This window comes from Leptolyngbya sp. BC1307, from assembly GCF_002286735.1.
Classification (GTDB): Bacteria; Cyanobacteriota; Cyanobacteriia; order Phormidesmidales; family Phormidesmidaceae; genus Phormidesmis.
In genome coordinates, this window is the sequence record NZ_NRTA01000017.1 from 1 (window position 1) to 56,959 (window position 56,959).

General features: G+C 54.5%; 54 protein-coding genes (1 of these 54 cut by a window edge). 27 read left to right on the forward strand and 27 right to left on the reverse strand.

The window, feature by feature from the left end:
* The first annotated feature begins 103 nt into the window (after positions 1–103).
* The 5 genes from hypA (at position 104) to CKL79_RS11335 (ending at position 4,053) form a co-directional block, all read left to right on the forward strand.
* The gene (gene hypA / locus CKL79_RS11315) at positions 104–451 is read left to right on the forward strand and encodes a hydrogenase maturation nickel metallochaperone HypA (protein WP_121969697.1); all 348 of its coding nucleotides are present in this window, start codon (positions 104–106) and stop codon (positions 449–451) included.
* A gap of 78 nt (positions 452–529) precedes the next feature.
* Positions 530–1,261 (forward strand): hydrogenase nickel incorporation protein HypB, encoded by a 732-nt coding sequence (hypB, locus tag CKL79_RS11320; RefSeq protein WP_121969698.1) that lies wholly within the window; start codon positions 530–532, stop codon positions 1,259–1,261.
* Between the two features lie 77 nt (positions 1,262–1,338).
* Positions 1,339–2,388: an ABC transporter substrate-binding protein gene (locus tag CKL79_RS11325; RefSeq protein ID WP_121969699.1), complete on the forward strand. Its 1,050-nt coding sequence runs from the start codon at positions 1,339–1,341 to the stop codon at positions 2,386–2,388.
* A gap of 11 nt (positions 2,389–2,399) precedes the next feature.
* On the forward strand, positions 2,400–3,251 hold the full coding sequence (locus CKL79_RS11330; RefSeq protein ID WP_121969700.1) for an ABC transporter permease: 852 nt from the start codon (positions 2,400–2,402) through the stop codon (positions 3,249–3,251).
* A gap of 40 nt (positions 3,252–3,291) precedes the next feature.
* On the forward strand, positions 3,292–4,053 hold the full coding sequence (locus tag CKL79_RS11335) for an ABC transporter ATP-binding protein (RefSeq protein ID WP_121969701.1): 762 nt from the start codon (positions 3,292–3,294) through the stop codon (positions 4,051–4,053).
* Between the two features lie 200 nt (positions 4,054–4,253).
* Here the strand turns inward: CKL79_RS11335 and CKL79_RS11340 are convergent, their stop codons facing one another.
* The 4 genes from CKL79_RS11340 to CKL79_RS11355 all read right to left on the reverse strand — a co-directional run bounded on the left by CKL79_RS11340 (position 4,254) and on the right by CKL79_RS11355 (position 6,876).
* Positions 4,254–4,631, reverse strand: coding sequence for a DUF5615 family PIN-like protein (locus CKL79_RS11340; RefSeq protein ID WP_121969702.1), 378 nt, complete (start codon positions 4,629–4,631; stop codon positions 4,254–4,256).
* A 6-nt stretch (positions 4,632–4,637) separates the two neighbouring features.
* Positions 4,638–5,054: a transcriptional regulator gene (locus CKL79_RS11345; RefSeq protein WP_121969703.1), complete on the reverse strand. Its 417-nt coding sequence runs from the start codon at positions 5,052–5,054 to the stop codon at positions 4,638–4,640.
* Positions 5,055–5,218: 164 nt separating this feature from the next.
* Complete coding sequence (locus CKL79_RS11350) at positions 5,219–5,656, reverse strand: CU044_2847 family protein (RefSeq protein WP_205879063.1); 438 nt, start codon at positions 5,654–5,656, stop codon at positions 5,219–5,221.
* 59 nt (positions 5,657–5,715) lie between these two features.
* Entirely contained in the window at positions 5,716–6,876 is a 1,161-nt protein-coding gene (locus tag CKL79_RS11355; protein ID WP_121969704.1) for an alanine--glyoxylate aminotransferase family protein, read from the reverse strand.
* Positions 6,877–7,088: 212 nt separating this feature from the next.
* On the opposite strand from CKL79_RS11355, the gene CKL79_RS11360 reads away from it, so the two are divergent.
* The 3 genes from CKL79_RS11360 to CKL79_RS11370 all read left to right on the forward strand — a co-directional run bounded on the left by CKL79_RS11360 (position 7,089) and on the right by CKL79_RS11370 (position 12,040).
* Positions 7,089–7,841 (forward strand): C40 family peptidase, encoded by a 753-nt coding sequence (locus tag CKL79_RS11360; protein WP_240518809.1) that lies wholly within the window; start codon positions 7,089–7,091, stop codon positions 7,839–7,841.
* A gap of 69 nt (positions 7,842–7,910) precedes the next feature.
* On the forward strand, positions 7,911–10,325 hold the full coding sequence (locus CKL79_RS23870) for an ATP-binding protein (protein WP_240518810.1): 2,415 nt from the start codon (positions 7,911–7,913) through the stop codon (positions 10,323–10,325).
* A 104-nt stretch (positions 10,326–10,429) separates the two neighbouring features.
* Positions 10,430–12,040: an IS5 family transposase gene (locus CKL79_RS11370; protein ID WP_240518811.1), complete on the forward strand. Its 1,611-nt coding sequence runs from the start codon at positions 10,430–10,432 to the stop codon at positions 12,038–12,040.
* A gap of 177 nt (positions 12,041–12,217) precedes the next feature.
* Here CKL79_RS11370 and CKL79_RS11375 read toward each other — a convergent pair whose 3' ends face one another.
* Together CKL79_RS11375 and dxr are read right to left on the reverse strand one after the other, a co-directional pair.
* Positions 12,218–12,430, reverse strand: a complete 213-nt coding sequence (locus tag CKL79_RS11375) for a hypothetical protein (protein ID WP_121969706.1) — start codon at positions 12,428–12,430, stop codon at positions 12,218–12,220.
* A gap of 49 nt (positions 12,431–12,479) precedes the next feature.
* Positions 12,480–13,649 carry a 1-deoxy-D-xylulose-5-phosphate reductoisomerase gene (gene dxr / locus CKL79_RS11380; RefSeq protein ID WP_121969707.1) on the reverse strand — a complete coding sequence of 390 codons (1,170 nt, stop codon included), beginning with the start codon at positions 13,647–13,649 and terminating at the stop codon, positions 12,480–12,482.
* A 189-nt stretch (positions 13,650–13,838) separates the two neighbouring features.
* Between dxr and CKL79_RS11385 the strand changes: the two genes are divergently transcribed.
* Together CKL79_RS11385 and rbsK are read left to right on the forward strand one after the other, a co-directional pair.
* Positions 13,839–14,117 (forward strand): hypothetical protein, encoded by a 279-nt coding sequence (locus tag CKL79_RS11385; RefSeq protein WP_121969708.1) that lies wholly within the window; start codon positions 13,839–13,841, stop codon positions 14,115–14,117.
* On the forward strand, positions 14,083–15,111 hold the full coding sequence (rbsK, locus tag CKL79_RS11390) for a ribokinase (protein WP_240518812.1): 1,029 nt from the start codon (positions 14,083–14,085) through the stop codon (positions 15,109–15,111). Before CKL79_RS11385 ends, rbsK begins: the two co-directional genes overlap by 35 nt.
* Here the strand turns inward: rbsK and bchD are convergent.
* The 5 genes from bchD to CKL79_RS11415 all read right to left on the reverse strand — a co-directional run bounded on the left by bchD (position 15,108) and on the right by CKL79_RS11415 (position 19,888).
* Positions 15,108–17,147: a magnesium chelatase ATPase subunit D gene (gene bchD / locus CKL79_RS11395; RefSeq protein ID WP_121969709.1), complete on the reverse strand. Its 2,040-nt coding sequence runs from the start codon at positions 17,145–17,147 to the stop codon at positions 15,108–15,110. The genes rbsK and bchD overlap by 4 nt on opposite strands.
* Before the next feature lie 37 nt (positions 17,148–17,184).
* Positions 17,185–17,541 (reverse strand): BMC domain-containing protein, encoded by a 357-nt coding sequence (locus tag CKL79_RS11400; protein ID WP_121969710.1) that lies wholly within the window; start codon positions 17,539–17,541, stop codon positions 17,185–17,187.
* Positions 17,542–17,764: 223 nt separating this feature from the next.
* The gene (locus tag CKL79_RS11405) at positions 17,765–18,073 is read right to left on the reverse strand and encodes a BMC domain-containing protein (protein WP_121969711.1); all 309 of its coding nucleotides are present in this window, start codon (positions 18,071–18,073) and stop codon (positions 17,765–17,767) included.
* A gap of 168 nt (positions 18,074–18,241) precedes the next feature.
* Positions 18,242–18,829: a hypothetical protein gene (locus CKL79_RS11410; protein ID WP_121969762.1), complete on the reverse strand. Its 588-nt coding sequence runs from the start codon at positions 18,827–18,829 to the stop codon at positions 18,242–18,244.
* Positions 18,830–18,964: 135 nt separating this feature from the next.
* Positions 18,965–19,888 (reverse strand): nucleoside hydrolase, encoded by a 924-nt coding sequence (locus tag CKL79_RS11415; protein WP_121969712.1) that lies wholly within the window; start codon positions 19,886–19,888, stop codon positions 18,965–18,967.
* Positions 19,889–20,048: 160 nt separating this feature from the next.
* On the opposite strand from CKL79_RS11415, the gene CKL79_RS11420 reads away from it, so the two are divergent.
* Together CKL79_RS11420 and CKL79_RS24190 are read left to right on the forward strand one after the other, a co-directional pair.
* Positions 20,049–21,185, forward strand: coding sequence for an S-layer homology domain-containing protein (locus tag CKL79_RS11420; RefSeq protein WP_121969713.1), 1,137 nt, complete (start codon positions 20,049–20,051; stop codon positions 21,183–21,185).
* A complete protein-coding gene (locus tag CKL79_RS24190) occupies positions 21,178–21,312 on the forward strand; it encodes a hypothetical protein (protein WP_276299990.1) in 135 nt (44 codons plus the stop codon). Before CKL79_RS11420 ends, CKL79_RS24190 begins: the two co-directional genes overlap by 8 nt.
* A 25-nt stretch (positions 21,313–21,337) precedes the next feature.
* On the opposite strand, the gene CKL79_RS11425 is transcribed toward CKL79_RS24190, so the two are convergent.
* From CKL79_RS11425 to CKL79_RS11450, 6 genes are all read right to left on the reverse strand, one after another.
* Positions 21,338–24,157 (reverse strand): CHASE2 domain-containing protein, encoded by a 2,820-nt coding sequence (locus CKL79_RS11425; protein ID WP_121969714.1) that lies wholly within the window; start codon positions 24,155–24,157, stop codon positions 21,338–21,340.
* A complete protein-coding gene (locus tag CKL79_RS11430) occupies positions 24,157–24,384 on the reverse strand; it encodes a hypothetical protein (protein WP_141242195.1) in 228 nt (75 codons plus the stop codon). Before CKL79_RS11430 ends, CKL79_RS11425 begins: the two co-directional genes overlap by 1 nt.
* Positions 24,385–24,491: 107 nt before the next feature.
* Complete coding sequence (locus CKL79_RS11435) at positions 24,492–24,917, reverse strand: hypothetical protein (protein ID WP_121969716.1); 426 nt, start codon at positions 24,915–24,917, stop codon at positions 24,492–24,494.
* A 117-nt stretch (positions 24,918–25,034) separates the two neighbouring features.
* Positions 25,035–26,060 carry an ABC transporter permease gene (locus CKL79_RS11440; protein ID WP_121969717.1) on the reverse strand — a complete coding sequence of 342 codons (1,026 nt, stop codon included), beginning with the start codon at positions 26,058–26,060 and terminating at the stop codon, positions 25,035–25,037.
* A 3-nt stretch (positions 26,061–26,063) separates the two neighbouring features.
* Positions 26,064–27,770, reverse strand: a complete 1,707-nt coding sequence (locus CKL79_RS11445; protein WP_240518813.1) for an ABC transporter substrate-binding protein — start codon at positions 27,768–27,770, stop codon at positions 26,064–26,066.
* Positions 27,771–27,858: 88 nt separating this feature from the next.
* Positions 27,859–28,308: an ABA4-like family protein gene (locus CKL79_RS11450; protein WP_121969718.1), complete on the reverse strand. Its 450-nt coding sequence runs from the start codon at positions 28,306–28,308 to the stop codon at positions 27,859–27,861.
* A gap of 188 nt (positions 28,309–28,496) precedes the next feature.
* Between CKL79_RS11450 and CKL79_RS11455 the strand changes: the two genes are divergently transcribed.
* From CKL79_RS11455 to CKL79_RS11480, 6 genes are read left to right on the forward strand one after another with little or no spacing between them, the layout of a single operon-like run.
* The gene (locus tag CKL79_RS11455; protein WP_121969764.1) at positions 28,497–28,685 is read left to right on the forward strand and encodes an NAD(P)H dehydrogenase subunit NdhS; all 189 of its coding nucleotides are present in this window, start codon (positions 28,497–28,499) and stop codon (positions 28,683–28,685) included.
* 3 nt (positions 28,686–28,688) lie between these two features.
* Positions 28,689–29,330, forward strand: coding sequence for an HAS-barrel domain-containing protein (locus CKL79_RS11460; RefSeq protein ID WP_121969719.1), 642 nt, complete (start codon positions 28,689–28,691; stop codon positions 29,328–29,330).
* 3 nt (positions 29,331–29,333) lie between these two features.
* Positions 29,334–30,521, forward strand: coding sequence for an FAD-binding oxidoreductase (locus CKL79_RS11465; protein ID WP_121969720.1), 1,188 nt, complete (start codon positions 29,334–29,336; stop codon positions 30,519–30,521).
* A gap of 43 nt (positions 30,522–30,564) precedes the next feature.
* Complete coding sequence (locus CKL79_RS11470) at positions 30,565–32,106, forward strand: class I SAM-dependent DNA methyltransferase (protein WP_121969721.1); 1,542 nt, start codon at positions 30,565–30,567, stop codon at positions 32,104–32,106.
* The gene (locus CKL79_RS11475) at positions 32,103–33,482 is read left to right on the forward strand and encodes an RNA-binding domain-containing protein (protein ID WP_121969722.1); all 1,380 of its coding nucleotides are present in this window, start codon (positions 32,103–32,105) and stop codon (positions 33,480–33,482) included. Before CKL79_RS11470 ends, CKL79_RS11475 begins: the two co-directional genes overlap by 4 nt.
* Before the next feature lie 4 nt (positions 33,483–33,486).
* Positions 33,487–34,620 (forward strand): restriction endonuclease subunit S, encoded by a 1,134-nt coding sequence (locus tag CKL79_RS11480; RefSeq protein WP_121969765.1) that lies wholly within the window; start codon positions 33,487–33,489, stop codon positions 34,618–34,620.
* 10 nt (positions 34,621–34,630) lie between these two features.
* Here the strand turns inward: CKL79_RS11480 and CKL79_RS11485 are convergent, their stop codons facing one another.
* Both CKL79_RS11485 and CKL79_RS11490 read right to left on the reverse strand, forming a co-directional pair.
* Entirely contained in the window at positions 34,631–35,065 is a 435-nt protein-coding gene (locus tag CKL79_RS11485) for a PIN domain-containing protein (RefSeq protein ID WP_121969723.1), read from the reverse strand.
* Entirely contained in the window at positions 35,062–35,358 is a 297-nt protein-coding gene (locus CKL79_RS11490; protein ID WP_121969724.1) for a hypothetical protein, read from the reverse strand. Before CKL79_RS11490 ends, CKL79_RS11485 begins: the two co-directional genes overlap by 4 nt.
* Positions 35,359–35,549: 191 nt before the next feature.
* Between CKL79_RS11490 and CKL79_RS11495 the strand changes: the two genes are divergently transcribed.
* The 4 genes from CKL79_RS11495 (at position 35,550) to CKL79_RS11510 (ending at position 41,363) form a co-directional block, all read left to right on the forward strand.
* A complete protein-coding gene (locus CKL79_RS11495; protein WP_121969725.1) occupies positions 35,550–38,789 on the forward strand; it encodes a type I restriction endonuclease subunit R in 3,240 nt (1,079 codons plus the stop codon).
* Positions 38,790–38,960: 171 nt separating this feature from the next.
* The gene (locus CKL79_RS11500) at positions 38,961–39,737 is read left to right on the forward strand and encodes a DUF4231 domain-containing protein (RefSeq protein ID WP_121969726.1); all 777 of its coding nucleotides are present in this window, start codon (positions 38,961–38,963) and stop codon (positions 39,735–39,737) included.
* Positions 39,738–39,955: 218 nt separating this feature from the next.
* The gene (locus CKL79_RS11505; RefSeq protein WP_121969766.1) at positions 39,956–40,927 is read left to right on the forward strand and encodes a class I SAM-dependent methyltransferase; all 972 of its coding nucleotides are present in this window, start codon (positions 39,956–39,958) and stop codon (positions 40,925–40,927) included.
* A 55-nt stretch (positions 40,928–40,982) separates the two neighbouring features.
* Positions 40,983–41,363, forward strand: a complete 381-nt coding sequence (locus CKL79_RS11510) for a VOC family protein (RefSeq protein ID WP_121969727.1) — start codon at positions 40,983–40,985, stop codon at positions 41,361–41,363.
* Between the two features lie 5 nt (positions 41,364–41,368).
* Here CKL79_RS11510 and CKL79_RS11515 read toward each other — a convergent pair whose 3' ends face one another.
* Together CKL79_RS11515 and crtD are read right to left on the reverse strand one after the other, a co-directional pair.
* Positions 41,369–42,856: a GTP-binding protein gene (locus CKL79_RS11515; RefSeq protein ID WP_121969728.1), complete on the reverse strand. Its 1,488-nt coding sequence runs from the start codon at positions 42,854–42,856 to the stop codon at positions 41,369–41,371.
* Between the two features lie 89 nt (positions 42,857–42,945).
* Positions 42,946–44,463: a C-3',4' desaturase CrtD gene (crtD, locus tag CKL79_RS11520; protein ID WP_121969729.1), complete on the reverse strand. Its 1,518-nt coding sequence runs from the start codon at positions 44,461–44,463 to the stop codon at positions 42,946–42,948.
* A 196-nt stretch (positions 44,464–44,659) separates the two neighbouring features.
* On the opposite strand from crtD, the gene CKL79_RS11525 reads away from it, so the two are divergent.
* Positions 44,660–44,995 (forward strand): hypothetical protein, encoded by a 336-nt coding sequence (locus tag CKL79_RS11525; protein WP_121969730.1) that lies wholly within the window; start codon positions 44,660–44,662, stop codon positions 44,993–44,995.
* 106 nt (positions 44,996–45,101) lie between these two features.
* On the opposite strand, the gene CKL79_RS11530 is transcribed toward CKL79_RS11525, so the two are convergent.
* Entirely contained in the window at positions 45,102–45,941 is an 840-nt protein-coding gene (locus tag CKL79_RS11530) for a prohibitin family protein (RefSeq protein ID WP_121969731.1), read from the reverse strand.
* Between the two features lie 90 nt (positions 45,942–46,031).
* Entirely contained in the window at positions 46,032–47,087 is a 1,056-nt protein-coding gene (gene purM / locus CKL79_RS11535) for a phosphoribosylformylglycinamidine cyclo-ligase (RefSeq protein WP_121969732.1), read from the reverse strand.
* 467 nt (positions 47,088–47,554) lie between these two features.
* On the opposite strand from purM, the gene CKL79_RS11540 reads away from it, so the two are divergent.
* The 3 genes from CKL79_RS11540 to CKL79_RS11550 all read left to right on the forward strand — a co-directional run bounded on the left by CKL79_RS11540 (position 47,555) and on the right by CKL79_RS11550 (position 51,206).
* Positions 47,555–48,688 (forward strand): septal ring lytic transglycosylase RlpA family protein, encoded by a 1,134-nt coding sequence (locus tag CKL79_RS11540; RefSeq protein ID WP_121969733.1) that lies wholly within the window; start codon positions 47,555–47,557, stop codon positions 48,686–48,688.
* A 223-nt stretch (positions 48,689–48,911) separates the two neighbouring features.
* A complete protein-coding gene (locus tag CKL79_RS11545; RefSeq protein ID WP_121969734.1) occupies positions 48,912–50,534 on the forward strand; it encodes a bifunctional pantoate--beta-alanine ligase/(d)CMP kinase in 1,623 nt (540 codons plus the stop codon).
* Between the two features lie 57 nt (positions 50,535–50,591).
* A complete protein-coding gene (locus CKL79_RS11550; RefSeq protein WP_121969735.1) occupies positions 50,592–51,206 on the forward strand; it encodes a 5-formyltetrahydrofolate cyclo-ligase in 615 nt (204 codons plus the stop codon).
* A gap of 15 nt (positions 51,207–51,221) precedes the next feature.
* Here the strand turns inward: CKL79_RS11550 and CKL79_RS11555 are convergent, their stop codons facing one another.
* Positions 51,222–51,989, reverse strand: coding sequence for an ROK family protein (locus tag CKL79_RS11555; protein WP_121969736.1), 768 nt, complete (start codon positions 51,987–51,989; stop codon positions 51,222–51,224).
* Between the two features lie 36 nt (positions 51,990–52,025).
* Positions 52,026–52,835 carry a creatininase family protein gene (locus tag CKL79_RS11560; RefSeq protein WP_121969737.1) on the reverse strand — a complete coding sequence of 270 codons (810 nt, stop codon included), beginning with the start codon at positions 52,833–52,835 and terminating at the stop codon, positions 52,026–52,028.
* Positions 52,836–53,222: 387 nt separating this feature from the next.
* On the opposite strand from CKL79_RS11560, the gene CKL79_RS11565 reads away from it, so the two are divergent.
* Positions 53,223–54,581 carry a S41 family peptidase gene (locus CKL79_RS11565; RefSeq protein WP_121969738.1) on the forward strand — a complete coding sequence of 453 codons (1,359 nt, stop codon included), beginning with the start codon at positions 53,223–53,225 and terminating at the stop codon, positions 54,579–54,581.
* 122 nt (positions 54,582–54,703) lie between these two features.
* On the opposite strand, the gene ribBA is transcribed toward CKL79_RS11565, so the two are convergent.
* Positions 54,704–56,524: a bifunctional 3,4-dihydroxy-2-butanone-4-phosphate synthase/GTP cyclohydrolase II gene (gene ribBA, locus CKL79_RS11570; protein WP_121969739.1), complete on the reverse strand. Its 1,821-nt coding sequence runs from the start codon at positions 56,522–56,524 to the stop codon at positions 54,704–54,706.
* 141 nt (positions 56,525–56,665) lie between these two features.
* Positions 56,666–56,959, reverse strand: partial view of a hypothetical protein gene (locus CKL79_RS11575; RefSeq protein WP_121969740.1) — the 3' portion only. 108 nt of this gene lie beyond the right edge of the window; only the last 294 of its 402 coding nucleotides appear in the window; its start codon lies off the right edge, out of view — the gene reads right to left on this strand; it ends in the stop codon at positions 56,666–56,668.

Consider the following 56,959-nt stretch of genomic DNA (forward strand, 5'->3'; position numbering starts at 1 on the left):
TCTTTGACTCATGCCTCACATTATAACTCTCATCTTGTGACGGAGGCAAGATGCGGACTAAAAGTCCGGGGTTTCAGACCCACCCCAGGTTGATGAGACAGACATGACCAAAGCCCTAATTTTCACCGTAAAAGACTGGCTGGCTGAGCAGCCGGGTCACCCAGCGGTAGAGCGGGTGCATTTGACCGTAGGCGCGTTTACCTGCGTAGAACCGGCTAGCCTGGTGTTTGCTTTTCAGGCGCAGACCCAGGGGACTTTTTTGAGCGAGGCCGAGCTGGTGATCAAAGAAACGCCGCTGATTGCCTTTTGTCATGCCTGCCAGCAGGAATACCGCCCAGAGATAGGGTCGCAATATGCCTGCCCTACCTGTCAGGCCCCGATGGACGATATTCGCTCCGGGCGAGAGCTAAAAATTGAGCGGGTTGAGTTTTCACAGTCAATGGCCGTTTAGATATCTAGATCTATCCAGCGCTCCCATACAACGAGGGCCAGCTGGTGCTTCCTACCGCCGTTTTTTTGGATTTTTCTCGTGCACCAAACTTTTGACGCTGCTTTAGAAATGAACTTGCTCCACGCCAATCAGCACGGAGCCGATGCCAATCGCGATCGCCTCAATCAGTGGGGCATTACCTGCCTGAACTTGATGAGCAGCCCCGGCGCAGGCAAAACGCAGCTGCTAGAAAGAACCTTGCAACAGCTACGCTCTGAGCTGCGGATAGCGGTGATCGAAGGCGACATGACGACTCAGCTAGACGCCGACCGGCTGCGGCAACATGGCGTACCCGTTGTAGCAATTAATACCGGTAGAGCCTGCCATCTGGACTCTAAGATGGTGGCTGGTGGTCTGCATCAGTTTGAGCAAGAGCAGCTTGAGCAAGAACAGCAGCCCAGTGAATTTGATCTGATATTTGTCGAGAATGTTGGCAACCTGGTCTGCCCAGCCGAATTTGAAGTGGGAGAGCATGCCAAAGTTGCATTGCTAAGCCTGACTGAGGGAGAAGACAAGCCGCTGAAGTACCCGATTATGTTTCGAGAAGCGGACTGTCTGTTAATTACTAAAACAGATCTGGCTCCCCACCTGGATGTAAGCATTGATACCATTGTGGCCAATGTCCGTCAGCTAAACTCTCGGGTAGTGGTCATTCCAGTCTCTGCTAAAACAGGCGAGGGGCTAGAGACCTGGTTTGACTGGGTACGGCAGACAGTGTCGGCTCAGCGGTCTAAAGCTGAAGCTGCTGAAGTATCGTCTCAGCTAGCCTGAGGGGCGATCGCGCTAGACCATGCTTTTGATTTGATTCGTATTGCCTTCTCTTCTTCTCTTTTGAGTACCCTCTTTCAATGAAACGACGCCAATTAACCTCACTTTTTCTTGCCTTTTTCTGCACGATGCTGGTCACCGTTGGCTGCGGGCAGGCTGATGACGCTGGCAGTAGCGCTGGCAGTGACGACAGTAGCGCCCCTGCGGCTGCATCAAACGAGCCGATTGTGATTGGCTATAGCAGTTGGCCCGGCTGGTGGCCCTGGGCGATCGCTGAGCAGGAAGGTCTCTTTGCCGCCAATAACGTCAATGTAGAGATGAAGTGGTTTGATGGCTACATCCAATCGATGGAGGCTTTGGCCGCCGGTCAGATTGACGGCAACTGTCAAACTCTGAACGACACCATTTCTTTTGCCGCTGACTCAGTCAATGGGCAGGCAGCGGTGCTGGTCAACGACAACTCTGCGGGCAATGACAAAATCATCGTTACCGAAGATATCAATACGGTGGCCAACCTGAAGGGAAAAGCAATCGCTGTAGAGGAAGGCGTCGTTGATGACTTCTTATTGACGCTGGCTTTAGAAAAAGAAGGTCTCTCCCGAGAAGATGTAGAGATTTTGCCGCTGGAAACGGGCGCAGCCGCTGCCGCCTTTGCAGCAGGTCAGGCCGACGCGGTAGGGGCTTTTCCGCCTTTTTGGTCAATTGCTTTAGAGCGCGCAGGTAGTAAAGAGCTGATCTCTTCTGCCGACTTTCCAGGAGCCATTCCTGATCTGTTGGTGATGAGCCAGACCATCATTGATGAGCGGCCAGACGACGTGCAGGCGATTGTCAATACCTGGTTTGACGTGCGCGCCTTTATGGAGGAGAACCCTGAGCGCTCCGACGAGATTTTGGCTGAACGGGCCGGGATCGCCCCAGAAGAAGTGCGGCAGCTTCAAGACGGCACTCGGTTTTTTACCATTCAAGACAATCTCGAAGCCTTTAGCGACGGCGAGGGGATCAAGCATATGCCATCAGCGGCAGTAGAGATGGCCGACTTTATGGTGGGCGTTGGCTTTATTCCTGAAACACCGAATTTAGAGACGATTTTGGACGATCAGTTTGTTAAAGCTTACGCCGCTGCTCAATAGGAAGGCTCTAAATGACGAGAACGGAGGAGAGTGCGCCAGTTCAGCAGTTAAATCGAGGCGATCGCAAAAGCCTGAAGCCCCGACCGTTTTGGCAGCTTAGCGAACCTATTCCAGCCCGGTTGGACTGGAGTTTGCGAGTGCTCTCGGTGATAATCCCGCTAGTCCTGTGGTGGCTGCTTTCGAGCAGCGGCCTGGTCAACCCGAAGTTTTTACCGTCTCCGGCGGCTGTAATCACGTCTTTTGGAGAACTGTGGAGCCAGGGCGTGGTGCTAGAAGATCTTGGCGCTAGCCTGATGCGGGTCGGCTCTGGCTTTTTACTGGCGGCTGTGATTTCGGTGCCGCTAGGGATTGCGATGGGCGCGTTTGCGACGGTGCGATCGCTCTTTGAGCCGATTATTGGCATTGTCCGCTATATGCCTGCGCCGGCTTTCATTCCGCTGCTGATTATCTATTTGGGCTTGGGCGAAGCGCCGAAGATTGCACTGATCTTTATCGGTGTGATTTTCTTCAATACGCTAATGATTATGGACGCTGTGAAGTTTGTTCCTAAGCATTTGCTAGAGGCAACTTACACGATGGGTGGCTCACGCCGGCAAACGCTCATGCAGGTGATTATGCCCTATGTATTGCCTAATATCATCGACGCTTTTCGCATTAACATGGCAGCAGCCTGGAATCTGGTGGTGGTAGCTGAACTCATCGCGGCCAATGAGGGATTGGGAAAACGGATTGCGATCGCTCAAAAGTTTTTTAGAACAGACGAGATTTTTGCCTACCTGATCTTGTTGGGAATCATCGGCTTTTTAATCGATCTTTCACTGCGCTGGCTCCTAAAAACTACCTGCAAATGGGCCGTCGAGTAGCTGCTGCCCCCTCCCAATTGCGCCTACCAAGGGACACCTCATGCATCTAAAAGTCTCGGACTTAGACAAGGAATTTTCAACCAACAAAGGCACTATTACAGCGCTGAAGCGGTTAAATCTGCACGTTGAGCAGGGTGAATTTGTCTGTGTGGTGGGCGCTTCTGGCTCGGGCAAGTCTACTTTGCTCAGGCTAATTGCCGGGCTAGAGCAGCCCACCAAAGGCAGTATCACCGTTGACTATCAGCTAGTCGAAGGGCCGGGCGCAGATCGGGGCATGGTCTTTCAAGACTACACGCTGTACCCCTGGATGACGGTACAAAAAAATGTGGAGTTTGGCCTGAAACTACAGGGCGTTAAGCCTAAAGAGCGCCGCCAGCCAGCGTCTTACTACATTGATATGGTGGGGCTCTCCCAATTTGCCCAGGCGTTGCCGAAGCAACTGTCAGGAGGCATGAAGCAGCGAGTGGCGATCGCCCGCGCCCTCACCAGCCAACCCAAAGTACTCCTGATGGACGAACCCTTCGGCGCGCTCGATGTGCAGACCAAAGAGACCATGCAACAGTTTTTGCTAGAGCTTTGGAAGCGCACAGGCACCAGCATTTTAATGATCACTCACGACGTGCGTGAAGCTGTTTTTCTCTCACAGCGCATCTACGTCATGACTGCTCGCCCAGGGACAATTCAGGCAGAGATTAGCGTAAAGCTCGGGCCAGACCGGACGGTAGCCACTCGTAAAGACCCCCAATTTCAGTACTTTCAAGACCAGGTAACGCGCTTGCTGACACAGCAAGCTGTCTCATAGAAGGTCGATTATCTTCTGCCTCAAGTTTTCGCTACGATCAAGCTTCTCCTGGCGCTTGCAAAGCGAGACCAGCATTGTAGCGGTTCTCTGATTGTAGAGCGGCAGGTAGTATCTGTATCATAGGCTGTGAGTAGGGAGTGTCAGTAGAAGGGGTGGCGATCGCTCACTTCATTGTCCAACCCTTCTACAGTGCAGCTTTTTCAGCGCGGAGATCGAAGAAACATAATCCTATCCGTCCACATGCTTTTGTTTTCTGCTTTCCACAGGGACAGCAGCGCCTTGGTCAATTTGCCAATGTCGCTGGCTGCAATTGTTTTTTGGTCAATGAAGACAATACCAGAGTGATGCTGTCCCTGCACTGCCAGACTTCTCAGCAAAGTCGGAATTGTCCTGGTATCGTACGTGACTAGTGTGAGTGAATGCTGAGCGGCCACAGTGAGCAGCAGCTCGTCAGAGGCCTGCAAATACCGCCCCTGCTGCCATGTTTGCAAGGCGCGAACGGTTATCTCAGGAAGCTTTTTCTGAAGCTGTGTGCCTACCTTTGGAGAAATATGTTCATCTAGCAAAAAAGAGAGCATGTGGCGCTAATCAACTGAAAACACTTCGAGATTGGGCAATCGTCTTTTCAAGTCTGTCAGCGTTACAGCCTGAGAATCTTGAATGGCAAAATCAATTTCCTTAGGATAGGCTTCTGCATAGTTGAAAGCCGCCTTAACCCACTCAGGGGAACGCTCGAAATGCTCGGCAACTTTCTCTTCATTCATCTGATACTGCTGGGAAATTTCAATCACTTCCCAGACCGCCAATGACGATCCCTGCATGAAGGCTTGCCGCCCTAAAGGAGAACTGCGAAATTCAATCAGCGCAAACTCTATTGCTCTTAAAGACTCTTCCACCAGCGTTGCTACCGTATCGCTAGGCGTTTTATCTAAAATTCGAGCCACACGACTGAGCCGCTGAAAAGTTCCATCCTGTAACCGGGCACTGACCACTTTCGACATTTGCAGCTCCTAAAACACAGGATTTTGTAGTGATAGCTTAGCAAAAAAAGACATAGATTACGATGTCAGCACTGTAACTGATACCTGTTTAGATATATCGAAGCGGATAACCCTCCGTATCAGCTTCTTGAGTTGAATGATACGTGCCCTCGCCCAGCAAGCGGTCAGCGAGCGCTAGGACTAACGCTGGGAAACTTGCATTTGACAGAGACTTCAAAGTTGCTTTCGGCGGTGCCTTCGGTGAATATGGGCAGTCCGGCTTTGCCGCCAATTTTCATGCCAAATTTGAGGTTGATTTCTTCGACTTCTGCGCCTGCTAAGTTTTTGAATGCGCCGATGACGTACCAGGTGTAGGCGCGGATGGTACCGTGTATGTTTTTGAGTTGGGCTTGAATGTCTTCGGTGAGGCCGTAGGTTTCGCGATCGCTATCTACCCCCCCGACATCGGGCAGTTCGGCAGGATTCGCAGACTCTATCAGGACGGTGTAGGTAGTGCCATCGGCGTCTTCTAGGGCTTCACGGTAGGAGAGGATGAGGATGAGGCGCAGGGATATCTGGTGAAGTGATGAAGTGAAGACAAATATTGAATGAAAAATCCCCATGAATATTTGTTCACGAGGATTTCCTATGATGCTAAAAGGTAGTACAGGCAGGGCTTTTGCTACATTTCAGCAAGCACCTTGGTTAGCGCTGCTAAAAACTTATCTACGTTTTTTTTCTCAGCGTTGTAGCCCATCAGTCCTACCCGCCAAACCTGACCCGCAAGATCTCCTAAGCCACCGCCTAGCTCCATGTTGTGCTCGTCAATGAGCCTACTTGTGACGGCCTTAGCATTGATACCCTTAGGAACGCGGACGGTAGTCAGGGTAGGCAGCCGATATTCGCGGTCTACATGACAGGAGAGCCCCATTGCCTCTAAGCCATCCCACAGATATTCAGCCGCCTGTTGGTGACGGTTCCAGCGGGCTTCTAAGCCTTCTTCGGCTAACAGGCGCAGGGCTTCGCGGATGGCGTAGGTCATGTTGACGGGGGCGGTATGGTGATAGGTGCGGCCATTGCCCCAGTAGTTGCTTAGCAAAGACATGTCTAGGTACCAGTTGGCGACTTTGCTTTTGCGGTTGTTGAGTTTTTCGAGCGCGCGATCGCCCATCGTAAAGGGAGAACTTCCTGGCGGGCAGCTCAGCCCCTTTTGGCTACAGCTATAGGCCAGATCGACCTTCCACTCATCTAAAAACAGCGGCACGCCGCCCAGGCTCGTGACCGTATCGAGAATCAGCAGACAGTCGTACTCGCGGCACAGATCGCCAATGCCATCCATCGGTTGGCACACCCCAGTCGAGGTCTCGGCATGCACTAGCGCCAAAATCTGAGGGCGGTGAGTTTCCATCGCAGCGCGAAGTTCGGTAAGGGTGAATACTTCTCCCCAAGGCCGATTGACTGTGCTCACTTCAGCGCCGTAGCGACCGGCCATATCGACTAGGCGATGACCAAAGTAGCCGTTGACGCCAACCAGCACGCGATCGCCAGGCTCTATCGTATTGGCGAGCGTAGCTTCCATCGCGGCTGATCCGGTGCCGCTGACCGGCAGCGTCATCCGGTTATCGGTTTGCCAGGCGTAGCGCATCAGCGCCTGCACCTCATCCATCAGTTCTAGATAGGCTTTGTCGAGGTGGCCAATGGGCTGACGATCCATCGCCGCTAACACTGCTGGGTCTGCGTTAGAAGGGCCTGGGCCAAGCAGCAGTCGCGCGGGAATATCTAATGGGCCGAGCGACTTTAAGTGACGATTGTCGATGCGGTAGGTAGAAAGAGTGGTAGTCATAGAAACTCGGTCTTTGCGAAGACAGACAAAAGAAAGAGACACATAAAACTGTAAGCTCGTATACCAGCCTACCTTGTCTATCGACCGGATCTTTGGGTCGCTGCTGATTCTGAAGATCTAATTCTGGGGACAGAGATACTGATTGCCGCTACTGTTAGGGCTTAAAAGCATTAAGGCTTGAAGTTGTAGGTCTTGATTTTTGGGGATTAGAAGTGAGTAGAGTGACCTTAGCTGACCTGCAGGAAGAGATTTACCGGGGACTGGTGCGGTCGTATGAGTGCGATCGCCCAATCAACCTGTACAAAAGTCTCATCTGTCAGGGTCTGGTGACTCAAGCCGATACGGGTCATCCGCTACAGGTGCTAGAAGTGGCAAAAGATCACAGTGCCGTTCGCGTTTGCCTCTGCCAAGACGACTACCCAGGCTGGATTGCCGCCGACCAAGTCCGCTATCTGACCGCTATCGAGCAGCCATACCAAGCGCCAGTACTCACCGCCCAAGAGATTCAGGCGCGTCTGCCGCAGGTGATTGACTTTGCCCAAGCGGCCATGGCAACGCCCAATACCTATCTTTGGGGCGGCACGACTGCCCCCAACTATGACTGCTCTGGCCTGGTGCAGGCGGCTTTTTTATCGGCAGATATCCAGCTGCCGCGCGATGCTTATCAGCAAGAAGACTTTACTCAGCGCATTGATCGCTCAGCCCTGCAGCCCGGCGATCTGATCTTTTTTGGTACGCCCGACCGCACGACACATGTGGCGCTGTCTTTAGGTGAGGAACGCTATATTCACAGCTCGGGCAAAGACACCGGGCGCAACAGCATTGGTATCGACTCACTAACTGATCTGAGCCATCCTGTGAGCGCCAGCTATCAGGCGTTGCTGCGCTGCTATGGCCGAGTTGTCGCCAGCTATCTGCCAAGAGGAAGACAGCCCACAAGAAAACAGCCCACTCGAAGATTTTGATAGCGCTGCTCAACCTCAGAGAGCACTATCTGGGAACTGTAAAGGCAGGCTTTACATTGGCTCACTTCTATGGCTTCTTCTCTCGCGGCTTCTTCTCTCGCGGTTTCTGCCTCGTCGCCGATGCTGCCTCGCACGCTGTCCCTGATTGAAACGCTGGGATTTGGCTTAACTGGCCTGCTGCTGTGGATTGGAGTTGCCCCTGGGGTACATGCAGAGCTGGGTCTGCAGGCGATGTGGGTGTGGATTCCAGGCGCTGTCTTTGGCATGGTGATCAATCTGCAAGTCCGCCAGTTGGGTCAGCAGTTGCCTCATGTGGCTGGCGGTACGCCCAACTATCTGAGTCATCTGTTACCGGGTGTTCCCTGGTTGACTCGCTACGCGGCCATTGGCTATTTTCTCAGCTGGGTGGCGGTGCTACCGGTCAATGCGATTATTCTGGCAGACCTGATTCAAACCAATCTAGGGCCACTGGGTATTGCGCGGCCTGGCATCGGGCTAAAAGTGGGGTTTGTGCTGCTGCCCTTTATCGTAGCTTTTAGCGGCAGTCGGGCACTCAGCACGCTGCACCTGTTTTTTTTACTGCCTGCTGTGGGGCTACTGCTGGCTTTTTGTCTGCAAGGCAGCGGCTGGCTGTTGACGACCGGCATAGCACAGGGCTGGGCAGAGCCGCCAGTGAGCGTTGGGTTTTCTCTACAGGGCTGGGCCAAATGGTACCTGAGTGGCACTTACGCCTTTTATGCCTGTGAAACGGCTGCTGCCTTTGTTGCCGATAGTCAGCAGCCGCAAAAGACCTTACACAGCCTGAAATCGGTTGCTGTCTTGATCCCGGTCATTTATGTGGCAGGTTCGTGGTCGCTGCTGCACTTACCTGGTGCGGACAGTCAAGACCCCTTTCTGACGCTGCTCATGGCAGCTGCGCCCTACTGGGGATCAGCCACGTCGCTGCTGGTGACTTTTTTAGTCGTGTCGAGCTGCTTGCTGTCTTTAGCGACTGCGGTCTCGATCGCGCCGCGTGTGCTGTATCAGCTAGCTCAAGATCAGCAGCTTTCACCGCTGTTTGGCCGCGTCTCTCAGCAGGGAGTGTTCGCGCCTGGGCTGTGGCTGACGCTAGTGCTGAGTCTGGGCTGTCTGGCTTGGGGTGACCTGCATCAGATCGTCATGGTGACGGGCGTGGGCTGGTTGGCTGCTTTTATCGTGCTGCATGGGGGGCTATGGTACCAGCGCGGTCAGCCTGGGGTGATGTGGCCGTGGCTGGCGCTCTTCATGGCGGTGGTAGAGCTGTTTGTGCTCTGGGTAGGGGGCTGGGCCTGGGGCGGAAAAAATTTCATGATAGGGCTGCTGCTGCCGATGGCGATCGCCCTGAGCGACCATCTGATCCGCTCCTGGCCTGAGCACGGGGCTATTGCGATCATTCAGTCCTGGTCGCCTGCCTGTCCGGACTGGTTGAGACGCGGCGACCAGAGTGCAAACACGTTTGAGGACTTTATCACCGCTCAGATTGCCATGTTAGTGGGGTTTATTGGGGCTACAGCGGTGGTTAGCTGGCAGGCTGGGGCAGCGGTCAGCCGCGCCGATGTCGGGGCTCCTATGGATTTTTTGGTGGTACTGGTACTGTCTTTTGTGGGCGTTGCGATCGCCTGCTGGACGGTTTTTCCTAAAATTGCCGCTGTCAACCGCGCCCGTCAGGCTGCCGAAACCTTTTCTCAGAGATTAGAAACAGCGCTTGATCAACTTCAGCAGACCCAAATGCAGATGATCCAGCAAGAAAAACTCTCAAGTTTAGGCCAACTGGTGGCAGGCGTAGCGCATGAAATCAACAACCCCGTTAGTTTCATTCACGGCAATCTCACTCATATCGAGACGTATGTAACAGATTTGCTGGCCCTGGTACAGCTATACGAAGCTCATGTTTGCCTGCCATCTGCTGAAATCCAGACAAAAATTGATGAGATCGACCTGGATTTTCTCAGAGAAGATTTGCCAAAGCTTATCAGCTCTATGGTGATAGGGACCGACCGCATTTGCGAAATTGTTCTATCGCTACGTAATTTCTCTCGCGTAGATGAATCTGCCGGCAAAGCTGTTGATCTTCACGAGGGCCTCGAAAGCACGCTGCTAATCTTGCAGCATCGTTTAAAGGCTGCGCCTGAGCATCCGGCAACATTAGTCGTACGCGACTACGATCAGCTACCGCTAGTGGAGTGCTACCCTAGCCAGCTTAACCAGGTGTTGATGAATCTTCTCGCGAATGCGCTAGATGCGATGGCAGAGAGTAACGCCGGGCGTAGCTATCAGGAAATTACTGCCAGTCCCAATCAGATTACGATTCGCACGGGAGTGGTGGATAGTCAGTGGGCTGAGATTGCGATCGCCGACAACGGCCCCGGCATTCCAGAATCGGTCAGATCGCGAATTTTTGACCCCTTTTTTACTACCAAACCCGTCGGCAAAGGCACCGGCCTCGGCCTATCTAGGGCTTGCTGAAAAAGTATAGACCGTAGTGATTACAGTCCATTTGGGCCGAAAGGGGGTTGAAAAGTGCAAGGAAAAAGGTCAAGGATGGTCAAAACCCTTGCACTTGAGTCGGTATGTATCGCAGCGCAGCGCCCGGACAATTGTCATTTGAGGATTTCTACCTGCCGTTCAGCGGCCAACTGTCAGCGGATAATCGGTGGGTCAAATTAGCGGCACTCATCCCGTGGGCGCTAGTGGAAGCAGAGTATGCAGGTCAGTTCAGCGCCAGCATGGGTGCCCCGGCGAAAACGTTTCGGGTGGCGCTGGGGGCTTTGATCATCAAGGAGAAGCTGGGCAGCAGTGATGCAGAGACGGTACAGCAGATCCGAGAGAATCCGTACTTGCAGTACTTTCTAGGGTTTAGCGAGTATCGAGACGAAGCGCCGTTTGAGGTTTCGATGATGGTTCACTTTCGCAAGCGGGTGAATCTAGAGATGGTCGCCGAAGTGAATGAACGCGTGGTGTGCTCAATGTTAGCAGAGCCAGAGGTAGTGGCTGAGGCAGAGCCAGAGACCAATCTACCGAGTCCGTCACGCTCATCAAACAACAACGACGACGACGCACCACCGCCGTCGAATCAAGGTCAGTTGATCATCGACGCGACCTGCGCGCCTGCTGACATTCGCTATCCGACTAACTTGGGGTTGTTGAATGAAGCGAGGAAAGATAGTGAAGCCATCCTTGATAGGCTCTACAGCCAGGTGTCAGGCCAGCTAAAGACAAAGCCCCGCACCTATCGTAAGCTGGCGCGTAAAGCCTATTTGTGGGTGGCGAAGAACCGGCGACCAAGCCGCAAACAGCGGCGCAACGGGATTCGTCAACAGTTGCAATATCTCGGTCTCAACCTGGGCCATATCGATGACTTGATAGCGCTGGGTGCGACCTTATCGAAGCTGAGTCACAGGCAGTATCGATTGTTGTTGGTCATCAGTGAAGTCTATCGACAACAGAAAGCGATGTATCAGACGCAGGCTCGCCGCATCGATGACCGCATTGTCAGCATCACCCAACCCTATGTCAGGCCGATTGTTCGGGGCAAGGCAGGGGTGCCAGTAGAGTTTGGGGCCAAGCTATCGATTAGCTGTATCCAGGGCTGTGTGTTCCTTGATGTCTTGAGCTGGGACAACTTCAATGAGTCCACTCATCTGCAAGCCCAAGTAGAAGCTTATCGGACGCGCTTTGGCCGCTATCCCGCCTCGGTTCATGCTGACCAGATTTACCGCACTCGTGACCACCGCCGATGGTGTCAGGCCCGAGGCATTCGTTTGAGTGGCCCACCCTTGGGTAGACCGAAGCAAGACCCCACCGTTCAGGCTGAACTCAAACAGCAGGCAAAACAGGACGAATCTGTGCGCGTCGCTGTGGAAGGTAAGTTTGGCCAAGCCAAGCGCCGCTTCTCCCTGGCCAGGGTGATGCCCAAGCTCGCTGAAACGGCTCAGTGTGCCATTGCCATCACCTTTCTCGTGCTTAACCTAGAGCGCTGGCTGCGCCAGCTATTGACCTTGCTTTTTGGCCTATTTGCCAGGTGGCGAAGCGTCCTGAAGTACCAGATAGAGCCCTATGAGGCGGTTAAAACAACTATTAGTGCATTCATCACCGCCGCAGGGGCCAATGCTATTGCCGCCCCTGCAACGCAGAGATTAGCGTTGGCTTTGCCTCTCCCTCGGAGAATCGGCGATCGCTAATCTCTAAAAAACGACTTTTTCAGCAAGCCCTATCTATTAGCTATCAAATCATCACTCAGCGTCACCAGGGCAAGCTCACCTGCTGCTCAGCGCCTGAGACCGGCACCGAATTTATCGTTCAAATTCCGCTGCAACAGCCAACAGCCAGTTAAGCCCACTAGCACGGTCTTAATCGCTTCAAGTGCTTCTATTTGGCACCAAAAAGTCAGGTAGCCAATTGCGAATTGTGGCCCAAACGTCTCCAGGGCCGATGCCAAAGGCGATGTAGAGCCCCAGTAAAAAGAGCGCTACTAGCGCAGCCGTTCTAAACGTGGTTTTGACTACGCCCAGCAGCCAGAAAAATACTAGGATGGCGATCGCGATCGCGCCCAGTGTCAAGACTATTTCCATAACCGCCTCCTTTGGCTTCCCCAGTTTAAATCAGGGCAGTCAGCCCCCATTACGCTAAAGCCGTGCTTAATTCGATCACCGCCGTCCGGGCCCATTGGTCAACGGCTAGAATTTCTTCTAGATTCGGAGCTGAGTTGAGATCGGTGCGGTGGCGATCGCAGACCTGTTCGATCACCTTAGAAATTTCCAGGTAGTGAATCTTCTCTTCTAAAAACAGCGCCACTGCCTGCTCATTGGCCGCATTGAGCACCGCCGTCATCGTGCCCCCGGCCCGGCCTGCCGCATAGGCCAGATCCATGCAGGGGTACTTGTCGTGGTCGGGGTCACGAAAGGTCAGATCGCCTGCTTTGACCAGGTCTAACGGTTCCCAGTCGGTGTAGATTCGCTCTGGCCAGGAAAGCGCATAGAGCAGAGGTAGCCGCATATCAGGCCAGCCTAACTGCGCCAGCACCGATGTATCTTGCAGCTCAATCAGCGAGTGAACAATGCTCTGCGGATGAATCACAATGTCAATTTTGTCGTAGTCCATGCCAAAGAGATAGTGCGCTTCAATCACCTCCAGCCCTTTGTTCATCAGCGTGGCCGAATCGACCGTAATCTTGCGGCCCATCGACCAGTTCGGATGCTTAATCGCATCGGCCATTTTCACCTTGGGCAGATCTTCAGTCGGCCAGTCGCGAAAGGCACCGCCTGAGGCCGTCAGCAAAATCCTTCTTAGCCCCGCTTTAGGAATGCCCTGTAAACACTGAAAAATAGCCGAATGCTCAGAGTCGGCAGGCAGCAGCTTCACGCCGTGCTTTTCGGCCAATGGCAAGACAACTGGCCCCCCGGCAATCAGGGTTTCTTTATTAGCCAGGGCAATATCTTTACCCGCTTCAATGGCAGCTAGGGTGGGCAGCAGCCCAGCGCAGCCGACAATGCCCGTGACCACCGCTTCAGCGTCGCCATAGCGAGCCACTTCTACCACGCCAGATTCACCCGCTAAAATGATCGGCTGCGGATCGAGTTCGGCGATCGCCGCTTTCAAGTCAGGCAGCTTACTTTCATCACATAGAGCAACGATCTTAGGCTTAAACTGCATCACCTGCTGAGCCAGCAGCGCCACGTTGCTACCGGCGGCAATACCCACCAGTCGAAACTGATCGGGATGATGCTCGACAATATCCAGCGTTTGGGTGCCGATAGAACCCGTCGAACCGAGCAGAGAGATGGCTTTCACAGGAGCGCTACCGTCCGTAATGTTTGCTTCAAGATCACTATAGTTTCTTAGCGGTCACCGCTTCAAATCTAAAGCGAGGCGCTGAAATCTGCTGAGCGGCCTTGGCCGTATGGCTATCATCACGCTGCAAAAGCGGCAGAAGCGCCATAATATAGTCACCTCATTACGCCCTGAAGCAGGCCAGACCCTATGGATGCATTCTCGCCGTTTCCCCCAGCTTGGACAAAAGATGCCGTACATGCGCAGCCGTTTGGTTGCCCGACCTGTGGAGCGGGCAGTCGGGAGGCCAAGCAGGTCTGGCTTAACCGCCGTGCGCCCGTTTTTACTGATGGCCGCAAACGTAAATGGCAGGAGTTTTATCAATGTGAGTGCGACTCAGTTTGGTGGGCCTGGAGTTCTGATCGACCGCCTTTAGATCTGGACGGGAATTCGGATGAAGGTGGGCAAAGGCCCGGCGAAGGTAGCTAACCCTCAGGATTTGCAGCCGATGGACGGGCCGATGGACGTAGTGGTGTTGGGCAGTCTCAATATGGATCTGGTGGCGCGGGTCGCTCACCTGCCGCAGCCGGGTGAAACGCTGCTGAGCGAAGGCTTTGCGACGGTGCCGGGGGGTAAGGGCGCAAATCAGGCGGTGGCAGCAGCGCGGTTAGGGGCGGCAACGGCGATGGTAGGCCGGGTGGGGGAGGATGGCTTTGGCCAGGTTTTGCGCGATCGCCTCCAGGCTGAAAGCATCGACACCAGCGCCGTAGCCACTAGCCAACAAGCCCCCTCTGGCACGGCCCTGATTGCGGTCTCTCCCGACAATAACCAGATCATTATTACAGCGGGTGCCAATGGTGAAGTCAGCGCCGCCGATCTCGATAGACTGAGCCCTTATTTTGAGCAGGCGAAGATACTGCTACTACAGTTTGAGATTCCTTTACCCATCGTCGAAAAAGCGGCGGCGCTAGCCCATCTCGCCGGACTGACGGTCATCGTTGACCCAGCGCCTGCCCACGCCCCCTTATCTCCAAATTTTTGCCAGCATATCTCTATTTTGACGCCCAACCAGACTGAGGCGGCGGTACTGAGCGGTAGGGCGGTAGAGACTGTGGAGGAGGCGATCGCTGCTGCCGAGACACTCCAGCGGCAGGGCATCGCCGTAGTCATTGTCAAACTGGGGGCGCAAGGCGTAGTCTGTGCCACGGCTGACGGGAGCTTTGTTATTCCTGCTTTCTCTGTGCGAGCAATTGATACCGTAGCGGCGGGCGATGCTTTTAATGGGGGGCTTGCCGCTGCCCTTTGCCAGATAGATATGCAGACGCAGACTTTGAACAATCGCCCCTTGCTCACCTCTGCTATTCGCTATGCCAGTGCCGTGGCCGCCTTAGCCGTAACCCAATCTGGCGCACAGTCGGCCATGCCTACGGGGGCCCAAGTTAAAGCGTTCTTAGAGACTCAAAAAAAGAAGCAGACTGCTTAAGCTTTTGCATCTGAAAGAGCGGTGCGAGCCATAGAAGCGATCGCCTGATCCGTTGCCTTGGGCAGTTGATAATACCGACCGCCTGCCACTTTCGCTAGTTCCTTGCCAAAGCCGGTAGAAACAAACTTCCGCTCAGTATCAATGATCAGCAGCTGATAGCCGGTAGCGCGAATGCTGCCTGCAATCTCTAGCAGTTCGGCTTTAATGTCGGGCTTTTCTTCGGTGTCTTCAGGATCATCGCCAAGAGAGCGGGAGAGCGGCACATTTCCCCGGCCATCGGTGATGGCGACAATCACAACGCTGCCGACATCGCCAGATTTTTGCGCATTGGTGCCCACCCGTATGGCTTGCATAAGCCCATGAGCGAGGGGAGAGCCGCCCCCGCAGGCCATAGTCTCTAATCTGCGCTTGGCGGCTGTGATTGAGCGGGTAGGCGGCAACAACACTTCGGCCTGCTCGCCTCTGAAGGGAATCAGCGCGACCTGATCTCTGTTCTGGTAGGCATCAGTAAGCAGGCTCAGCACCGCGCCTTTGGCATTTTGCATACGGTTGAGCGCCATCGAGCCGGAGGCATCGACCACAAATATAATCAGTGAACCGGCTTTGCGAGCTAAGCGTTTGGCGCGAATGTCACCAGATTCGACAATGACTTTGCGGTCGGGCTGGCGATCGCGCCTGGCCTTCTGATAAGGAGCGGCAGCGCGAAGCGTAGCATCCACCGCAATCCGGCGAGCCTGCCCCGTCGGAATAAAGGGCTTGATGTACCGACCGCGTTCGTCAGAGAAGATAACGCTGTTCTTTCCTGAAGCGCCCTGCCGGGTAGTGGATTCAGCAAAAGACAGCAAAGACGAATCTATCACAACACCTTCTGGATCAAAGACAAACTCCTCTGGAATAGAGGGCGGCTGCTCAGGCTGTTCCTCTTGTTCTTCTTCAGAGTCATCGTCTTGATCGGTGTCATCTTCCTGATTTTCATCAGAATCTTCTTGCTGATCTTGTGGCGGCGGCGGTGGCGGCGGTGGATTCTCTGCCTCCTGTGGGGGAATGGCGCTAGAGCGGGGCACAATCACCAGCTCAACGGCATGGCGCAAATCGTCGGCATTGACGTTGGTACGGCCATCAAGCGCGGCGCAGGCTTTAGCCACCCGCACAGCAAACAGCTCAGCCCGGTGACCCATTACGCCGCCGCGCAGCGCCTCAGTCACCAGATAGCTGATTTGGTCGGTGCTGATAGTGACATCTTTTAGCCACTCGCGGGCCAGGATGATTTGAGTCCTGAGCGAGTCAATTTCTTCTTCGTACTCGGCTAGAAAAGGCGACGGATCGTTGGCAAAGCGGTTGACCTGTTCTACAGCAGCGACTCTGTCTTCTAAAGTTAGGCCCGTGTCGGCAGAGAGCGCGATCGCAATCCGATCCAACAAATGCTCTCGCAAATTCCCTTCTTCAGGGTTGTAAGTAGCGATCATCAGCGGCTGACACGGATGCTGAAAGCTGATGCCCTCACGCTCTATCTGGTTGCGCCCCTGAGTCAGCGTCGAAAGCAACAGATTGCTAATCTGATCATCTAAAAGATTGACTTCATCAATATAGAGTACGCCTCTGTGAGCCTCTGCCAACAGCCCCGGCTGAAAGACGCTCTCCCCAGTGCTAATAGACTTGGCCACATCCACAGAGCCCAGCAGCCGATCTTCGGTGACACCCAAAGGGATTTGGATAAAAGGCGCTTTGACGACTTGAGCGGGCAGATCGGCTACGGGCGTGTCAGCCGCAAATCGACTGGCCGTTTCGTCGTCCCACTCGCCCGGCTTGGTCGGGTCGCAGTTGCAAGAGCCTTCAATAATCTCAATGGGCGGCAGCAGCTGATAGAGCGCTCGCGCCAGCACTGACTTGGCCGTGCCTCGCCGCCCGGCGATCACCACACCGCCTAGCCCCGGATCGACCGCTGAGAGCAGCAGCGCAAACTTAATCGACTCCTGACCGACAACAGCCATCAGCGGAAAGGTTTCGGGAGTATTGGCAGTGAGGAGCGTTGGCATAGTGAAACGGTTGTTTACAAGGCTGTCTACAGTTGGCCTACATCTGGCGACCCATGCGACTGCCTGGAATCACGGGCACTTCTACGGCCTCACGAAATTCTTCTACGCTCTCATCAAACTGAATCGGCAGCACACCGACTACGTTTTCATGTGGGCGAGGAATAATCACCCAGGTTTCGAGCACGCCACCGGGCGCATTTTGGGCGGCTTCTACGCCCGCTTCCATCGCCGCTTTGACTTCTGAAACATCGCCCCGAATATTGATGCAGAACCGGGCACTCCCCGCTCGAATGTAGCTAACCAGGGTAACTCGGCCCGCTTTCACCATCGCATCGGCGGCGGCTAATACTGGGGGAAACCCTTTAGTTTCAAGCGATCCAACTGCCTGTGGCATCTATTATAGTCTCCTAGTTTTAATGGAGGCCACTCTATGAACTCCATTCATGATTGTACGGGAGAAGGGGAACGGCCTCAATTGAGGGCAGCGTATTTTTTCGAAGGCGGAAAATCCAGTTTTTCAGCCTGTAAGCTTCAGTCTGTCTTAGCGAGCCTCGGGTCTTTGCGAACCTCGGCCTAGCCCACCCGAAAAGCCCACCCAAAAAGCCCACCCAAAAAGCTCACTCAACGAAGGGCAAGGATTCTTCAGTGTAGTCAAGTTCTAGCGTAGTTAGCACGTTTTGAGTGGGGTTTGGAATGAGCGTGTGGGCATACGCACCGTCGCCATAGCAGGCATTAGCGGCCTTGAGCCCAGCCTCTAGCGCCCTTTCAACTTCTGCATTTTGACCTCGGACGACCACGTATTGATGGCCGCTGTCAGCCGGGGCGATTTTGATCAGCGTGACTCGGGCCGCTTTGACCATGGCATCCGCCGCTGCGAGGGAGGCAGGGAATCCGTGGGTTTCGATGGTGACAACGGCGATGGGCATGGGGGAAAGGATGAAGTAGGAACGATGAACGATGAGTTGGGAGTCAGGCGTGTGGCTGGCTTATTGGCGCTGATTATACCGCGTCACAATGACGATTCTCGAACCGCTGTTGCTCCGGCCTTCATCATTCATCATTCACCGTTCATCGTTCATCCTTCTGCCTTCTCTTCAAACCTTAATGCCGCTGGGCTGATGGCGGGTGGCGATGATGCGATCGCACCCCGACTCCGGGTAGGCCCAGGCGTAGTAGCTTTCTTTGGGGTTGCCCCAGCAGAGCAGCAGGTAGAGTTCGCTGCGGGTGGCTTCAGCGTCGGCCCATTCGGCCCGTTCGATCAGGGTTTCGACGCGCGCTAGCGCAATTGGTTCGGGGGGGTTGCCCGCTCGCCATAGATTGAGGCCGGTAATGCACTCGCGCCAGAAGGCGATCACCGCACCTTTGGCAGCGCCGAGTCTGAGCTTGTCTTCGGCAGTGGCCGTGAGCTGCGGGTGAATTTCGGGAAAGCGGACGGAGCGGCCCTGGAAATGACAGTGACGCCAGACGATGCCCGAGACGCCTTCGGCAATCTGGTAGTGGTGAATCTGGTCGCGAAAGTCTTGAAAGGCATAGATCTGGCTGAGCTTTTGGGGGCCGATGGCTTTAGCAATCACGGGGTCATCAAAGCGGCGGTCGGCGCTGAGCAGCAGGCGATCGCCCCGCACAGCTGCCTTCATCTCTGCATCGAGAATTGCTAACAGCTGCGCGGTGGTGTAAGCCATGGCTCGCGAGGGGTGGATTGTGCTGATCAAAATTTTACCAAGAACGCTCTCTAGCAGCGGTTGAAAATACTGTGGGTTAGCATTGACTGCAAACTGGGACTGCAAACTGGGACTGCAAACTGGGAGTCTCAAGGCTCAAGAAAAAGTAGCAAGCGCCTCTAGCAGCAGGGCATAAACGCCATCTGCATCGACCGTTTCAGCAACATTGATCGCCGCCTGAGAACCGCTGCCATACCAATCCACCACAGTACGGCCTACAGTCTGCTCGCCGGTGAGTTCTACGGTAACCGGCACTGAGCGCGTCGTGAATAACTGTGGCTTCAGCAAATAGGCAATCACGCACGGATCGTGCAGGGGGCCGCCAGGCAATCCGTAGCGAGCCAAGTCGCTTTGACCATAAAAGGCGAGCATTCCAGCAGCGGCAGTACTGACAGGGTTGCCAATGGCGCGAATGGCCGCCAGGCGCTCGGGCGTCGTCAGCACTTGATGCGTCACATCTAGCGTTATCAGCGTCGTGGGTATGCCTGCTGAGAGCACCACATGCGCCGCATGCGGATCGACATAGATATTAAATTCTGCTGAGGGCGTAATATTGCCCTGGCCCATCGCGCCGCCCATAATCACTAGCTGCGCAATGTGAGCGGCAATTTGTGGGCATTTGATCAGGGCAACGGCCAGGTTAGTCAGCGGGCCAAGGGCAGCAACGGTAATTGGCGCTGGCGCACTGAGCAACTGCTGAATGAGAAAATCAACGCTGTGCTGCGATCGCCCCTTTCCCCTCGGCTCAGGCAAATCTGCGCCCTGCAAACCGGTCGCACCATGCACCTCTTCAGCCGTCGCCAAAGGTCTGATTAAGGGACGCGGACAGCCTGCAAACACCGGCACCTCACGGCCCGCTAATTCACAAATTTTACGAGCGTTGCCATAGGTGAGTGATAGCGGCACATTGCCCGCCACCGTCGTCACACCCATCACCGGCATTTGAGCGCCGAAGGCCAAAAGCAGGGCGATCGCATCATCCACCCCCGGATCACAATCGATAATCACAGCGCCAGTCATCCTGCTCTCCTGCCTCCTCTCTCCTGCTCTCCCACTTAACCTTTCAAAGCCAAAACTGTAAAATTCAGTACAGCTACTCATATCAGTAGCCACCGTAAGCTAGCCTAAGAGCCAGATTACGATAGATGCTCCCTATACATAAACTATTTTGGCGCTGGCGATGACTCGGATTTCTTTAACTGACCGTTTTTGGCAATTGGCTGTAGGGCGATCGCTCCTTCCTGGCCTGCTGGTTAGTTTGTTGGCGATCGCAGGCTGCTCTGGCAGCAGACTGGGTGACACGCTCGGCAGAAGCCTGGAGCCCGACCCGCAGCTGGCCGAAAATGAACAGACAACAGATTCACCTGATGAGCCAGCAGACAGGGCTCAACCTGAGTCTCCTGCCACCGATGAAACTGCCGCTGCCGAACGTAACAGTGCCAGCGGCAACTCTGCTGCCGAGCGCAATCGTCAGGCCAGAGCCGAGGCTGAAGCCGCTGCGGGCAGTAACGCAGCCACCGCTGGCGACTACAAAGATCTGAGCAAAGCCCCCGAAGAAATTCAGCCCTATTTAAAAGATCTCATCAGCTTAGATCTGCTCAAGGTGAGTCCTACCGCGCCCGACCCGACCCCGACTGCACTAGGGACCCAGCCCGCTCCCCTACCTAGCCCAGATGAATTTCGTCCCAATCAGGCGATTAGCCGCCGCGAATATGCCCGCTGGCTAATGGCCACCAATAACCGCCTGTATGCCGATCAGCGCAGCCGCAAAGTCCGCCCCGGTATCGCCAGCAGCCAGCCTGTCTTTCAAGATGTGCCCGCTAGCGACCCCGATTTTGGCGCTATTCAAGGGCTGGCTGAGGCAGGCATCATTCCCAGCCCGCTCACGGGCAGCAGCACTGCGCTCACCTTTCGCCCCAATGCACCGCTAACTCGCAAAGACCTGGTGCTGTGGAAAGTCCCCTTAGACACACGCCAGCCGCTGCCTCAAGCCACGCCAGCAGCCGTGCAAGAAGCTTGGGGCTTTCAAGATGCCGCCAAAATCGAGCCTCGGGCGCTGCAGGCAATCCTGGCCGACTATCAAAACGGTGACTTTGCCAATATTCGGCGGGCGTTTGGCTATACCACCTTATTTCAACCAGACAAAGCAGCGACTCGCGCTGAGGCCGCTGCCATACTCTGGCGCTTTGGCAACTCCACAGAGGGTATCACCGCTGAGGAAGTCCGCAATCCGGCGGCAAAGTCTCAAGCGGATGAGACTGACAGCAGCACCGGCAGCAGTCCGAACAGCAGCGCTGGGGCCAGACAGAATGACTGAGGCGACAGGGCCGGAGCAACCTAATGCTGAAGCTTGGGACGAAGACCGCTTTTTTGACGAGATCGCTGGGATCGGGGTTATTCAGGTGACTTCAGATGTGGGGCAGGAGCGGGCGGTTTGTGGGTAGAGGGCAGGCGGCAGGAGACGGGAGGCTAGATTTTTTGCTGCATGGCGGGGCAGCGCTGTAGGGCTTGTGCTAGTACCTCACGCTTGATCGGCTTGGTTAAGTAGTCATTCATACCAGCATCGAAGCAGCGCTGGCGGTCTTGGCGGGTGGTGCTGGCGGTCATGGCGATGATCCAGGTGTTTTGGTGCTGATCCATTTGCCGAATCTGGCGGGTGGCGGTGGTGCCGTCTGTATCTGGCATGCGCATGTCCATCAAGATAACGTCGTAGCGCTGGCGCTGGAGGGCTGCTAACACAGCTTTTCCAGAGCAGGCTACGTCGGCCTGGTAGCCCAACAGCTCTAGCAGCCGCAGGGCGACTCGCTGATTGATTCGATTGTCTTCGGCAATCAGAATAGTGAGACAGGCCCGGCGATCGCCTTCTGAGGCAACCAACCCTACTGCTGCAGGGGGCGGGATCGGTAGATCAGTGGGGCAGATGAAGCGCAGTGACTGATAGAGGGCAGCTTGCTTGATGGGCTTCCACAGCGTGGCCGTCACTTCAGCAGGCGGGCTGGCCGTACTTCTGAGAGCGCTGAGTAAAATGATTGGCAGCTGATTGCACCCAGCGGCAGCGTGCAGGGTTGCCAGCCTTTGGGTGAGCGAGTCTGCACTGGCGATAGGCCCATACAGACTCGGTTGATGGGCGGGCACGGCAACGGCCTCATCTAAGATGATGCCGTCAAAGGCAGTGTTTCGCATTAGCCGCAGCGCTGCTGAAAGTGAGTCTGCGGGGGTGATGCTGATGCCCAGCGGCTGAAGCTGCCAGTCTAGATAGTTACGTCGGGTTGGGTTGGGGTCAATTAGCAGCAGATGGGTGCCGCTCAGACCGGTTAGATAGCTGGGCATCGGTTGGCGGTTGGCAGCGAGTTCGGCCTGCACCGTAAAGTAAAAGGTGCTGCCTTCACCGAGGCTACTTTTCACCCATAGATTGCCGCCCAGGTATTCGCTCAAACGTTTGCTAATAGAGAGCCCTAGCCCGGTGCCGCCATACTTACGCGCGGTCGAAACGCTGCCCTGGCAAAAGGGTTCAAACAGCTGCGCCATCCGCTCTGGGGCAATGCCAATGCCGGTATCGCTAATTGCAAAGCAGATTTCGTAGCGGCTGGGGGCTGGCGGCGGCGCTGTTGGCTGTTGAGAAGTCCGGCGATTTTTCCAGTGGTAGGCCCAGTGCTTGAGCGTAGAGCGCTGGTGCGAAAATAGAGGGGTTGGAGGTATCAGAGCGATCGCCTCTACCCGCACTGATACTTCTCCAGCCTCAGTGAATTTCACGGCGTTGCTGAGCAGATTGAGCAAGATTTGCTGTAGCCTGACCGGATCGCTCAGAATCACCGCTGGCGTTGTCGGGGCAATCGAGTGGACCAGCTCTAGCCCTTTGCGGGTGGCCCGAGGCGCGAGCATCTCCAGGCTGCGCTCCAGCGTTTCGTTCAGGCACACCGGATATTTTTCAATCAGCAGCCGCCCTGACTCAATTTTAGAAAAATCTAAAATATCATTGATCAAAACCATTAGGGTCTGACTGCTGTTGTATAGGGTCTCGGCAAACTCGCGCTGTCGATGGTCTAGAGGGGTTTCCTGCAGCATTTCTGACAGGTTGATAATGGCATTGAGCGGCGTGCGAATCTCGTGGCTAACAGTGCTGAGAAAGGCAGACCGCACCTGCAATAGCGCACTCGCCTGCAGTCGGCCTAGAATAATCGCACCGATAGTCACCGCGCCAACCGCAATGAGGGGAGTCGCCACCGGCAGCAGGTAGCTACAGCGCAGCGCGACCACACAAAGCAGCAGCCAGCTCAGCGCGATCGCACTACCAGCCATGAGCTGTAGCCCAACTTCGCGCCGGTAAAACAGCCCGCCCAAAAGCGACCCGCCGATCAGCAGCGCTAGCGCCACGGTATTTTTTGAGGGCGATCGCAGCCAGCGCTGTCCGAGCAAGTTATCGATCACGGCGGCTTGCAGGTACCCCCCCGGCACTGGTGCCCGACTGTCGAATGGGGTGCGCAGATGAGTCCGGCCAGAGGTTGCCCCGTAGCCGACGACAATAATTTTGTCCTTGAGAGAGCTGGGCGAAAATTGGCCATTGAGCACATTAATCAGGCTAAGAGTCGTCAGTTCACTGATGGGGCCGGGCCAGTTGATCTGAATTTCGCTGAGAGCGGTGGGAATGCTGACCAGCTCTTTTTCTAAACTGTAGACCTGAACCGCTGCAATCCCTAAGGCCGGAATATCTTCTACAAGCAACTCAATTCTGCGGGTCAGCCCATCCGGATCGATTTGCACTCGCAAGTGGCCAGTAGCGATCGCCGCTGATTCTAAAATGGGCAGCGGCTCAATGGCGATGCCTGATAGCCCCCAGGTTTGACCAATCACCACCCGGCCATGATCGGTCATGGCCTGCGCTAACCGAGCATCGACTGCAGCACTCTCTGCTGTATCAGCCCCAGCAGACTGAATATCAGCAAGCAGCAAATTAAAAACAACGGCGCTCGTATCTGATTGAGTGAGCAACTGCAGCAGATTGGCATAATAGTCGCGCGAGATCGGAAACTGCCCTAGCTGGCTTAGCGTTTTGTCATCAACACTGATCATCACTACCCGGCTATCCCACCCCACTGAGCCGCGCCACCGCATCAGCGCAGAGGTGGCGATTCGCTCCATCGGCACCCAAGCGTTGAGCTGTAGCAGCATGACTACCAGCAGGCTGACCATTAGCCCTGGCACGATTCGGTGTAGCCATCTGAACCGGCTGACTAGCTGCCTACCTAACTGCCTACCTAACTGACTACCCAACTGACTGGCTATCGGCATCAGGGCACCACCAGTTCGTAGGCTTGCTCGGTGCCGAGCGGGGTGATGACGACCGCCCAAATCCGGCGAGCTGAGCTAGATAGCGCCACCTCAATATCAAAGCGCCCCTGCCGGTCGAGAGACTGTGGCTGCTCAGCAATCGTGAGCTGACTATTTTCAGCCATCGTGACAAAACCCGTTTGCAGATCAACTTCCAACCGAGCTGAGGCATTAGCACCTGTACTCAAAGTATCGCCGACTTCGGTGAGGCGATCGCCCCGCTGAGCCTGACGACGACTGCCGCCCTGAGGAATCAGCGCTACGGGGCCACTGAGTTCGGTGATCTTCTACCGGATCAGTCGTCCTTCGTCAGGCTAACGACGATCTGTTCAGCTGCTTGAGGAATAAACAGGTGAGCGCTGGTCAACCGATGGTGGGTCATTCTGGGTTTGAGCAAGTGAAGGGACTGCGTTGCCGCTGCGCCCTTGAACTCACTCGACAGCTGCGTCAGTGCGGAAACCTTTAAAGCCACTTCTGTTGATTTGGATGGCTGCGCTAGTGAAGCAGCGCTATCTGTAGATATATGTGTAGAAGCTTGATCAACCGGACGCTGGCCCGAGCTGCCCACGCTATCGGCAGTCACCGGCGCGCTGAGGCTCAAAATTAGCCCTAGCGATAGCAGCCCCAGCCCCACCTGCCGGAGCGTCCCTCGGATGAAGCGCCGCAGGGCTAGTAGAGCGGGTGAAGAACCGTCTGCGGGGGTAGAAGAGTAATTAGTCACGGCGATCAGGTAGAGCGGTATAAATAGATAATGGCAGCTTGTATTGAGTTTTTCTTAGAGATAGGTAATATTAATTTACAATAGCAAAAACCCCTGTGACTGTAAAGCCTTCAGGGCTCAATAACGAATTCTCGGATCGACGTAGGCATTCAAAATGTCGATAGCAATGCTCACCAGCGCCACAATCGCCGCGAAAAACACCATCAGCCCCTGCACCACCGGATAGTCGCGCTGACTGATGGCCTCATACAGACGATTCGCGAGCCCCGGCCAGGAAAAGGTCACCTCGGTGAGGACTGCCCCGCCCAGCAAAGAGGCAAATGTCAGGCCCAATATCGTAATCACCGGAATCATGGCGTTTTTTAGCGCGTGAGCGGTGATAATTCTAAATTCTGAAATGCCTCTGGCCCGCGCTGCCTCTACATAGTCGGCCTTTAGCGTCTGCCGCAGATTGACCCGCACAATCCGCTCAAAGACACCGCTGATCAATATGCCCAGCGTCAGGCTAGGCAGTGCCAGGTAGTAAACCGTCGTGCCAAACTGAGCCAAATCGCCATGCAGCAGGCTATCTAGTAAATACAGTCCGGTGGGGCCAGCAGGTGCGATCTGACTCAGCGGAAACCGCGTGCCGATAGGAAACCAGCCGAGCTGCACAGAAAAAACCAGCTGCAAGATCATGCCAAACCAATACATCGGCACCGCGTAGGTAACAATGCCAAACACCCGCCCCCCCGCATCAAAAACGGTATTGGGCCGGGAAGCGGCAATCGACCCGACGGTCAGGCCGACCGCAGCGGCAATAATCATGCCGCACAAAGTCAGCTCCACCGTCGCCGGAAAGTGATCGCCAATAATCTGCCAGACGGTTTGCCCTTGACTAGCCAGAGAGCTGCCCAGGTTGAAGCTGAGCAAATCACCCAGGTAGTCGAGATACTGCTTGGGCAAAGGCTGATCGAGGCCCAGTTTGGTTCGCATGAGCGCTTTTGCCGCCTCAGGCGCACGGGAGCCGAGCAGCGCATCGACCGGATCGCCCGGCGTGGCCCGCATCAGCAAGAACACTACGGTGGTAATCGTCCAGATCATCAGCGGCGCTAACAGCAGGCGCGAGATGACGTAGAGCCGGAGAGAATTAGAGCGAGACATGGCTTACCCTTTTTCAATCTGCCAGAGAAGGAACTGCTGATTAGGCTCGATGGCGACATCGCTCACATCAGCGGTGGTAAAGATATAGTCTTTGGTCTGCCAGAGAGGAACGTAGGGCACGTCGTCAATCATGAGCTGCTGCAAGTCGCTGAAGACCTGATCGCGCTTGGCAGGGTCTTGCTCGGCGTTTTGCTGGGCGACGAGCTGGTTGGCTTCTTCGCTGTAGTAAAACGAGCCGTTGCTCTGCGTGGCTCCGACTTCGCACAGCGTTTCAGGGCTGCCCTGGTCGCAGGTGAGAAAGGGCTGCACGAAGTTTTCGGGGTCGAAGTAGTCGGGGTACCAGTTAGAGAGCACGCTGTTATAGGCACCTTTTTCGACGTTTTCAAACAGGGTCGCCGCTTCAGCGGTGCTGACGGTGATATTCACCAGGCCGGGTAACGCTTGTTCGACTGACTGCTTAATAGTGTTGGCGGCCACTTGCCGAGGGGTAGAGGCTGACGGATACCAGATTTCAAACGTGAGCGGATTGGCTTCGGTAATGCCAGCGGCGGTGAGGTACTGCTTGGCTTCGTCATAGTCGCCGTCGCCGTAGGCTTCTTCAAAGACGGGTTCGTAGACTTCAAAGCTTTTAGGAATCAGGCTGTAGAGCGGTTCGGCCTGGCCGTTGAAGGCGCGATCACTAATCAACTGCCGATCCATCATCGCAGCTACCGCTTTGCGCACGTTGAGATCGTCGAAGGGGGCAATCTTCTGGTTGAGCGATAGGTAGTTGACCACCGTGCTGCCTGCTTCGATGACCTGCCAGTCATTGCTATCAGCGTCGGATTCGATCTTGGCGATCTGGTCGGGGTCGAGCGTTTGATAGGCCACATCGAGCCCGCCGGAGGTAAAGGTAGTAAACAGGTTGGCCGCGCTGGTAAACACCTGAATATCAATACCGCCATTGGCCGGAGGCTCACCCCAGTAGTCTTCATTCACATCGAGCTTGATCACATCGCTGCTAAAGGAGGCTAGCTTGTAAGGGCCAGAGCCAATGAAGTTGTCAGGCTTGAAGCTGCCCGCGCCGATCTCGTACTCTGTGGGGGAAACGGGCGTCATGCTCCAAAAGGTCAGCAGGGCTGGAAAGGCAGCAAACGGTTGCTTGAGCGTGATCACCAGTTCACCCGTTTCAGCAGCGGTAGCAGATTCGACCTTATCGGCGATTAGAGAAGAGGGCCGACCGTTGTTTTCGATAATCCGCTGGATGGAAAAAGCCATCACCTCGGCATCGAAGGGGGTGCCGTCATGCAGGGTGACATCGTCGCGTAGTGGGATGGTGTAGGTGAGGCCGTCTTCGCTGACGGTGGGCATTTCGGTGGCGAGCTGCGGTACCAGATCGGTGGTGCCAGGGGCGTAGGTATAGAGGCGATCGCCCAGGTTATAAAGCAAAATGCCGGGAAAAATTTCGTAGGCATCAGCTGGATCTAGCGTGCGCGCGCTGAGGGTGGTGCCGATTGAGACGCGATCGCCCGTACTCACAGCCCCTTCTGTCGCCGCCGAATCTACCGAAGCCGTATTGCCGCCGCCGCAGCTCACAGCTAGCACTAGCACCAGGCTAAACAGGCCCCCGTAGGCTCCGACTCGGCGTAATCTTTGACCGATCCTCTGGCTGATTTTTTGGCTAATTCTAAAGAACCATCGCCGCTGCAAACGAAGAAGCGTCACCATCATGGTCTGCCTGTGTAACCTACAACACGTCATTATGGGGGATGTTGGGTCAATTCGTCAGAAGAGAGCGTGCCAATTTTAGTCAGATTCTCTAGCTCACGGCTTCTGCGCTTTCGGCTTCAGCCGCGCCCATTCGTCCTTGCAACCAGGCCGTAATTAAATGGGACAATAGACCCACCGGGCCAGCAAACAGGCACAGCGCTAAAGAGTGCCGCGTCCAAACGCCTTTTTCTTGCCCTTGCCAATAGATCCAGCGTCCGACAAACAGATCCATCACAATAAAGTGAATCCAGCCCGTCGCCATCACCCGCTCATCGGCAAATAGCCCCGCTAGCTGACTCAAGGTCGGGTTCGCAAAGGCCGCTAGAGAATCTGGGTCAAGGCTAGTGGCAAAGCAGTAAATGTAGGCTAAAGCCAGCGGCACAAAGGGAATATAGGAAGCCATTACCCGGCGCGTCACCGACCAGCCTGGCAAAATAATCATCAGCGTCCAAAAAGGCAGCGCGAATAAGTTGGCACCGTTGTAGAGATAGTCGATCATGAGTTGTGTCTTACTTCTGGCAGTGAGCGGTCTGTTTTCAGGTATACCTGCAAGTTGCGCTGGCTGACAAAGTTTTCCGCACAAAATCTGTCTAAATAACCTGGAGAGAGGTTGCGCTCTCAAACCAGCCCTGTAAGCTAGGTTAGGATAGCGACCGTCTCCCGCTGTAAAGCACAACTGAAACCATGATGATTTTGCCAGGCTCGCCCATTCGCATTACCAACGTTGACGATACTTACTTTGGCTTTGAAGGTCAGGTGCAGCGCGTCAGTGACGGCAAGATCGCCGTCCTGTTTGAAGGCGGCAACTGGGATAAGCTCGTTACTTTCAAACCTTCAGACTTAGAGATTGTCAAGCCCATGCGAGGGAAGAAGTAAGCGATGCGTCTGCCGCTGCCGCAGTTTACTACCCGATCGCGTCAGGCCAGTCACATTGCTGAAGTGATTGAAACCTCAACCACCGAGTTTTTGGCGCAGTGCTTAGAGCCCGAAGATCTGAGCTTTCCGGCAATGCCGCCCTTTGGTAGCTGGGTGAAAGCTTATGACGAAGAAGCCGACAACCAGATTTACGGCGTGGTCTACCATGCGACGACCAGCCCGCTAGATTCGGTGCATCGGGCGCGGGCGCTGGGAATGTCGCTTGACGAGCTGCGCGAACAGCAGCCACAGATTTTTGCCATGCTCAAGACTGAGTTTCGGGTGGCAATTGTTGGCTTTGTGCCGCTGGCAACTCAACGCACCTATCAGCATCTGCCGCCGCGTCCGCCGCAGGTTCACCAGGCTGTGCATTGCTGTGAGCCGGATGAAGTGATTTCTTTTACAGAAGAACTCGACTGGCTGCGCACACTCTTGCAGGTGAGCGGCGTGCCGACAGAGAGTTTGGCGGCGGCAGCGATTCGTGAGGTCTATGGCCTGCGCGATCTAGACCGCGATTGGCTAGTAAGGGCCGGGCGCACGGTGAGCGTTTTGCTAAAAGATGACTATGACCGCCTGCGGATGATTCTCTCGCAGATTCATCCCTAGCCCATGCAAACCTACGACACTATCGTCATTGGCAATGGCCTCACTGGGGCCGCGCTCAGCTACGAACTCGCCAAAGCGGGTCAGGCAGTGCTCTTGCTAGACGATGGCAACCGTGACAGCGGCACGTGCTACAGCTATGGCGGCATTGGCTACTGGGCCGGGACAACCGAGTTGACAACGACACTTTTGCGCGCAGGCATGGCTCGCCACCGCGAGCTATCAGATGAGCTAGAGGCAGATACTCAGCTCCGAGAGATAGATCTGTTGCTAACGGTCGAAAAAGAAGCAGATATAGACTCTCTCATTAACGCTTACAAAGTCTTTGATAGGCCGCCTCAGCTAATTTCTGTTGAAGCGGCGCAGGAGATAGAACCGCAGATTGACGCGGAGGCGATCGCTGCTGCCTTCACCATCCGCCATGCCCATGTCGATCCGATGTCGTTGGTAGCTGCTTACAACCAGGCATTTCGCAGGCTGGGCGGTCATCACAATCTGTCTGCCGCGTCTGGATTAGTGAGAGTAGGCAACAAAGTCACAGGCGTAATGACTGAGGCTCAGGCGTACCCTGCTCAAACGGTTGTGGTTGCAGCTGGCGCGTACAGTCGAAATCTTTTGCGGGCGGTTGGTTTACAGGTGCCGCTGTTTTTCACGCATGCCGAGATTATAGAAACGCCGCCTTTGGATTTTGAGGTGCGATCGCTGATCATGCCCGCCGCCAACAACCGCTTTAAGCAAGAGGCCGAAGCCGCTGCTAGCGACCAGTGGCAACAGCCCAACAGCCAGGTGATTCCGCCCGTCTTAGAAGCAGGCGTCATCCAATTCGCCGATAAAACCGCTCGCATCGGGCAGATCAGCCGCTTTCACTCCGCCTACAGCCCGCCTGCTGACCCTACCGATAGCGAAACCGCTATTCGCCGGGCTATAGAACAACAGCTACCAATCCTCAAAGGCGTTCCTGGCACCTGGCGACACTGCCTGGTCACCTTCACCCAAGACGGCTTACCGCTACTCGGCCCTGTGCCTACCGTCAGCGGGCTACATCTCTTCTCAGGTTTCACCAGTCCCTTTGCGCTTGTACCGCCTGTTGCTCAGCGCTACGCCCAATACTTGACAGGGCACCTGCCAGACTCGCCAGACGGCCTGATAAAAGATATGCTGATTGACCGTTTCAGCGTTGAACGCGACCATTAGGCCCGTTCATCCTCAGTCTTTGATTGCTCTGTAAAGGATCGGCATGGCCAAAGCCAAGAAAGTAGCCAAAGAAGAACCGTTAGAAAAGCAGCTATGGAAAGCGGCTGATACGCTGCGCAAGAATATTGACGCGGCTGAGTATAAGCATGTGGTGCTGGGCTTGATTTTCCTCAAGTACATCTCAGATGCTTTTGAAGAACTCTTCACCAAGCTGAAAGCCGGTGAGGGTGAGTATGCCGGGGCTGACCCGGAGGACAAGGACGAATACAAGGCAGAGAACATTTTCTTTGTGCCGCCAGAGGCGCGGTGGTCTTTTTTTCAGGCCAAGGCGAAACAGCCCAAAATCGGTACGTTTGTCGATGCGGCGATGGATGCGATTGAAGCGGAGAATGCTTCGCTTAAGGGCGTGTTGCCGAAGGTGTTTGCAAGGCAGAACCTTGACCCGACTAGCTTGGGTAGCTTGATTGACCTAGTGAGTAATATTGCGCTGGGCGATGCTAAGGCCCGCAGCGCGGATGTGCTGGGGCATGTGTTTGAGTATTTCTTAGGTGAGTTTGCCCTGGCTGAGGGCAAGCAGGGTGGGCAGTTCTATACGCCGCGCAGCATTGTCGAGCTGCTGGTGGCGATGCTGGAGCCGTACAAAGGGCGAGTTTTCGATCCTTGCTGTGGATCGGGTGGGATGTTTGTGCAATCAGATGAGTTTGTAAGAGAGCACCAGGGCCGGGTGAACGATATCTCTATCTACGGTCAGGAGAGCAATCAGACGACGTGGCGGCTGGCGAAGATGAACCTAGCGATTCGCGGTATCGACAGTTCGCAGGTGAAGTGGAATAACGAAGGCTCGTTTCTTAATGACGCGCACAAGGATGTGCGGGCGGATTTTATTATTGCTAATCCACCGTTTAACGTGAGCGACTGGAGCGGTGAGCTGCTGCGGGGAGATGGGCGCTGGCAGTATGGGGTGCCACCTGCGGGGAATGCGAACTTTGCTTGGTTGCAGCATTTTCTGTACCATCTGGCTCCTAGCGGACGGGCGGGAGTGGTGCTGGCAAAGGGGGCGCTGACCAGTAAGACTAGCGGGGAGGGCAAGATTCGCGAAGCGCTGATTGCTGATGGCAATGTGATGGACTGCGTTGTGAATTTGCCCGCGAAGCTGTTTTTGAATACGCAGATCCCGGCGGCGCTGTGGTTTATGAATCGGGCGCGGAATAATGGCCATCCGCGTAAGGGCGAGATTTTGTTTATTGACGGGCGCAACCTGGGGCACCTGATCAATCGACGGACGCGCGAGCTATCAGATAAGGATATTCAGCAGATTGCACAGACATACCATGCTTGGCGCACCGGGGAAGCGGGCTATGAGGATGTGAAGGGCTTCTGTGCGTCGGTGCCCTTGGAGCGGGTGGCAGAGCTGGACTATGTGCTGACGCCGGGGCGCTATGTGGGGTTAGCCGAAGAAGAGGATGATTTTGATTTCACGGAGCGGTTTACGGCGCTGAAGGCGGAGTTTGAGGCGCAGTTACAGGAAGAGGCGGCGCTGAATGAGGCGATCTCGCTCAACCTATCGCGGGTAAAGCTGCCATGACGCTGATAGAGCAAATTCAGCAGGGCGAGGGCAAGACGCTGGAGCTAAAGGCTCAACTGCCCCGGCATGACCAGATCGCGAAGACGGTGGTGGCGTTTGCTAATACCAGCGGCGGCAAGCTGGTGATTGGGGTGGATGATGAGCGGCAGGTGGTGGGGCTGGCTGAGACGGATGTTTTGGATTTGCAGGATCGGGTGGCTTCGATTGTGTTTGACCGCTGCTCTCCAGCGATTTTGCCAGAGATTTATAGTGCGAATGTGCAGGGCCGTCTGGTGCTGGTGGTGGAAGTATTTCGGGGAAATTTGCTGCCCTATTACCTGAAGGCGGCGGGGAAAAACGAGGGGACGTATTTGCGGATTGGGGCGACGAATCGGCGGGCGGATTTTGAGCACATTCTGGAGCTGGAGCGGCAGAAGCGCAGTCAGAGTTTTGATGAGGAGGTTTGCCGGGAGCAGGTGCTTTCTGAGTTGGATTTGACGCCGTTGATGGAGCGGTTTGCGGAGCGGGGGAAGCCGCTGACGGCGGAGAAGCTGAGGAATTTGAAGCTGGTGCAGATGGAGCAGGGGGAGCTATGGCCGACGCAGGGGCTGATGATTTTGCTGGGGCGCTATCCGCATGTGGTGATGAAGTGTGCGCGGTTTCGGGGGACGGATATGAGTGTCTTTTTGGATCGCAAGGAGTATGAGGGCGATTTGTTTGGACAGCTAGCGCAGGCGGAGGGGTTCATTAAAAACCATATTCATCTGCGGGGTGAGATTAGTGGGTTGCAGCGGACGGATACGTATGAGTTGCCGGATGAGGCGCTGCGGGAGGCGTTGGTGAATGCGGTGGTGCATCGGGACTATACGAATAAGGGCCGCGATATCAAGGTGGGGGTGTATGACGATGTGGTGAATGTGGTGTCGCCGGGGGGGTTGCCGAGTACGCTGACGGCGGAGACGCTGTTGGATGGGCGTTCGGAGATTCGTAATCGGACGATTGCGCGAGTGTTTAAGGCGTTGGGGTACATCGAGCAGTGGGGCAGCGGGATTCAGCGGATTCGGGCGGCTTGTTTGGATTGGGGGCTGGCGGAGCCGAGGATTCGAGAGAAGGGGGATTTTGTGGATGTAGAGTTTTATCGGCCTGGGTTTGAGGTGATGGCTAAACCTAAAAGTATCGGAAAAGTATCGGGAAGTATCGGTAGAGTATCGGAAAATGAGCAGCGAATTTTGGCTTATCTGGAAACTCAGCGGTCAATCACATCCAAAATCGTTGAGAACCTAGTTGGAGTTAAGGAAGCTAGAGCTAGACGGATATTGAAAGAAATGATTGATAAGGGCTTAGTTGAGAAGCGGGGTGGTGGACGCAACACCTACTACGTAGGAAGTGAAGGGTGAAAAGATGAGTGAGTGGCTAGAATTTAAAATAGAAGACTTTGCTGAAGTTCTAAATTATAAACGTGTACCTCTGAGTACCAAAGATAGAACCGGAAGAAGTGGAAAATTTCCATATTACGGAGCATCAGGCATCGTTGATTACATAGACGACTACATCTTTGATGGAGAACATGTTCTAATTTCGGAAGATGGAGAGAACTTAAGAACAAGAAAGACTCCAATAGCCTTTAAGGCAGATGGGCAGTTCTGGGTGAATAATCATGCTCATATACTTAAGTTTCGTGAGGAACATCTTAGCAGCCTTATCGTTTATTATCTTCAAAATTTAGATTTGAACGAATTCATAAGCGGTGCTGTTCAGCCAAAGTTAAACAAGACGAATCTCTTGGCAATACCAATTTTCCTTCCAAGAGAAAAGATAGAGCAGCAAGCGATCGCACAAGTTCTCAGCAGCCTAGACGACAAAATTGACCTACTGCACCGCCAGAACAAAACGCTTGAGGCGATCGCTAAGACACTGTTCCGTCAGTGGTTCATCGAAGAGGCTCAGGATGATTGGGAGGAGATGAATGTAGCTGATTTTGTCGAACTAAATAAATCCAGCATTGATAAAAGCTACCCCCACAAAACAATTGAGTATTTGGATACTGGCTCAATTCTTGAAGGTAAGATTGATGGTTTACAATCGCTTGAGACGAGCCATTCGCCCAGTAGGGCAAAGCGTTTGGTTCGACATAACGATGTGCTCATCTCTACTGTAAGACCCAATCAGAAGCACTATGGGGTAGTTAAAAACCCAGCAGATAACCTAGTCGTTTCTACTGGGTTCTGTGTCATAACTTGCACGAAAATAGATCCTCACTTCGTTTATCTTCTACTGACGAACGACGAAATGACTGAGTATCTGCACTCAATAGCTGAGGGTTCTACCTCAGCTTATCCTTCACTGAAGCCATCGGACATAGGGGCTATCGTCTTTCATCTTCCACCAAGCGATAAGCTAAAAGATTTTGCCAGTATTGCCCACGAGTCGTGGGAGAAGATAGAGAACAATTATGCTCAAATCCAAATCCTTGAAAAACTCCGCGATACGCTTCTTCCCAAACTCATGAGCGGCGAAGTGCGCGTAGACGTGTAACCATAGCCGACTACTCAGGCACAAAAACCAAAATCGAGATCGCCCCACTAAGACGAGTAAAGTGCTTCGGATTTAGCGTTAATAGCCTATCCACATCTGATTTCAACGCAGCTTGGGCGATCAAAGCATCGAAAATCCCCCCGCCTGGAAGGTTGAGATCTGACATTTGAGCGATCGCCGCCTGATAATCTGCTTGTTCTAACGAGACAGCCTTTAGGTATTGCAACTGATGCTCAATTAACAACCTGACATCTTGCGGTGACATGCGGGGTTTGCTAGGCATCCGAGTCAGCACAGAGTAAATTTCTGCCAAACTATGAGTGGAAAGATAGCCTTCAACTTGCCCTGCCTTAGCCGCTTGTAGCTGAGCGAAGCAAGGAACATGGCTAGGGTGCTGAGGCAGTGATGCCGCAACAATGACAGAAGTATCAAATAGAACCTTCACAGCCCTAGTTCTTCCCAGCTTCTACCCCTACTTTGCTCAAGTAGCGCATCAAAATCAACCTGCTCAAGCGACTCCGTATCAAACACCAAAATGCCATCCTGATCTCGAAGGCGAGACTCTACCGAATCAACTCTCATCGCAGTATCCGCAGATAGCGTAACAGATAGGCTAACTTGCGCTTTAAGTGCGTTTATTTTTTCCGTGACAGCCTGCAAAATAAACTGCTCCGGCGAGAGTCCTTGCCGCCTAGCAATTTGTTCAACTTCTTGTTGCAAAGCAGAGGATAGATCCATAGCGAGGCTAATAGCTGCGATACAGCCATTCTAGCTTGGATCAAACCCACGTAATTTATGAGTACAAATACTCGTCTCAGCTCAGCTTAATTCAATCAATATTTTCAACTGGGTAAGCTAAGCAAGTATTGTCCTGTACTTCATACAACGCTTCGTAAAATAAGCGTAACGCCCCCTTCAGCCCCAGCTCAATGACTCACCAACTCAACGAATCCGCCATCGAAACCCTTGCCATTGAGCTACTCCAGCGCCAGGGCTACACCCACCTACACGCTCCCGGCCCTGATAGCCCCACCCCCGAACGCAGCCGCTACGAAGAAGTCATCCTCACTAACCGCCTAGAAGCCGCCCTGCACCGCATCAACCCCAACACCAGCCCCGACAAACTGCAAACCGCCCTCAAAGACATCCAGCGCATTTCATCACCCGACTTGCCCGCCAATAACGAAGCCTTCCACCGCCTGCTCACCGAAGGCGTCAACATCACTATTCAGCAAGACGGCGGCGAACGCGGCGACCTCGTATGGCCAATCGACTTCGCCCACCCCAACAATAACGATTTCGTCGTCGCCAGTCAGTTCACCGTCATCGAAAACAACCACAACAAGCGCCCCGACCTAGTGCTATTCATCAACGGCCTGCCCCTGGTCGTGATCGAGCTAAAAAACGCTACCGACGAAAACGCCACCCTCAAAACCGCCTACCAGCAGATCGAAACCTACAAAGCCACCATCCCCAGCCTGTTCACCCCCAACGCCTTTTCGATCATCTCCGACGGACTCGAAGCCAGAGCCGGTTCCCTCTCCGCCGGATTCAGCCGCTTCATGGCCTGGAAAACCGCCGACGGCAAAACCCAAGCCTCGCCCCTGGTCAGTCAGCTCGAAACGCTGATCGCAGGCATGTTAAACAAAGCCACCCTGCTAGACCTTGTGCGCCACTTCATCGTCTTTGAAAAAACCAAAAAAGAAGACCCCAGCACCAAAGTCATCAGCATCCAGACCGTCAAAAAGCTCGCCGCTTACCACCAGTACTACGCCGTCAACGCCGCCATCGAATCTACGCTGAGGGCCGCGAACATTGGAGCTGCTGATATCAGCGCTCCTTTTGAGGGCGCATTCAAAGCGGGGGAAAGCCCAGCCAGCTATGGACTGGGTGATGTGGCTCAGCAGCCGAAGGGCGATCGCAAAGCAGGCGTCGTCTGGCACACCCAAGGCTCCGGAAAATCCCTGTCAATGGTGTTCTACACCGGCAAAATCGTTCAAACCCTCAACAACCCAACCATCCTCGTTATCACCGACCGCAACGACCTGGACGATCAGCTCTTTGACACCTTCGCCGCCTCAAAGCAGCTCCTACGCCAAGACCCGGTACAAGCAGGCGATCGCGACGAGCTAAAGAGTCTGCTAAAAGTCGCTTCTGGTGGCGTCGTTTTCTCCACCATTCAAAAATTCCAACCCGAAGACGGCAACATTTACGAACAGCTCTCAGAGCGCCGCAACATCGTCGTTATCGCCGACGAAGCCCACCGCACCCAATACGGCTTCAGCGCCAAAACCATCGACGAAAAAGACGACAGTGGCACCCTGATCGGTAAAAAAGTCGTCTACGGCTTCGCCAAATACCTGCGCGACGCCCTGCCCAGCGCCACCTACCTCGGCTTCACCGGCACCCCCATCGAAAAAACCGACGCCAACACCCCGGCAGTGTTCGGCAACTATGTAGACATTTACGACATCGCCCAAGCCGTAGAAGACGGGGCCACCGTGCGCATCTTCTATGAAAGCCGCCTTGCCAAAATCAGCCTCAGCGACGCAGGCAGAAAGCTGATTGCGCAGCTAGATGAAGACCTAGCCCAAGACGACCTAGCCGAAGCCCAGAAAGCCAAAGCCAATCGCACCAAAGTAGAAGCCCTCATCGGCAATCCTCAACGCATCCAAACCATCGCGCAAGATATCGTCAGTCACTTTGAAGCACGGCAAGAAGTCTTTGCCGGTAAAGGCATGGTCGTGAGCATGTCGCGCCGCATCGCTGCCGAACTTTACGACGCTATTATCCAGATCCGCCCCGACTGGCACGACGACGACCCCGCTAAGGGCGCGATCAAGGTGGTGATGACTGCCAAATCGAGCGAAGGCTCTCAAATTGCCAAGCATCACACCACCAAAACACAGCGTAAGAATCTAGCCGACCGCATGAGAGACGACACCGACCCGCTGAAGCTGGTGATCGTGCGCGACATGTGGCTCACCGGCTTCGACGCGCCTAGTCTGCACAGCTTGTATATCGACAAGCCGATGAAAGGTCATAACCTGATGCAGGCGATCGCCCGCGTCAACCGCGTCTACAAAGACAAACCCGGTGGCCTCGTCGTAGACTATCTCGGCATCGCCTCAGACCTGAAAGAAGCCCTCTCCTTCTACTCCGACGCAGGCGGCAAAGGCGATCCTACTCTCGCCCAGGAGCAAGCCGTCGCTCTCATGCTCGAAAAGCTCGAAGTGGTTTCTGCGATGTACCACGGCTTCCCCTACGAGAACTACTTTGACGCCGACACCGCCCGTAAACTGTCGATGATTTTGGCCGCAGAAGAGCATATCTTGGGCTTAGAGGACGGTAAGAAGCGCTATATCAACGAGGTGACGGCATTGTCTCAGGCGTTTGCGATCGCCATCCCCCACGAGCAAGCCCTAGACGCCAAAGATGAGGTCGGCTTCTTCCAAGCCATCAAAGCCCGCCTGACCAAATTCGACAGTCCCAGCGAAGGCCGCAGCAACGAAGAACTCGAAACCACCATCCGCCAAGTCATCGATCAGGCGCTGGTATCAGAGCAGGTGATCGATGTATTCGACGCCGCAGGCATCAAAAAGCCAGACATCTCCATCCTCTCCGATGAATTCCTGGCCGAACTCAAAGACTACGAGCATAAAAACATCGCCCTAGAAGTGATGAAAAAGCTGCTCAACGACGAGCTAAAAGCCCGCGCCAAGACGAACCTCGTACAGAGCAAAACCCTGCTAGAGATGCTCGAAAACGCCCTCAAGCGCTACCAAAACAAAATCCTCACCGCCGCCGAAGTGATGGATGAGCTAATCCACATCAGTAAAGAGATCGTATCCTCCGATTCTGAAGCCTCAGCAATGGGCCTATCCGAGTACGAATACGCCTTTTACACCGCCGTCGCCAATAACGACAGCGCCCGCGAGCTGATGCAGCAAGACAAGCTGCGCGAACTCGCCGTCGTCCTCACCCAAAAGATTCGCGAGAACGCCACCATTGACTGGGCTATTAAGGAGAACATGCGGGCCAAGCTCAAAGTCATCGTCAAACGGCTGCTAAGAAAGTATGGCTACCCACCTGATATGCAGCTACTGGCCACCGAAACTGTACTCAAGCAGGCTGAGGTGATCGCCAGTGAGCTGACCGGCCAGCCGTAGAAGAACAAGCACCGCAGAAAAGCCAATACCCTTTAAAGTGACGTGCAAATCGGCATGGCTAGGCGGTACATTGAGTTCTAGCCGCCAGAATTACCTGTAAATCCTTGACGGTCAGCAGAAGGGACACTAGCTTTGCCTCTCGGTCAGCCTATCCTGTCAACATAAATCTCTATGGCATACGATCACCATCTCAAGCAAATTGAGGCGCTGGCCCTCAGCGATGAGAAAAAATCATATTTAGAAAACCGCTGGCTAGATCAGTATGCCTGGTTTGAGCGGCGGGCAAAAACCATGCAGATGTGGTATCGCCGTCTGCGGCTGATTGTTGTCATCGGAGGCGTATTGATTCCAAGTTTAATTGGCATCAAATTTTCTCCCGACATAGGCGCTCTATTCGGATTGAGAGATCAGCCGGTCGAGCAAGAACCTGCCTGGGTAAGTGTCGCGAGTGGCCTTACAGATGGCGTCATTTTTATTATCAGCTTGATAGTGGCGATCGCGGCTGCACTTGAAGAATTTTTTAACTTTGGAGAGAAGCACCGAAATTATCGCAGAGCCGCCGAAGCGATGAAAGGAGAATACTGGCAGTTTTTACTGCTCTCAGGTCACTACAGCAAGTATCAAGACGATGCGATGGACTATGCCCAATCGATCAAGGCTGCTTACGGTACGTTTGTCCAGCGGATAGAACAAATTATCGAAGACGATGTTCGCAGCTTTATCGAGCTAGTCGATGAACAAATGCTCGAAGACAATCGCCAAACTCAAAAGATGTTGCAGGACAAAACAGATGGTTTGATGAGTGAACTCAAACATATCGGCGATCGCTTGGCAGCAATAGAGGGTGCGCCTGCTAAGCGATCGCCAACCAATCCTACAGCCGCTCCCTCAGAAACGCCCGATACCTCAGCCGCAATCATGGCTATTGATCTAACAGATCAGCCCTAGAAGGAGATAGGCCCTAGAAAGAGATAGATAGAGGACAGCGCTGCCGTTGAACGATTGGCTGCTTCACTGCATAAAGAATGTAGCGTTTGCAACGAAAAATTCAGATCTCAAGTAACTTTTGGCCTATACTGAGGCCCAACGGACGGCAGCACTTATAGAGTGTTTTGCAGCCGTTCTATATGAAAAATGGCCCTGCAAGCCGCCGGGCAAGTAGCCAAATGAACAACACCGCACTAAATAGCAAGGCCAAACCCAGTTGGGCAGGTGACGACTTACTCTCCCGTTTCGTAAATCTGTTGATTCAGACCAAGCCGATTTACGGTGTGATGAAATCTCAAGCCAGGCGAGTCTTGATCAAGACCGCTGAGAAAAACGGCATTCAGTGGCGAGAAAACTACGAGGCGCTAGAAGCTTCGGCAGCAAAGCAAGCGCTGACAACAATCGCTAACCCGAAGATTGTTTATCCAGACTATTATCAAGTGCCTTTTCATGCCTACGATGAAGGCAATTTGTGCTGGCCAGCCGCCTTTGAAGCGGAGTCAGCTACCCAGGCGATGGCGCTGCGCATCTGGCCGCAGGAAGACCTGACCTGGCAAGCCGCTCAAGCCCGATTGCGTACTAGCTTTCACGACGTGCTGGCTGAGCATGGCCCGCCTTCGGTACGAGACATTTTAGACATCGGCTGTTCGGTCGGCATCTCCACGCGAACTATCCATGACTATTACGAGAAGACTCAAAACCATTCTGTTCGCACTGTGGGTTTAGATCTTTCTCCTTACATGCTAGCGGTGGCAAAAGTGCAAGATGAAGAGGGGGCGATCGCTCAATGGATTCACACCAAAGCCGAAGACACCGGCCTCTCAGGGGCATCTTTTGACCTGATCACGCTGCAATTTGTCATTCACGAACTGCCGCGCCACATTACCCAAGCCATCTTTCGCGAAGCCCATCGGCTGCTGCGACCCGGCGGCTGTTTGGCAATTGTCGATAACAATCCGCAGTCGGAAGTCATTCAAAACCTGCCGCCCGTCCTCTTCACCCTGATGAAAAGCACCGAACCCTGGAGCGATGACTATTACACCTTTAATGTAGAAGCGGCCTTGCAGGAAAGCGGACTTGAGCATGTAGTGACCATCATGAGCGATCCGCGCCATCGCACTCTGATTAGCAGAAAGCCATCTTCGTCATAAACAAACTGTCGGATTCGCCCTTTAACTGACGAATTCAAGATCTCTGAGGGCCATCATGAATCTGAACCAAGTCACGCTTCCTTCAACAGATATCAGGCGCTCTGTCGCTTTTTGCAGAGGCATGGGATTTAGGCTCATTGTCGAGTCTGAAGACTATGCCAGGTTTGAGTGTCCGGCGGGCGAATCGACTTTTTCAGTACACAAATTAGTCGATATCAAACCAGGCTCTGACACTATCATCTACTTTGAATCTGATGAGCTTGATCAGTTGTTTTTAGACCTGACTAATGAGGGATATGCCTTTGAGTATGCCCCTAGAGACGAGCCGTGGCTATGGAGAGAGACCAGGCTCAAAGATCCGGATGGCAATATGATTTGCCTATTTTGTGCGGGCGTTAATCGCAAGCATCCACCGTGGCGCGTGATTGATGCATGAACTCTCTAAGTGAGCTTTTCGATGGCGCTGCGCAAAAACTGTTTGACAAATTCATCGCGCCGGTTGAGCTGATACTGCTGCTCTACAACGGCCTGAATGCCGCGATCGCCCCAATCTTGATTAGCCTGAAAGTAAACCATAAAACTCTTGCCCGCAATCCGCGTTAGATAGGCCGCGCTCGCCCCCTGCACCAGCTTACTAGCGACTGCCGTAGCCAAATTCACCTGTAACCCCACCGCTAATAGCTTCATCGCCCCCTTGGCCAAACTCAGCGCCGCCATTGTTTTCGCCAGCGACACCGCCAGTGTCTTCGCCTCCTCAATGCTGACTTCTACCCCATAGACCCGGCCTAGCTCCACCACCATTTGCGCATTCACCGCAGCCGTCGCCAGCATATCTACCACCGGCAGCGGTGTGGCCGCCAACACGCCTGCCCCTATCCACTGATAGCGATCTACAATTTTTTCTGCCTGCTGCTGTCGTTGCACAGTGATTAGCGTGCGCGCATCTGCGCTCAGCCGCTGAGATTGCAACAGCAGATTGCTAGCAATCAGATCAGATCCTTCTTGCCGCAAAATAGTCAGCATGCGTTCGATCAGGTCGGCAATAGTCGGATCGGGCTGAACCATTGTGCCATCTGCTAGCTGAGCCGGAGACGGGCGGGCGGCGATCGCCACTACATCTTCAGCCGCCATCAGCCCCCGCGTGCGCTCACGCAGTCGCCCTAAAATCTGTTCTCTCTCTTCGGGTAAATAGCGATCGCTCTTATTGAAGACAAGCAGCGATCGCTTTCCCATACCCACTAGCATCGCCAGCGGCTCATACTCCACCCGATGCAGGTCGTTGTCAATCACAAACAACAGCAAATCCGCTGAGGTGGCTAGTGCTTTGGCCTGCTGCGCCCGCTCTTCACCAAATTCTCCTGCCTCTAACAATCCTGGCGTATCAGTAATGAGAATCTCCTGATCCCGGTTAGCGAGTCCGGGCACCCCTATCCGATAAGTCTGCGCTACCTGAGTCGTGCCTAGCGTCGCCGCTACGGGCGCAGCCATCTCACCGAGCAGGGCATTTACCAGCGCCGTCTTCCCTGCCGACCCCAGGCCAAACACCACTATCTGAAATGTCTGTTCTTCTAGCCGCTGCGCCAGTGCCTGAGACCGAGCCGCCAAAGCCTGCCGCGCAATCTCATCTTCGATTTGGCTAACCTGCTGCTGAGCCGCCTGCAAGCTCACCGCCGCCACTTTATCTGGCGTCTCCGGCAGGGTCACCACCCGCTTGCGCCGAGGCCGCAAAAACAGCCAGCCATAGTAAGCCAGCACGCCCAACGCACCCATCAAAGCCACTACCACCAGCAGCACCGTTAGCTGAGCCAGCAAAGGCGACACTGCTGCCACCGCGCTATATAGCTGACCTAGCGAACTGACCGCGATGAGCAGTGCGCCCAGGCTGATAAGAGTGGCGATCGCCACCAGCAATAGGTAGGGCCGACGCATAGGTAAAACCGAGGAACCAGTTGCCGACGCTCATCAGTGATGGCGAGCGGGTATGTCCGGCATTGTATCAGAGCTTTCTGTAATCAGCCTCAGGAAGACGACCCGCCTGCTTCGATCTGCCGGACTGCCGTCATCGCCGAATAGCTAACGCCTGCTGTGCCTTCTCCAGGATGGGTGCTGTCACCGACCAGCCACAGGTTGGTAATCGGTGTGCGGGTGGCAAAGCCAAACGGGCCAAAGGTAGGGACTCGCTGACCAATGCCGCCGACAATGCCGCGATCGCGCCCCGTAAACGTCTCAAAGCTCCTTGGTGTCGCCGCCTCCACATGCACCAAATGCTCGGGCCGCAGGTCAAAGTAGCCCTTCAGCCGGGAAATTGCCTCCTGAGTATAGCTCTCCTTCATTGCCCGATAGCCTGCTTCGTCACAGTCATACCACTGCTGCACTTCTGTAAAAGAAGAGGCGATGACGGTGGCTTTTCCGTCAGGTGCACGCCCATCGCCCGGACGACTCACCGAAACAAAGAGAGAATTGTTTTCAGCAATCGGGCCGTCATAGTCATAGAGAAACTGGAGATGGGGCGGGCAGTTTGCAGGCAGCGCAGCTTGTTCTACCCCTAAGTAAATCACGAACGCACCGGAAGAAGGAGAGAGATTTTCGACTCTGCGCTCGTAGCCTTTCATTCTGTTATCTTTAGCTAAACGCACCAGATTTTGAACAGTCACGTTGGCAACTACATGATCTGCGGGTTCCAGCCAGGTATCTCCTTTGGGGCTGGTCACTTTTACCTGGGTTGGCTTGCCCTGTTCTATTGCTATCGCTTCGGCGGTGTGGCGCATGTGGAGTTCGCCGCCGTTTTGCTTAAGGGAAGTGGTGAGGCGATCGCTCAAAACCTGCATACTCCCCTTCAGATGAGACAACCCGTGCGGTGCCTGCGATACGCCCAGCGCCGTAGCCGCATACAGCACCGCCGTCTTGTCGGCTGTTGTTTGCGAATACAGCTTGAGCTGCATGTCCAAAAACGTTCGTAGCCGCCGATTATCGTACAGGTCGTAGCCTCTTAAAATCTCTCCGACTGTCGAAAACGTAAACGGTACCGTCAGCAGCGTATCGGGCCTTACCGCCGTCCCGAGCTGCCAAATATCCCAGAGGCTGCGGGGGGGCAAGACCGGTTCGCGCTGCTGAAACCGCCAGCTATAGTCGAACAGCGCTTTCATGAACTGCCAAAAGGGAGCGCTTCCTGGGAACTGCCGCTCCCGCTCTTCCCGCCACTTTTGCGGATCGCGCCACACATTAATCGGCTCCTGCTCTCCCGGCAAAAATACCGCGCAGGCCGGGTCGCACTCACTCGCCGCAGGCAGATCAATCCCCAATTCTTCAAATATTTGAGCGTGAATACCGCCCGGCTCCAGCCCCGCCACTTGAGTAGCGCCCACGTCAAAGGTGAAGCCCCGTCGCTTAAAGGTAGAGGCGCAACCGCCCGGCACAATCGCCTGATCAAACACCTTTACCTGATAGCCTCGATGCGCCAGTAGCGCCGCCGCCGTCAGCCCGCCAATGCCTGCGCCAATCACTACTACTCTTTGCTGAGCTGAGCTGCTGCCCATAGACCTTTACATTTCTTAAAGCTTCTTTCAGTTTAGCGCTGTTATACCGCTGGCCACCTTGCCTACATCCGGCATGCAAAGGAATATAAAGGAATATATGTCTGCTCTGGCAACAATCTCCGTCATCAGATATACACTCTATTTTTGCTTCGCTTCGTAAGCTGTTAGTCGATAGTAAAATTGCGTGGAGCCCACTATGGCAGACCCTAATAACATTTCGCAGGACGCAAAGCAGCTCTCTGAAGACTTAGAGAGCAAAGACGAAAAGACCCAAAACAAAGCCAAGTCAGAAGTTGCTCATACAGATTTCGATAAAGAATATGATATCGCGCTAGAAAACGAGACCAACGCCGGTGGCAATCAGTCAAGCGACCCCAGTCCCGTCACCCGCAAATCTGAAGCTAGGGCTAGCGGCCAGTCTTCATCAACCGCTCAACAAGGTACCAAAAGCCCCGGCGATAGCGACCCTAATGACTATCGCGATATGGCTAAAGACGTGACTAAAAATGCAGAAGCCGCCGCAGAATCTTAGTCCTGCCAGGTCAGTCAATTTCTGCTCTAAAGAGACGATCTAAAAAGGGCTATACCTATTGAGTGGTATAGCCCTTTTTGCTATTTACTCTGGAGTGCTAGTACACTTACTCAGTCTCTGCCGCCAGATTAAACAAAAACGGCACACCGCCGCCAGAGCCGTCGCCTGTGACCAGCACCCGAGGCATCTGCGAGCCGCCTTCGCGCCACGCTTCAATCGCTTCCTTCTGCAAAACCAGAGTACCGCCCTGAGCTTTCAAGGTCTCGGCGATCAGTCTCTGCGCTTCAGCTCGGCCTTTGGCCCGGTTGATCTCAGCCTGCGCAGATTGCTCTGCTTCCTGGGCGACGTAAACCGCCCGCTGCGCTCGCTGCTCAGCGATTTGCTTTTCTTCAACCGCCTTGGAAAACTCGGGCGAAAAGGCCAAATCGACCACGCTGGTATCGAGTACGTCAATGCCGTACTTATCTAGCCTGAGCGCCAGGGCCTCGTCAAAGTCGGCCTTGAGCAATGTCCGCTGCGTAATCGCCTGCTCGACCGTTCGTCTGGCCGCTGCCACCTTAAAAGACTCCTGAGTCTGTGGCGCAATGATCTTAGAAACGATGTTCGAGAGCGACCCCTGCTTCCGGCGAATGTCTACAATTTTCTCGGGCACCAGGCGAAAGTTAATCGCAAACCGCGCCTTGAGATCCTGTAAATCTTTGGTCGAACTTTCTGCGGGCACCTCAAATTTTTGCACCGTAATGTCATATACGTCTACATACGAGACAAACGGTGGCTTCAGGTGAATGCCTTCTAGCAGTGCGCCATTTTGGGCTTTACCCAATACGCTCAAAACGCCCGCCTGACCGGGGTTGATAATCACAAAGCTGCTCGCCAGCACAATGGCCACAATCGTAGCGATAGTCGCAATCACCACCGGCTGAATATTTCCCTTGCTCACGCTCAATAGAAAAACTCCTTATCTTATATATAGATAAAACTGCAAGATGAATGGCGATCGCCTCAAACCCTGCCTGTACCCATACAGCCTAGCTCGCTACAGCCCTAAAAGCTCCCCATCGCCTGTAACCACTTCCCCAATGACGTAGGCTCCAATTCCTTCGCTGGCGAACTGCTCGCAAGCCGCATCTGCCTGCTCAGGCGGCACCATCACCACAAAGCCGATGCCCATATTAAAGGTATTAAACATATCGGCGCGGCTCACTTCCCCAGCGGCGCGAATCCAGTCAAATACGGGCAGTACAGGCCAGCTATCGGGTACGAGCTGAATAGATTGCCCCTTGCCCAGGCAGCGCGGCAAATTCTCCGGCAGACCGCCGCCCGTGATGTGGGCCATGCCGTGAATGGTGAGGTCAGTCTTCAGAGCCGCTAAAACGGGCTTTACATAGAGCTGCGTTGGCGTCAGCAGTACTTCGGCTAAAGACTGGCCTCCCAGCATACGAGGCTTTTCGTCCCAGCTATAGCCGGTGGGCCTGCCAGCTTCGCGGGCGTCTCTAGCGCCTTCGGCGACAATTTTGCGCACCAGGCTAAAGCCGTTGCTGTGAACGCCGCTGCTGGCGAGACCGATCAGGCGATCGCCCACCGCCACCTGCGACCCATCCAGCATCCGGTCTTTTTCGACAATGCCGACACAAAACCCCGCCAGGTCATACTCCCCTGGCGCATAAAACCCAGGCATCTCAGCAGTTTCACCGCCCAGCAGCGCGCAGCCCGAAGTCTGACAGCCGCTAGCTACGCCTGCCACCACCTGCGCCAACTGCTCAGGGGCCAGCTTTCCGGTCGCTAAATAATCCAGGAAGAAAAGCGGCTCTGCCCCCATTGTCAGCACATCGTTTACACACATCGCCACCAGGTCTATACCCACCGTATCGTGGCGATCCAGCGTGTGAGCCAGCTTCAGCTTCGTACCAACGCCATCAGTTCCCGATACCAGCACCGGCTGACGATAGCCACTCGGAAGTTCAAAGCAGCCGCCAAATCCGCCCAGCGCCCCCAGCACCTCTGGCCGACGTGTGCTGTCTACCATCGTTCGAATCTTATTTACAAACGCCCGACCCGCTTCAACATCTACCCCAGCCTGCCGGTAATCCATAGCTAATTCGATATTTCAATATTCAGTGTCTAATTCACTGTAACCTCAGCAGGAATTTAGAGAAATGAAAGTCCGTTTAGCCGCTCAATATAGTCATTTAATAGTCAGCTAATTGCATAGTCTCTAAAAAACTATGCCTATAGACGCATTAAAAATCAGCTCTGATTGATTAGTTATCTAGAACCCAAGCCTTGAAAAGCATAAGTATTACAGCAGGTTTACACAACGACAAATTGACCGGCAAATCCTTTACATTTCGTCATTTCAAGCTTTTTATGAAAGCGATATAAAGTTTCTCGCTAGGGATTGATCAGAAGATTTGCTGATCCTGGTTCAAATTCGTTCGTGTAGATTGGCGACTGTTCGCTTATTTGATTCGAGGTCAGAGCGCTGCTATGACACAATCGCTCAACAAACAAGACCTAACGCGAGTAGCTGCGGTCTGAGCGGTTGCGATGTAGCCCATTATGTTTGTGATTTCTAACGGTTCAACCAAACACCACGCCAGCAGTCTGGCAGCAGCCGTTCTGCTGTCTAGTCTCGGCGTCACCCTTGTGGGTGCTCGGCCTGTCAGTGCGTTGCCTATTGCTGACGAGGCTAATTTTAAGATTGCTGAGTCTGTTTCAGCCGGAACAGAGGCCAGTTTATCGACTGGCTCACCTGTAGAAACTAAGTTGGTAGAGGCAAACTCGGTAGAGCTATCCGATACCGTCGCTTCTAGCGCTATCTCTGCTAGTTCAGCCAGTAGCGGCTCACAGCCCAACGCCGAACTGGTGCCCGCTCTCAGCGGCGATATCCTGATTCATTCCCACGCTGTCGATGGTCGCCAGGCCGCCACTCTCTACATCAAAAATATTCCAGTACTTACGTTCATCGGTACTGAAGTTAACAGTCTTTCTAACGCTAGCGACGCGCTTTCCCTGGCCGCTAGTGATGCAACGATCTCCCTCCAGGCCAGCGTTTCTAGAGCCGGCGATATTCTCAATGCAGAGCAGGAGAATGATCCTGTGCTGAGAGCTACCCGTCTAGGCAGCAAAATTGGCTCTGCCGAGACTGATGCGACCGATATCTCAGTTCGCTGGAATTCAGAAAGCGAGGGCTATGTGGTCACCCTGGCGGGCACAGATCTGGTCGCTCTGGACGCTCGCACCCTTTTGCCTGACACTACTGACAACCCGGCAGAAGATGCGCTACAGGTGACCAATCGCCTGCGACGACTGCTAGGAAATGTGCAGCCGGTCTCTGAGATTGAGGGGCGACCTCAGCCTGAACTACCAGTACCAGCAGTTGAGACGGTAGCAATTGTCTCTAGCACCATTGGCGGCGCTTCCTGGTATGGCCCTGGCTTCAACGGCAGACGCAGCGCTAGCGGTGAAGTCTTTAACCAAAATGCGATGACAGCGGCTCACCGGACGCTGCCTTTTGGCACCCGGGTGCGCGTGACCAATCTCAGTAACAACCGTCAGGTTGTCGTCAGGATTAATGACCGTGGCCCTTATAGCGGCAGCCGGGTGATTGACCTTTCTGCTGGAGCCGCCGCTGAGATCGGGCTGATCAATGCGGGGGTAGGCACCGTTCAGCTAGATGTTTTAGGCAACTAATGTTGATGCTCTTCGCTTAGAAGCGCGATCGCAGCTCAGCAACCTCAAAGACATCTGGGGCATCTGGGGCATCTGGATTAAAAAGGGCTCTCTCCGAGGGCCTTTTTATTTTTTGCTCAGCTCGCGCTGGGTGCTCATTCCCGATCAGGCATGGACTGCGCTAGATTGATGTAGGCCAAATAAACACGGCATTTTTACTGAAAGCGTCTATGGGGAGAAGGCTGTGCGGCTGTTTAATACCGTCACTGGATTGCGTCACCACCTGGACCAGTGCGAACGGAGCGGTCGGCGATCGCTCCCTAAACCCGATTCAGGCGATCGCCCCCTATCCAATTTAGAACAGTTCACCATTGGTCTCGTGCCGACGATGGGCGCACTCCATGCCGGTCACCTCAGCTTGATCGACCAGGCCCGCCACGATAGTGACATGGTCGTCGTTAGCATTTTTGTCAATCCGCTTCAGTTTGGCCCTAACGAAGATTTTGAGCGCTATCCTCGACCGCAGCAAGCCGATCAGGAGCTGTGTCAGTCGGCTGGGGTAGATATTATCTTCATGCCTTCGCCGCTAGCACTCTATGGCACGCCTCAGCCCGACCTGACGACGGTGACCCAGGTGGTACCGCCCCAATTGATGACCGCTACGCTCTGCGGTCGCTCTCGTCCAGGCCACTTTCAGGGCGTTGCTACCGTGGTGACTAAGCTGCTGAATATCGTGCGACCGACCTATGCCTATTTCGGGCAAAAAGACGCTCAGCAGATCGCTATTCTCAAGCGGCTTTCGCAAGACCTGCATCTACCGGGTGAGATTGTGGTTTGCCCAACGGTACGCGAACCAGACGGGCTGGCAATCAGTTCACGCAACCGCTACCTATCAGAATCAGAGCGTCAGCAGGCAACAGCGCTCTATCACAGTTTACAAGCCGCCCAATTAGCCTTCAGGAGGGGGGAGCGATCAGCCCGCAGCCTGCTACAGACAGCAGGTGAGGTCATAGCGACTGTACCGGCTGTCACTTTAGACTACCTGGCGCTAGTCCAGCCTGATACACTGGAGCCTTTGCAAGCAATTGAGACTGTAGGAATGATGGCGATCGCGGCATACATAGGCACCCCAGGCACTGAAGGCAAGACCCGTTTAATTGACAATGTTGTGTTGCAACGCGCGCCCATCATTGCGATCGATGGTCCTGCTGGGGCGGGTAAATCCACAGTTGCCCGTCAGGTCGCTCACCGGCTGGGCCTGCTCTATCTCGACACAGGGGCGATGTACCGGGCGCTGACCTGGTTTGTCTTACAGCAAGATATCGACCCCGCAGACGAAACGGCGGTTGCTCAGCTACTGCCTACCTGTGAGATTCAGCTCATCGCTAACTTTAAAGACGATCAGCCTCAGCCGCCGCAAGTACAGGTAAATGGTCAAGAGGTGACGCAAGCGATTCGCAGCGCTACGGTCACCGCCCAAGTTTCGACGATTGCTGCCCAAGCTGCCGTCCGCGCCAAATTAGTCGATCAGCAGCAGCAATACGGCCTCCGTGGCGGCATCGTCGCCGATGGTCGTGACATTGGCACCGAAGTCTTTCCTCAAGCCGAACTCAAGATTTACCTGACCGCTTCAGTCGCTGAGCGTGCCCGTCGCCGCTATCGCGATTTGCAAGCTGCCGATCAGCCCCTACCCGATCTCGATCAGCTTGCCCAGTCGATTGCAGAGCGCGATCGCCAGGACAGCACCCGCACCGTCTCCCCGCTGCGAAAAGCCCCCGACGCAATCGAAATTGTCTCCGACCATCTAGACGCTGAACAGGTAATCGAGAAAATTTCTACCCTTTACCAACAGATTGCAGCCGAGTAAAACATCACATCTAGCTGCTCCCTTTCCCCCTTCTCCCCTCCCCGGCTTCCCCCTGGCATGGCTGATCCCTCTAACCCCGCGCATATCCAAGCGCAAAAAGCAGCTCAGCGGCGGGCGCTACTCAAAGCCCGGCAGGCCATGCCTCAGCGAATCTGGCAAGAGAAGTCGGCTAGCATTTGCCGACATCTGCAAGCTTGGCCAGTGTTTACGCGATCGCGTCTGACACTGGCCTACTGTAGCTTTCGAGGCGAACCCGACTTAGGCATATTGCTCAAGCAGCAGCGCGTTTGGGGACTGCCCCGCTGCGAAGATAAAGCGCTTCACTGGCATCGCTGGTTTCCGACCTGTCAGTGGCCGTTGCGCACTGGCACTTACGGCATTACTGAACCTGATCCTGCTTCGCCGCTAGTCGATCCCCACCGGGTCGATCTGATCTTGATCCCCTGTTTGGCCTGCGATGTGAACGGCTACCGACTGGGCTATGGCGGCGGCTTTTATGACCGGATGCTCAGCCACCCGACTTGGGCCAACAAAACCACCATTGGCATCGTCTTTGAATATGCCCGGTTGCCTCAGCTGCCGCGAGCCGACTGGGACATTCCGCTCAGCGGTATCTGCACAGAAAGCAGCCTGTTTCTTTCGCCTAGCTACAGAGACGCTAAACAGGCATAGCAACGCGGCTACTTTTTATCTGCGGGCAGTCTCTGCTGATTGCCATAGCTTAATGCCGCCTAGCAAACCCAAGACGTTAGAAACCACCTTCACATTTTCAGGTAAGGCAGTATCGATCTGCTTGACTTCACCGCCGCCCAAATAAAGCCGGTCGTAATTAAACGCATGAGAGAGAGAGGCGATCGCCTTCGTCAGTCTCTTGTTCCAAGTTGTGGTGCCGACCCTTTTTAGCGCCTCCCGACCGAGCTGCTCCTCGTAGGTCTCCCCTTTGCGAAAGCGATGGTGAGCAATTTCTAAATTGGGGACGAGCTGCCCTTCAGTAAAAAGAGCAGTGCCAAACCCGGTGCCCAGGGTGATGACCATCTCTACTCCCTGACCGGAAATCGCCCCTAGCCCTTGCATATCGGCATCGTTGGCGACTCGTACGGGTCTGCCAAGGCGATCGCTTAGCTGCTGAGCCAGATCGCAACCCTGCCAGAGCGGATGCAAATTGACCGCTGTAAACACGACCCCCTGCCGGACGACGCCCGGAAACCCGACCGAAACCCGATCATAGTCACTTTGCTGGCTGGCCAATTGCTCGATGATGGCAATTACAGCATCGGGGGTAGCGGGGTCAGGGGTTTTTTCGCGATCGCGCGTTCCCAGCGGATTGCCCTGCTCATCTAAAATCAAGACCTTAATCCCGCTCCCCCCAATATCGACTGCCAAAGTCTTCTTCACAGTTGCGGGCTGATCTTGCGCCAATTCAGCATCAGCGGGCTGAACGTCAGTAGGCTGCATATAAAAACACTCCTCGTCTGAATCTCTTTTGAATCTTTAAGAGGGCAGCGGACGCAAGCCCTCAAAGCGGTAAACTTCTTCGAGCACTTTCACCCAGCCCGCTGCCACCGACGCCAAAATCGCATTGCCTTTAGCCGCCGTCGATACCGTAGCATCTCCTACCACCCCGCTCCGACTCAGGTCAGCCATCGTCCAGGCGATCGGCAGTTGCCCTTCCAAACTCAGCAGGCTCCCAGCTGGTAGCTCATTGGGATACTCTCGCACAGCCTTAGCCATATCGACTTGATTGGGCAGAAGGGAAAGCATCACGCTGGTTTCCACATCGCCTGCATGAATGCCCTGATTGTATTCTGATGCGCCCACCAGTTCAGCCGCATTGTGCGGGGCTCCCCAGACGAATAGGGGAAATATCATCAGGTCACTGTGCTGCTGGCGTAAGTCACGAGCGACAATTTCTAAGACTTGGGGCTGGCCGCCGTGCCCGTTGACCAGGACTAGCTTACGGAAACCGGCTCTGTAAACACTGACAGCCATCTCCATGAGCACGGCTATCAGTGTTTGCGCCGTCAGCGTGATGGTGCCGGGAAACTGCCAGTGCTCATTGGACTTACCGTAGTAGAGGGGCGGTAAGGCATAGGCCGGTATGGCTGGGTCTAGCTGGTGCAGGGCTTGGCCGACGACTGCGGTGGCGATCGCCGCGTCCACCACCAAAGGCAGATGCGGCCCGTGCTGCTCCACCGCGCCAATCGGCTGAATAATTAGGGTATTGGCCTTGTCAGGCAGCGCCTCCACCTGAGTCCAGCTCAGGTAAGGAAAAAAGCGCTCTGCGGGAATATAGCCATGCATAAATTAAAAATATCCTGCTTCAAGCTGCGTAATCTTACAGATCAACAAGAAAGGGCCAGCAAATCGGAGCACTCTGTAAGAATAGGGTAGGGCAGTCAACGAGCTGGCCGCAGCCGAGCAGCGATGCCTAGAGACTCCCAGTATTATCGGGGTAGTGGGGTCGTATAAATTACCCGGGTTTTATTCAGGCTCCTGATAATTACCTATTTACGCGCCCAACTTTATTGATTACCTTGGGTAGGGCATCTTCTACTCTATAGAGCGTGTCTTCGACATTATTCCTAAATCTGAGTTTAATAGGCTGCGTTTTTAGCCTTACCCAATTATTTTCAAACCTCTCGTAATTTGCATCTTACGTTTCTTTCCTCTTCGCAGTCTCTGTTGTAAATGAAAAATACCGCCTGTGCTCTAAGCTTTCTAAAACATTGCTCCGTAGGCGCTACCGCCCTGATTTTTCCCGCCATTGTCACTGGTATGGGCGGGGTGGCCCAACCAGTCGCCGCCGCCGATTTTCGAGACAGTCCTAAAATGGTCTTAGATGAGGCATGGCAGCTGGTTTACCAGGAGTATGTCGATGCCAGCTTTAACCGGGTCGATTGGCTGGGCGTAAGAGAGGCGCTGCTAAGCGGCGAATATACCTCCAGGGATGCGGCCTACAGTGAGCTACGGCGGGTGCTGCGCCGATTAGAAGACCCCTACACGCGCTTTCTCAACCCCGATCAGTACGCGGCTTTGACTGAGCAAACCGCTGGCGAGGTCTCCGGGGTGGGTGTGCGACTAGAGCAAGCTGGCCAGAGTCTTAAAGTCGTAGGCGTTTTAGAGGGATCACCTGCTCAGCAAGCCGGCATTGAAGCGGGCGACATCATCTTAGTAATCGACGGGCGCTCCAGCCGAGAGCTGAGCATTGAAGAGGCTTCTCAGCTAATTAGAGGGGAGAGCGGCAGTCCGCTTTCAGTGACGCTGCGCCGGACAGACGGCAGTGAAGCGACGCTGGCATTAACGCGCGAGGTCGTCTCCGTTCCGACCGTTACTTTTGACTTGCAGCAGCAAGCCGGGATGAACGTGGGCTACATTCGCCTGGATGAGTTTAGCGCCCATGCTGCCGAGCAAATGCACACTGCGATCAGTACCCTGACTGAGCAGGGCGCAGAGGCTTTTGTGTTAGATTTGCGCGGAAATCCGGGCGGGCTTTTGAACGCCAGCATTGATATCAGCCGCATGTGGTTGCCTCGGGGCAGTATCGTCCGCACCGTGGACCGCGATGGCCACAGTGAGGAGATTATGGCCAACCGGACGGCCATTTCAGATCTGCCCCTGGCTGTGCTGGTAAACGGTCAGTCTGCTAGCTCTAGCGAAATTTTGACCGGTGCCCTGCGAGACAATGACCGCGCAGTGGTAGTCGGCGATCCGACCTTTGGCAAGGCGCTAGTGCAGCAGCTTCACGGTCTGTCTGATGGATCGGGGCTAGCGGTCACGGTGGCGCACTACTACACGCCCGATGGCACCGATATCAGTCGGCGCGGCATCACGCCAGATATCAGCGTCAGTCTGACTGAGCAGCAGCGCCAAGAGCTAGAGACGAATCCGGCCAGACGTGGCACCAGCGCTGACCCTCAGTTTGTCAGGGCCGTCACTGCCATTGAGCCGGAGGTGATTGCTCGTCGCCAGGGAGATTCTCCGATGCTAGCTTCTCCTGGTCTGACGCAACCGCTGCTACCTAGCCAGCTCGGTCGTGTAGAGCCCTAACGACCGCGTAAGCAGACTCGGCGTGGCTGGTTTGAACGCAGCACGTAGAGATTCTAGCGATCGCTACTAGATAACAAAGTGCCGGAGGCTATACAGAGCAAAGTGGCCAAAGCTACCCAAAGCTATATAGGCTGAGTGCTGTGCTGAGAGAAGACGTAAATTCTCTGAGTCTCTAACTGCCGGCAAATATCACCGGGCGTTAGCGGGTTTTCTCCGGTTGGCAACCAGGGGAAAATCTGCCGATCTAGCCGCACTTTGAGCTGAGTAAACGGATCGCCACCGGTTGAAATCAAAAATTCTAACTGGTCGATGTTCTTCCAGCTGATTAAGTCATCCAGTAGAGCAGCGATCGCCCGCACATACGGATGGCTTTCATCTTTGTACCAGTGGTCGTCAGCCACATCGGGTTGATCTAAACCCAGGTGAGCAATCAAAGGCATCTGGCCAAATACCGCCACCGCCACTGAGCGGGCCTCTTCTTGCAGCAGCAGGTTGTGCTGCTGGGCCAAAGCGCGCAGCTTTTCTAGCCTTTCGTAGCGGGCTGTGACCGGATCGTCGCCTGCCACCTCAGCGCTCCACTGAATCGCGACCGTCACCAGATAGGTCTGCAGCAGCAGATGACCCATTTTTTTGGCCTTGGTGGCCAGATAATTGGCGTTGTAAGAAGTGGCTTCAATTAGCAGCGGCACCCGGTCTACCATCTCTAGGCCATAGCCCTTGAGCCCAGCGATCTTGCGAGGGTTATTAGTAATCAGCCGAAACTGACCAACGCCCAAATCCATCAAAATCTGAGCGCCCATGCCATAGTTGCGCTGATCGACCGGCAGGCCGAGCCGCTCATTGGCCTCAACCGTATCGAGCCCCATATCTTGCAGAGAATAGGCTTTGAGCTTGTTGACCAGGCCAATGCCGCGCCCTTCCTGACGCAGATAGACCACCACCCCTCGACCGGCGTTTTCGATCATCTTCAGCGTGGCCTGAAGCTGCATCCGGCAGTCACAGCGCATCGATCCTAATGCGTCTCCGGTCAGACACTCGGAGTGCATCCGCACCATGATCGGATCGGCTTTAAATGTTGCCGGATCGCCTTTGACCAGGGCAACATGCTCAGAGCCATCGAGCTGGTTACGATAGGCATATACCTGAAAATCGCCAAACTTGGTCGGCATGGCGGCGATCGCCTCACGTGTGACAAACCGCTCGTGCCGCAGCCGGTAGCTGATGAGGTCGGCAATGCTGATTAGCTTCAGGCTGTGGCGCTTGGCGTAGTGCACCAGGTCTGGCAGCCGGGCCATAGAGCCATCGGGGTTCGAAATTTCGCAGATGACGCCTGCTGGATACAGCCCCGCTAGCCGGGCAAGATCAACGCCGGCTTCGGTATGTCCGGCCCGCTTGAGGACGCCACCCTCTTTGGCCCTCAGGGGAAAAATATGGCCCGGTCGGCGCAAGTCTTGGGGGACGGCTTTGCCATTGATGGCGACTTGAATGGTGCGCGCCCGGTCTTCTGCTGAAATGCCGGTCGTGACGCCCCAGGTGAGAGCTGCATCAATACTGACCGTAAAGGCCGTTTGCTCGTTTTCATCTTCAAACGGGCTGCTGATAACCATCAGCGGCAGATCGAGCTGATCGAGGCGATCGCCAGTCATCGCCAGACAGATCAGCCCTCGCGCTTCTACCGCCATAAAATTAATCAGATCTGGGGTGGCAAACTGCGCCGCGCAGATGACATCGCCTTCGTTTTCGCGATTCTCATCATCGACGACGACAATCGCTCGGCCCGCTGCCAGCTCTGCCAGGGCCGCTTCAATAGAGTCAAATTCAAAATCTAGCGGTGGTTTGCCAGGGGTAACCTCACCAGCGGGGGCTCCATCGGCACTGTCTTCAGGGGAACTTAAGTCGCGAGAGGGGGTGAGATCACGAGCATCGAAAGCGGCGTCAACCACAGGTATTCCTTACACAAGCGAAGAGTATCTATACCTCTCGATTGTATCGGCCTGGGTCGAAATCGCTAACCCATAAAGCTTCGGCGACCTGTGAATGGGTGGGCTATTCGCAGGTTGCTTGCCTGCTCGCTTGCCTGCCTGCTATTCTTTGCCCGGCGTACCCGCTAGGGACGGAGTCCAAATCACCTGCTTTTGATTGGGATAGGCCAGACCGCTCTGCTCTTGCATAATTCGCGCTGCCTGAGCCGGATCAAAATTGCGGTCAAACTGCGATCGCAGCTCAGCGTTCTTCTTCTCAGCGCCCTGTACCGACTCTTGCAAGGTGTTCAGTTGCTGCTGCTGAGACTGATAGTAAGGCACTAGCTTGGCAATCGTGGTCGTCGCTACAATCGCTAGCAGTAGGTTAACCGTTAGCTTCACCGATGACTCAAAGGC

Excerpts from the sequence above, each read along its gene's own strand:
- CKL79_RS11340 (WP_121969702.1), bottom strand. The coding sequence starts at position 4,631 with ATGCTCTCTTTTTTGCTAGATGAACATATTTCTCCAAAGGTAGGCACA.
- CKL79_RS11350 (WP_205879063.1), bottom strand. The coding sequence starts at position 5,656 with ATGGGGATTTTTCATTCAATATTTGTCTTCACTTCATCACTTCACCAG.
- CKL79_RS11385 (WP_121969708.1), top strand. The coding sequence starts at position 13,839 with ATGGATGCATTCTCGCCGTTTCCCCCAGCTTGGACAAAAGATGCCGTA.
- CKL79_RS11510 (WP_121969727.1), top strand. The coding sequence starts at position 40,983 with ATGAATCTGAACCAAGTCACGCTTCCTTCAACAGATATCAGGCGCTCT.
- crtD (WP_121969729.1), bottom strand. The coding sequence starts at position 44,463 with ATGGGCAGCAGCTCAGCTCAGCAAAGAGTAGTAGTGATTGGCGCAGGC.
- CKL79_RS11440 (WP_121969717.1), bottom strand. The coding sequence starts at position 26,060 with ATGTCTCGCTCTAATTCTCTCCGGCTCTACGTCATCTCGCGCCTGCTG.
- CKL79_RS11325 (WP_121969699.1), top strand. The coding sequence starts at position 1,339 with ATGAAACGACGCCAATTAACCTCACTTTTTCTTGCCTTTTTCTGCACG.
- CKL79_RS11425 (WP_121969714.1), bottom strand. The coding sequence starts at position 24,157 with ATGCCGATAGCCAGTCAGTTGGGTAGTCAGTTAGGTAGGCAGTTAGGT.
- CKL79_RS11550 (WP_121969735.1), top strand. The coding sequence starts at position 50,592 with ATGGCTGATCCCTCTAACCCCGCGCATATCCAAGCGCAAAAAGCAGCT.
- CKL79_RS24190 (WP_276299990.1), top strand. The coding sequence starts at position 21,178 with ATGACTGAGGCGACAGGGCCGGAGCAACCTAATGCTGAAGCTTGGGAC.
- rbsK (WP_240518812.1), top strand. The coding sequence starts at position 14,083 with ATGAAGGTGGGCAAAGGCCCGGCGAAGGTAGCTAACCCTCAGGATTTG.
- purM (WP_121969732.1), bottom strand. The coding sequence starts at position 47,087 with ATGGATTACCGGCAGGCTGGGGTAGATGTTGAAGCGGGTCGGGCGTTT.
- CKL79_RS11355 (WP_121969704.1), bottom strand. The coding sequence starts at position 6,876 with ATGACTACCACTCTTTCTACCTACCGCATCGACAATCGTCACTTAAAG.
- CKL79_RS11445 (WP_240518813.1), bottom strand. The coding sequence starts at position 27,770 with ATGATGGTGACGCTTCTTCGTTTGCAGCGGCGATGGTTCTTTAGAATT.
- CKL79_RS11335 (WP_121969701.1), top strand. The coding sequence starts at position 3,292 with ATGCATCTAAAAGTCTCGGACTTAGACAAGGAATTTTCAACCAACAAA.
- CKL79_RS11525 (WP_121969730.1), top strand. The coding sequence starts at position 44,660 with ATGGCAGACCCTAATAACATTTCGCAGGACGCAAAGCAGCTCTCTGAA.
- CKL79_RS11450 (WP_121969718.1), bottom strand. The coding sequence starts at position 28,308 with ATGATCGACTATCTCTACAACGGTGCCAACTTATTCGCGCTGCCTTTT.
- CKL79_RS11465 (WP_121969720.1), top strand. The coding sequence starts at position 29,334 with ATGCAAACCTACGACACTATCGTCATTGGCAATGGCCTCACTGGGGCC.
- CKL79_RS11555 (WP_121969736.1), bottom strand. The coding sequence starts at position 51,989 with ATGCAGCCTACTGACGTTCAGCCCGCTGATGCTGAATTGGCGCAAGAT.
- CKL79_RS11415 (WP_121969712.1), bottom strand. The coding sequence starts at position 19,888 with ATGACTGGCGCTGTGATTATCGATTGTGATCCGGGGGTGGATGATGCG.
- CKL79_RS11495 (WP_121969725.1), top strand. The coding sequence starts at position 35,550 with ATGACTCACCAACTCAACGAATCCGCCATCGAAACCCTTGCCATTGAG.
- CKL79_RS11345 (WP_121969703.1), bottom strand. The coding sequence starts at position 5,054 with ATGTCGAAAGTGGTCAGTGCCCGGTTACAGGATGGAACTTTTCAGCGG.
- CKL79_RS11505 (WP_121969766.1), top strand. The coding sequence starts at position 39,956 with ATGAACAACACCGCACTAAATAGCAAGGCCAAACCCAGTTGGGCAGGT.
- CKL79_RS11490 (WP_121969724.1), bottom strand. The coding sequence starts at position 35,358 with ATGGATCTATCCTCTGCTTTGCAACAAGAAGTTGAACAAATTGCTAGG.
- CKL79_RS11420 (WP_121969713.1), top strand. The coding sequence starts at position 20,049 with ATGACTCGGATTTCTTTAACTGACCGTTTTTGGCAATTGGCTGTAGGG.
- CKL79_RS11405 (WP_121969711.1), bottom strand. The coding sequence starts at position 18,073 with ATGCCCATCGCCGTTGTCACCATCGAAACCCACGGATTCCCTGCCTCC.
- CKL79_RS11515 (WP_121969728.1), bottom strand. The coding sequence starts at position 42,856 with ATGCGTCGGCCCTACCTATTGCTGGTGGCGATCGCCACTCTTATCAGC.
- bchD (WP_121969709.1), bottom strand. The coding sequence starts at position 17,147 with ATGCCAACGCTCCTCACTGCCAATACTCCCGAAACCTTTCCGCTGATG.
- CKL79_RS11470 (WP_121969721.1), top strand. The coding sequence starts at position 30,565 with ATGGCCAAAGCCAAGAAAGTAGCCAAAGAAGAACCGTTAGAAAAGCAG.
- CKL79_RS11540 (WP_121969733.1), top strand. The coding sequence starts at position 47,555 with ATGTTTGTGATTTCTAACGGTTCAACCAAACACCACGCCAGCAGTCTG.
- CKL79_RS11565 (WP_121969738.1), top strand. The coding sequence starts at position 53,223 with ATGAAAAATACCGCCTGTGCTCTAAGCTTTCTAAAACATTGCTCCGTA.
- CKL79_RS11400 (WP_121969710.1), bottom strand. The coding sequence starts at position 17,541 with ATGCCACAGGCAGTTGGATCGCTTGAAACTAAAGGGTTTCCCCCAGTA.
- CKL79_RS11370 (WP_240518811.1), top strand. The coding sequence starts at position 10,430 with ATGTATCGCAGCGCAGCGCCCGGACAATTGTCATTTGAGGATTTCTAC.
- CKL79_RS11480 (WP_121969765.1), top strand. The coding sequence starts at position 33,487 with ATGAGTGAGTGGCTAGAATTTAAAATAGAAGACTTTGCTGAAGTTCTA.
- CKL79_RS11410 (WP_121969762.1), bottom strand. The coding sequence starts at position 18,829 with ATGGCTTACACCACCGCGCAGCTGTTAGCAATTCTCGATGCAGAGATG.
- CKL79_RS11455 (WP_121969764.1), top strand. The coding sequence starts at position 28,497 with ATGATTTTGCCAGGCTCGCCCATTCGCATTACCAACGTTGACGATACT.
- hypA (WP_121969697.1), top strand. The coding sequence starts at position 104 with ATGACCAAAGCCCTAATTTTCACCGTAAAAGACTGGCTGGCTGAGCAG.
- CKL79_RS11460 (WP_121969719.1), top strand. The coding sequence starts at position 28,689 with ATGCGTCTGCCGCTGCCGCAGTTTACTACCCGATCGCGTCAGGCCAGT.
- CKL79_RS11500 (WP_121969726.1), top strand. The coding sequence starts at position 38,961 with ATGGCATACGATCACCATCTCAAGCAAATTGAGGCGCTGGCCCTCAGC.
- CKL79_RS11560 (WP_121969737.1), bottom strand. The coding sequence starts at position 52,835 with ATGCATGGCTATATTCCCGCAGAGCGCTTTTTTCCTTACCTGAGCTGG.
- CKL79_RS11475 (WP_121969722.1), top strand. The coding sequence starts at position 32,103 with ATGACGCTGATAGAGCAAATTCAGCAGGGCGAGGGCAAGACGCTGGAG.
- CKL79_RS11330 (WP_121969700.1), top strand. The coding sequence starts at position 2,400 with ATGACGAGAACGGAGGAGAGTGCGCCAGTTCAGCAGTTAAATCGAGGC.
- CKL79_RS11375 (WP_121969706.1), bottom strand. The coding sequence starts at position 12,430 with ATGGAAATAGTCTTGACACTGGGCGCGATCGCGATCGCCATCCTAGTA.
- CKL79_RS23870 (WP_240518810.1), top strand. The coding sequence starts at position 7,911 with ATGGCTTCTTCTCTCGCGGCTTCTTCTCTCGCGGTTTCTGCCTCGTCG.